The sequence below is a fragment of the Ectopseudomonas chengduensis genome (genome assembly GCF_900102635.1).
GTDB lineage: Bacteria > Pseudomonadota > Gammaproteobacteria > Pseudomonadales > Pseudomonadaceae > Aquipseudomonas > Aquipseudomonas chengduensis.
Map to the genome: position 1 here is coordinate 1 of NZ_FMZQ01000022.1, position 55908 is coordinate 55908.

The 55908-nt window shown below is 64.5% G+C and carries 56 protein-coding genes (1 of these 56 only partly in view); 20 read left to right on the top strand and 36 right to left on the bottom strand.

Going from position 1 to position 55908, the window contains the following annotated elements; all coding sequences use genetic code 11:
* On the bottom strand, positions 1-247 hold a 247-nt coding region (locus BLS08_RS23940), incomplete at its 3' end, for a transposase (protein WP_139204303.1).
* 65 nt (positions 248-312) lie between these two features.
* On the opposite strand from BLS08_RS23940, the gene BLS08_RS23945 reads away from it, so the two are divergent.
* Positions 313-534 (top strand): GNAT family N-acetyltransferase, encoded by a 222-nt coding sequence (locus BLS08_RS23945; RefSeq protein ID WP_017676045.1) that lies wholly within the window; start codon positions 313-315, stop codon positions 532-534.
* 107 nt (positions 535-641) lie between these two features.
* Here the strand turns inward: BLS08_RS23945 and BLS08_RS23950 are convergent, their stop codons facing one another.
* From BLS08_RS23950 to BLS08_RS23970, 5 genes are all read right to left on the bottom strand, one after another.
* On the bottom strand, positions 642-1955 hold the full coding sequence (locus BLS08_RS23950; RefSeq protein ID WP_017676046.1) for an NAD(P)/FAD-dependent oxidoreductase: 1314 nt from the start codon (positions 1953-1955) through the stop codon (positions 642-644).
* Between the two features lie 157 nt (positions 1956-2112).
* Entirely contained in the window at positions 2113-3480 is a 1368-nt protein-coding gene (locus BLS08_RS23955; RefSeq protein ID WP_017676047.1) for a glutamine synthetase family protein, read from the bottom strand.
* Between the two features lie 454 nt (positions 3481-3934).
* On the bottom strand, positions 3935-5506 hold the full coding sequence (locus BLS08_RS23960; protein ID WP_026088486.1) for a methyl-accepting chemotaxis protein: 1572 nt from the start codon (positions 5504-5506) through the stop codon (positions 3935-3937).
* A 390-nt stretch (positions 5507-5896) separates the two neighbouring features.
* Positions 5897-6973 (bottom strand): FAD-dependent oxidoreductase, encoded by a 1077-nt coding sequence (locus BLS08_RS23965; protein ID WP_017676049.1) that lies wholly within the window; start codon positions 6971-6973, stop codon positions 5897-5899.
* Positions 6970-7983, bottom strand: a complete 1014-nt coding sequence (locus tag BLS08_RS23970) for an AraC family transcriptional regulator (RefSeq protein WP_017676050.1) — start codon at positions 7981-7983, stop codon at positions 6970-6972. Before BLS08_RS23970 ends, BLS08_RS23965 begins: the two co-directional genes overlap by 4 nt.
* A gap of 103 nt (positions 7984-8086) precedes the next feature.
* On the opposite strand from BLS08_RS23970, the gene BLS08_RS23975 reads away from it, so the two are divergent.
* Positions 8087-9145 carry a fatty acid desaturase gene (locus BLS08_RS23975; RefSeq protein ID WP_017676051.1) on the top strand — a complete coding sequence of 353 codons (1059 nt, stop codon included), beginning with the start codon at positions 8087-8089 and terminating at the stop codon, positions 9143-9145.
* A 172-nt stretch (positions 9146-9317) separates the two neighbouring features.
* Positions 9318-12197: an EAL domain-containing protein gene (locus BLS08_RS23980; RefSeq protein ID WP_017676052.1), complete on the top strand. Its 2880-nt coding sequence runs from the start codon at positions 9318-9320 to the stop codon at positions 12195-12197.
* On the opposite strand, the gene BLS08_RS23985 is transcribed toward BLS08_RS23980, so the two are convergent.
* The 3 genes from BLS08_RS23985 to rpmB all read right to left on the bottom strand — a co-directional run bounded on the left by BLS08_RS23985 (position 12185) and on the right by rpmB (position 14079).
* Complete coding sequence (locus tag BLS08_RS23985; RefSeq protein ID WP_017676053.1) at positions 12185-13399, bottom strand: HDOD domain-containing protein; 1215 nt, start codon at positions 13397-13399, stop codon at positions 12185-12187. The two genes, BLS08_RS23980 and BLS08_RS23985, sit on opposite strands and share 13 nt — an antisense overlap.
* A 277-nt stretch (positions 13400-13676) precedes the next feature.
* A complete protein-coding gene (gene rpmG / locus BLS08_RS23990; protein WP_003464575.1) occupies positions 13677-13832 on the bottom strand; it encodes a 50S ribosomal protein L33 in 156 nt (51 codons plus the stop codon).
* Positions 13833-13842: 10 nt separating this feature from the next.
* Positions 13843-14079 (bottom strand): 50S ribosomal protein L28, encoded by a 237-nt coding sequence (rpmB, locus tag BLS08_RS23995; RefSeq protein ID WP_003242523.1) that lies wholly within the window; start codon positions 14077-14079, stop codon positions 13843-13845.
* Positions 14080-14424: 345 nt separating this feature from the next.
* Between rpmB and BLS08_RS24000 the strand changes: the two genes are divergently transcribed.
* The gene (locus BLS08_RS24000; protein ID WP_017676054.1) at positions 14425-16002 is read left to right on the top strand and encodes an ABC transporter substrate-binding protein; all 1578 of its coding nucleotides are present in this window, start codon (positions 14425-14427) and stop codon (positions 16000-16002) included.
* 114 nt (positions 16003-16116) lie between these two features.
* Here BLS08_RS24000 and radC read toward each other — a convergent pair whose 3' ends face one another.
* Positions 16117-16791 carry a RadC family protein gene (radC, locus tag BLS08_RS24005; protein ID WP_017676055.1) on the bottom strand — a complete coding sequence of 225 codons (675 nt, stop codon included), beginning with the start codon at positions 16789-16791 and terminating at the stop codon, positions 16117-16119.
* Between the two features lie 139 nt (positions 16792-16930).
* Between radC and coaBC the strand changes: the two genes are divergently transcribed.
* From coaBC to BLS08_RS24030, 5 genes are all read left to right on the top strand, one after another.
* Positions 16931-18139 (top strand): bifunctional phosphopantothenoylcysteine decarboxylase/phosphopantothenate--cysteine ligase CoaBC, encoded by a 1209-nt coding sequence (gene coaBC, locus BLS08_RS24010; RefSeq protein WP_017676056.1) that lies wholly within the window; start codon positions 16931-16933, stop codon positions 18137-18139.
* Between the two features lie 2 nt (positions 18140-18141).
* Entirely contained in the window at positions 18142-18597 is a 456-nt protein-coding gene (gene dut / locus BLS08_RS24015; protein ID WP_017676057.1) for a dUTP diphosphatase, read from the top strand.
* 1235 nt (positions 18598-19832) lie between these two features.
* Positions 19833-21227, top strand: coding sequence for a phosphomannomutase/phosphoglucomutase (gene algC / locus BLS08_RS26465; protein WP_201784339.1), 1395 nt, complete (start codon positions 19833-19835; stop codon positions 21225-21227).
* Between the two features lie 24 nt (positions 21228-21251).
* On the top strand, positions 21252-22157 hold the full coding sequence (gene argB, locus BLS08_RS24025; RefSeq protein WP_017676059.1) for an acetylglutamate kinase: 906 nt from the start codon (positions 21252-21254) through the stop codon (positions 22155-22157).
* A gap of 309 nt (positions 22158-22466) precedes the next feature.
* Positions 22467-22913: an acyl-CoA thioesterase gene (locus BLS08_RS24030; protein WP_017676060.1), complete on the top strand. Its 447-nt coding sequence runs from the start codon at positions 22467-22469 to the stop codon at positions 22911-22913.
* A gap of 11 nt (positions 22914-22924) precedes the next feature.
* Here the strand turns inward: BLS08_RS24030 and BLS08_RS24035 are convergent, their stop codons facing one another.
* Positions 22925-23527 (bottom strand): DUF4124 domain-containing protein, encoded by a 603-nt coding sequence (locus BLS08_RS24035; RefSeq protein ID WP_017676061.1) that lies wholly within the window; start codon positions 23525-23527, stop codon positions 22925-22927.
* A 20-nt stretch (positions 23528-23547) separates the two neighbouring features.
* Positions 23548-24189 carry an orotate phosphoribosyltransferase gene (gene pyrE, locus BLS08_RS24040; protein WP_013717752.1) on the bottom strand — a complete coding sequence of 214 codons (642 nt, stop codon included), beginning with the start codon at positions 24187-24189 and terminating at the stop codon, positions 23548-23550.
* A gap of 80 nt (positions 24190-24269) precedes the next feature.
* Between pyrE and BLS08_RS24045 the strand changes: the two genes are divergently transcribed.
* Positions 24270-25049, top strand: a complete 780-nt coding sequence (locus BLS08_RS24045) for an exodeoxyribonuclease III (RefSeq protein WP_017676062.1) — start codon at positions 24270-24272, stop codon at positions 25047-25049.
* A 59-nt stretch (positions 25050-25108) separates the two neighbouring features.
* On the opposite strand, the gene BLS08_RS24050 is transcribed toward BLS08_RS24045, so the two are convergent.
* Positions 25109-25480 (bottom strand): DUF4870 domain-containing protein, encoded by a 372-nt coding sequence (locus BLS08_RS24050; protein WP_017676063.1) that lies wholly within the window; start codon positions 25478-25480, stop codon positions 25109-25111.
* A 28-nt stretch (positions 25481-25508) separates the two neighbouring features.
* Entirely contained in the window at positions 25509-26228 is a 720-nt protein-coding gene (rph, locus tag BLS08_RS24055; RefSeq protein WP_017676064.1) for a ribonuclease PH, read from the bottom strand.
* A 175-nt stretch (positions 26229-26403) separates the two neighbouring features.
* Between rph and BLS08_RS24060 the strand changes: the two genes are divergently transcribed.
* From BLS08_RS24060 to BLS08_RS24085, 6 genes are all read left to right on the top strand, one after another.
* Positions 26404-27267: a YicC/YloC family endoribonuclease gene (locus tag BLS08_RS24060; RefSeq protein WP_017676065.1), complete on the top strand. Its 864-nt coding sequence runs from the start codon at positions 26404-26406 to the stop codon at positions 27265-27267.
* Positions 27268-27415: 148 nt separating this feature from the next.
* On the top strand, positions 27416-28033 hold the full coding sequence (gene gmk / locus BLS08_RS24065) for a guanylate kinase (RefSeq protein ID WP_017676066.1): 618 nt from the start codon (positions 27416-27418) through the stop codon (positions 28031-28033).
* Positions 28034-28127: 94 nt separating this feature from the next.
* Entirely contained in the window at positions 28128-28391 is a 264-nt protein-coding gene (gene rpoZ / locus BLS08_RS24070) for a DNA-directed RNA polymerase subunit omega (RefSeq protein WP_003464606.1), read from the top strand.
* 63 nt (positions 28392-28454) lie between these two features.
* Complete coding sequence (spoT, locus tag BLS08_RS24075) at positions 28455-30566, top strand: bifunctional GTP diphosphokinase/guanosine-3',5'-bis pyrophosphate 3'-pyrophosphohydrolase (RefSeq protein WP_017676067.1); 2112 nt, start codon at positions 28455-28457, stop codon at positions 30564-30566.
* Positions 30567-30634: 68 nt separating this feature from the next.
* Positions 30635-31015, top strand: a complete 381-nt coding sequence (locus BLS08_RS24080; protein ID WP_003464610.1) for a RidA family protein — start codon at positions 30635-30637, stop codon at positions 31013-31015.
* 55 nt (positions 31016-31070) lie between these two features.
* Positions 31071-31802 (top strand): hypothetical protein, encoded by a 732-nt coding sequence (locus BLS08_RS24085; protein ID WP_017676068.1) that lies wholly within the window; start codon positions 31071-31073, stop codon positions 31800-31802.
* A gap of 37 nt (positions 31803-31839) precedes the next feature.
* Here BLS08_RS24085 and BLS08_RS24090 read toward each other — a convergent pair whose 3' ends face one another.
* From BLS08_RS24090 to BLS08_RS24100, 3 genes are all read right to left on the bottom strand, one after another.
* Positions 31840-32457, bottom strand: a complete 618-nt coding sequence (locus tag BLS08_RS24090; RefSeq protein ID WP_017676069.1) for a LysE family translocator — start codon at positions 32455-32457, stop codon at positions 31840-31842.
* Positions 32458-32595: 138 nt separating this feature from the next.
* Positions 32596-33396 carry a helix-turn-helix transcriptional regulator gene (locus tag BLS08_RS24095; RefSeq protein WP_017676070.1) on the bottom strand — a complete coding sequence of 267 codons (801 nt, stop codon included), beginning with the start codon at positions 33394-33396 and terminating at the stop codon, positions 32596-32598.
* Position 33397: 1 nt separating this feature from the next.
* The gene (locus BLS08_RS24100; protein ID WP_017676071.1) at positions 33398-34255 is read right to left on the bottom strand and encodes an NAD-dependent epimerase/dehydratase family protein; all 858 of its coding nucleotides are present in this window, start codon (positions 34253-34255) and stop codon (positions 33398-33400) included.
* Between the two features lie 98 nt (positions 34256-34353).
* Here BLS08_RS24100 and BLS08_RS24105 point away from each other — a divergent pair, with 98 nt between their 5' ends.
* From BLS08_RS24105 to BLS08_RS24115, 3 genes are all read left to right on the top strand, one after another.
* Positions 34354-35283: a hydrogen peroxide-inducible genes activator gene (locus tag BLS08_RS24105; protein WP_017676072.1), complete on the top strand. Its 930-nt coding sequence runs from the start codon at positions 34354-34356 to the stop codon at positions 35281-35283.
* A gap of 8 nt (positions 35284-35291) precedes the next feature.
* Entirely contained in the window at positions 35292-37367 is a 2076-nt protein-coding gene (gene recG, locus BLS08_RS24110) for an ATP-dependent DNA helicase RecG (RefSeq protein WP_090337624.1), read from the top strand.
* A 91-nt stretch (positions 37368-37458) separates the two neighbouring features.
* The gene (locus tag BLS08_RS24115) at positions 37459-38865 is read left to right on the top strand and encodes an aminoacyl-tRNA deacylase and HDOD domain-containing protein (RefSeq protein WP_090337626.1); all 1407 of its coding nucleotides are present in this window, start codon (positions 37459-37461) and stop codon (positions 38863-38865) included.
* Between the two features lie 106 nt (positions 38866-38971).
* Here the strand turns inward: BLS08_RS24115 and BLS08_RS24120 are convergent, their stop codons facing one another.
* The 8 genes from BLS08_RS24120 to phoB form a co-directional block, all read right to left on the bottom strand.
* Entirely contained in the window at positions 38972-39724 is a 753-nt protein-coding gene (locus BLS08_RS24120) for a hypothetical protein (protein WP_017676075.1), read from the bottom strand.
* Positions 39725-39949: 225 nt separating this feature from the next.
* The gene (locus tag BLS08_RS24125; RefSeq protein ID WP_017676076.1) at positions 39950-40345 is read right to left on the bottom strand and encodes a hypothetical protein; all 396 of its coding nucleotides are present in this window, start codon (positions 40343-40345) and stop codon (positions 39950-39952) included.
* Positions 40346-40495: 150 nt separating this feature from the next.
* Complete coding sequence (locus BLS08_RS24130; RefSeq protein ID WP_003242571.1) at positions 40496-40768, bottom strand: HU family DNA-binding protein; 273 nt, start codon at positions 40766-40768, stop codon at positions 40496-40498.
* A 188-nt stretch (positions 40769-40956) separates the two neighbouring features.
* Complete coding sequence (locus BLS08_RS24135; protein ID WP_017676077.1) at positions 40957-42105, bottom strand: NAD(P)/FAD-dependent oxidoreductase; 1149 nt, start codon at positions 42103-42105, stop codon at positions 40957-40959.
* Positions 42106-42296: 191 nt separating this feature from the next.
* Positions 42297-43052: an outer membrane beta-barrel protein gene (locus BLS08_RS24140; RefSeq protein ID WP_017676078.1), complete on the bottom strand. Its 756-nt coding sequence runs from the start codon at positions 43050-43052 to the stop codon at positions 42297-42299.
* Positions 43053-43302: 250 nt separating this feature from the next.
* Positions 43303-44643 (bottom strand): hemolysin family protein, encoded by a 1341-nt coding sequence (locus BLS08_RS24145; RefSeq protein WP_017676079.1) that lies wholly within the window; start codon positions 44641-44643, stop codon positions 43303-43305.
* Between the two features lie 62 nt (positions 44644-44705).
* A complete protein-coding gene (gene phoR, locus BLS08_RS24150) occupies positions 44706-46025 on the bottom strand; it encodes a phosphate regulon sensor histidine kinase PhoR (protein ID WP_026088487.1) in 1320 nt (439 codons plus the stop codon).
* Between the two features lie 42 nt (positions 46026-46067).
* Positions 46068-46757, bottom strand: a complete 690-nt coding sequence (gene phoB / locus BLS08_RS24155; protein WP_003242584.1) for a phosphate regulon transcriptional regulator PhoB — start codon at positions 46755-46757, stop codon at positions 46068-46070.
* 299 nt (positions 46758-47056) lie between these two features.
* Here phoB and BLS08_RS24160 point away from each other — a divergent pair, with 299 nt between their 5' ends.
* A complete protein-coding gene (locus BLS08_RS24160) occupies positions 47057-47443 on the top strand; it encodes a COG4315 family predicted lipoprotein (protein ID WP_017676081.1) in 387 nt (128 codons plus the stop codon).
* Positions 47444-47473: 30 nt separating this feature from the next.
* On the opposite strand, the gene ubiA is transcribed toward BLS08_RS24160, so the two are convergent.
* The 11 genes from ubiA to BLS08_RS24215 all read right to left on the bottom strand — a co-directional run.
* Positions 47474-48364, bottom strand: coding sequence for a 4-hydroxybenzoate octaprenyltransferase (gene ubiA, locus BLS08_RS24165; RefSeq protein ID WP_017676082.1), 891 nt, complete (start codon positions 48362-48364; stop codon positions 47474-47476).
* Between the two features lie 224 nt (positions 48365-48588).
* Positions 48589-49140 (bottom strand): chorismate--pyruvate lyase family protein, encoded by a 552-nt coding sequence (locus BLS08_RS24170; RefSeq protein ID WP_017676083.1) that lies wholly within the window; start codon positions 49138-49140, stop codon positions 48589-48591.
* A gap of 235 nt (positions 49141-49375) precedes the next feature.
* Positions 49376-49822, bottom strand: a complete 447-nt coding sequence (gene flgN / locus BLS08_RS24175) for a flagellar protein FlgN (RefSeq protein ID WP_017676084.1) — start codon at positions 49820-49822, stop codon at positions 49376-49378.
* Positions 49819-50097: a flagellar biosynthesis anti-sigma factor FlgM gene (gene flgM / locus BLS08_RS24180; protein WP_017676085.1), complete on the bottom strand. Its 279-nt coding sequence runs from the start codon at positions 50095-50097 to the stop codon at positions 49819-49821. The genes flgN and flgM overlap by 4 nt, the downstream gene beginning before the upstream one ends.
* Positions 50098-50174: 77 nt before the next feature.
* Positions 50175-50600, bottom strand: coding sequence for a flagellar FliJ family protein (locus tag BLS08_RS24185; RefSeq protein WP_017676086.1), 426 nt, complete (start codon positions 50598-50600; stop codon positions 50175-50177).
* Positions 50597-51913, bottom strand: coding sequence for a flagellar protein export ATPase FliI (fliI, locus tag BLS08_RS24190; protein ID WP_017676087.1), 1317 nt, complete (start codon positions 51911-51913; stop codon positions 50597-50599). Before fliI ends, BLS08_RS24185 begins: the two co-directional genes overlap by 4 nt.
* A 6-nt stretch (positions 51914-51919) precedes the next feature.
* Complete coding sequence (fliH, locus tag BLS08_RS24195) at positions 51920-52612, bottom strand: flagellar assembly protein FliH (protein WP_017676088.1); 693 nt, start codon at positions 52610-52612, stop codon at positions 51920-51922.
* Position 52613: 1 nt separating this feature from the next.
* The gene (locus tag BLS08_RS24200; protein ID WP_017676089.1) at positions 52614-53678 is read right to left on the bottom strand and encodes a FliG C-terminal domain-containing protein; all 1065 of its coding nucleotides are present in this window, start codon (positions 53676-53678) and stop codon (positions 52614-52616) included.
* Positions 53653-55338 (bottom strand): flagellar basal-body MS-ring/collar protein FliF, encoded by a 1686-nt coding sequence (fliF, locus tag BLS08_RS24205; RefSeq protein WP_026088488.1) that lies wholly within the window; start codon positions 55336-55338, stop codon positions 53653-53655. The genes BLS08_RS24200 and fliF overlap by 26 nt, the downstream gene beginning before the upstream one ends.
* A gap of 19 nt (positions 55339-55357) precedes the next feature.
* Positions 55358-55693 (bottom strand): flagellar hook-basal body complex protein FliE, encoded by a 336-nt coding sequence (locus tag BLS08_RS24210; RefSeq protein ID WP_017676091.1) that lies wholly within the window; start codon positions 55691-55693, stop codon positions 55358-55360.
* Positions 55694-55705: 12 nt separating this feature from the next.
* Positions 55706-55908 carry the 3' end of a sigma-54 interaction domain-containing protein gene (locus BLS08_RS24215; RefSeq protein ID WP_026088489.1) on the bottom strand. 1207 nt of this gene lie beyond the right edge of the window, so the window shows 203 of its 1410 coding nt (coding positions 1208-1410); the start codon falls outside the window, past its right edge; its stop codon occupies positions 55706-55708.

The window sequence follows — 55908 nt, forward strand, 5'->3', positions numbered from 1 at the left end:
TCTCCCGTTCCAGTCGGTCGATCCTGGCTTCCAGCTCTTGGATTTTCTGCTGTTCGGGAGTCAATGCTTTGCTTTTCGGGGTGACGCCGAGGCGCTCTTCTTGGAGCTGTTTCACCCAGCGGCGCAATGCCGAGTCCACGACGCCCAGCGAACGGCAGGCCTCGATATGGCTGTAGCCTTGATCCAGCACCAAGACCGCAGCCTCTCGCTTGAACTCGGCAGAAAACGTACGTCGTTGCTTACTCATCGAACACCTCTTAGTGGCGAGGATTTTCGCCTAAATTGGTGTCCGGAATCAGCAGACCACTACACGTGGACATCGCCGTTCTCAGGGAACATCAGGGCAAGGGGCTCGGCAAGCGCATCATGGGCGAGATTCTGCAGTTCATCGAAACCCATGTGCCGGAAAGCGGCTACGTGAGCCTTATCGCGGATGGGCCAGCACAAGACCTGTACGCGCAGTTTGGCTTCGTTCACACCGCGCCGCGCTCTGTTGGTATGGCTTACAAACGCCCAAGGCCTGCAGATACCTGAGGTAAGAGTCAGGCCGCGCTAGAAATGACTCCAATCATCTCTACGTCGATGACCGGAGCGGAGCACGACTGCCGCCAATCGCTACCGCCCAGGTCATCCCCTGCGCTTCAGCGCAGCTTTTCCAGCATCTGGTAGTACCACATGCCCGCGGCCAGCATCGGGTTGCCGAGCTGATCGCCGAGCGGCACCTTGATGTGCTTGCAGGCGGCGAAGGTGTCGTATTGCTCCAGGTCGCCGGTGATCGCCTTGGCCATGATCTCGCCCATGATGTGGGTGGTGGCGATACCGTGGCCGGAGTAGCCCTGGCAGTACCAGACGTTGGACGAGAGCTTGCCCAGCTGTGGGATGCGGTTCATCACGATGCCCATGGCGCAGCTCCACTGGTAGTCGATCTGCACGCCCTTGAGTTGCGGGAAGGTGCTCTCGATGCACGGACGCAGCTCGCCGGCGATATCGCGCGAATCACGTCCGGAGTAGTTGCAACCACCGCCGAACAACAGGCGGCCATCGGCGGTCAGGCGGTAGTAGTCGAGCACGAAGCGGCAGTCGTACACCGCCAGGTCCTGCGGGTTGATCTCTTTCGCCAGGTCGCCCAGCGGCGCGGTGGTGACGATGCCGCCCATGGCCGGGAAGATCAGGCCCTTGAGCTTGCGCCGCTCCAGCTTGTGATAGACGTCGCCGGCCAGCAGCACCTGCTTGGCCTCGATCCGCCCGCCCTTGGTGACCACTGCCGGACGCGGGCCGTGGACGATATCCAGCACCTCGGAATGTTCGAAGATCAGCGCGCCCAGGCTCTCGGCGGCCTTGGCCTCACCGATGCACAGGTTGAGTGGATGCAGGTGCATGTTGCGGGTGTTCTTCAGGGCACCGCAATACAGATCGCTGCTTAGCTGGGCACGTACACCGGCCGCGTCGAGCAGGGTGACATCCTCGCCCATGCCACGGCGCAACGCCTCGTCATAGGTCGCCTTGAGCTCATCCATATGGCTGGCTTTCATCGCGGTATGCAGATGGCCGTGCTTGAGGTCGCAGTCGATGCCGTATTTGGCCACGCGGTTCTTGATGATCTCGTGACCGCGCCAGCGCAGGTGCCAGATGAAGTCATCCACCTCATCGCCCAGCGTGTTGCGCATCTGCTTGCGCATGGCCTCGTCGCCGGACAGGCTGCCGGTGACCTGGCCACCGTTGCGCCCGCTGGCACCCCAGCCGACCTTGTTGGTTTCCACCACGGCCACCTTGAGGCCGCGCTCGGCCAGCTCCACGGCGGTGGCAATGCCGGTGAAACCGCCTCCGATGATGGCCACATCCACCGTCACACTGCCCTGCAGCGTCGGGTAGTCGGTCTCGAAATTGAGCGAGGCCGAGTAGTAGGAAGGCGCGCGCTCGACGGCAGGTTTGACGGCTTGGTTGATCGCGTTCATTGCATGTCCTTGTGGCGGCTATGCCGCCGTAGGGTGCGCTGTGCGCACCAGTAAATCCGGAGAATTCGCGGCTAAAGCCGCTCCTACACTGAGCTGAGTCCTGTAGGAGCGGCTGGGCGGCACTCCGCTTTAGCCGCGAGCTTTTCAATTCATGCGCTCAGGCGTTGCTCAGGTACCAGCGCCAATCCTGCTCACCGACTTCGCCCATGAACTGGCGATACTCGGCACGCTTGACCGCGAGAAAGACCTTGAGAAAGTCCGCGCCAAAGGCGTCGCGCGCCCAGTCGGAGCGCTCCAGCGCCTGGATCGAGGCCAGCCACTCGGTCGGTAGCAGGGTCTTGGCCTGGGCATAGCCGTTGCCTTCCACCGGCGCGCCGGGGTCGAGGCGATCAGCGATGCCACGGTGAATCCCGGCGAGAATCGCCGCTGCCGCCAGATAGGGGTTGGCATCAGCACCGCAAATGCGGTGTTCCACATGCCGAGTGGGGGCCGGGCCACCGGGCACGCGCAGGCTGACGGTGCGGTTGTCCACGCCCCAGGTCGGCGCCAGCGGCGCGTAACTGTTGGCCTGGAAACGTCGGTAGGAGTTGGCGTTGGGGCAGAACAGCAGCAGCGAGTCGAGCAGGCTGGCGAGCATGCCGCCAACGGCGTGACGCAGCAGCGGCGTGCCGGCAGGATCCATGCTGGCGAACAGGTTATTGCCCTGCGCATCGGCCAGGCTCACATGCATGTGCATGCCGGTGCCGGCCAAGTGATCGAACGGCTTGGCCATGAAGCAGGCCTGCATCCCGTGGGCATGGGCCACGCCCTTGACCAGGCGCTTGTAGCGTACAGCCTGATCCATCGCCGCCATTACCGGGCCGTGCTCCAGGGTGATTTCCACCTGACCGGGGGCGTATTCGGAAATCGCCGTGCGCGCGGGAATGCCCTGCGCCTTGCAGGCGGCATAGAGATCACGCAGGAAGGGTTCGATCTGCTCCAGCTCGCGCAGACCGTAGACCTGGGTCTGCCGCGGGCGGCCGCCGTCGGCATCCAGCGCTGGCTGCGGGCGGCCCTGGGCATCGCGCTTCTGGTCGAGCAGGTAGAACTCCAGCTCACAGGCCATCACCGGGTAATAGCCCTCGGCTTCGAGCTGCTCGATCACCCGGATCAGCAACTGCCGTGGATCGGCCGGCGTGGCCGGCAGACCTTCGGTCGGGTGCATCGACACCTGCACGGCGGCCGTGGGCATCTGTCGCCAGGGCAGGCGCACCAGGCTGCCGGGCAGCGGATAGGCGCGACAGTCGATATCGCCCACCTCCCAGACCAGGCCGGAATCCTCGACATCCTCGCCTTGGATGGACAGGCCAAGCATGGTGCTCGGCAGCGGCCGGCCGCTCTGGTACAGCGCCAACAGCTCCTCACGGTGCAACAGCTTGCCGCGCGGCACGCCATTGGCGTCGAGGATGAACAGCTCGATCAGCTCGATATCGGGGTTATTCGCCAGGAAGTCCTGAGCTTCCTGCACGGGGGCGAAAGTCGTCATGTTGCGCTCGCTTGCGCCAGTTGGGCGCTCGGTGTCCGCACGGCCCGTTCGATTCTTGAACAGGTTGCACAGGCAGACAAGGTGATAGCAGCGGCTGCGGGCATGGCGCAGCCATCGGTATTCAGCGGGCGGGGACGGCGTCCGGCGGGCGAGCGTGGCGACAATGCCACAGCGCCCAGAAGGCGAGGATGATAGTCAGCAGCGGGTTGAGCCGCTCCAACAAGCGCCGCCGCGCAGGTGCGCGGTACAGCGGAACATGGACTTGGCAGGCCAGGAAGATCATGGCTTGGCAGCGTCGCACAGGGTTTGAGGTGCGTTAAATCGGGTTTTTCATACGCTTGGTTATGCACCCACTAAACAATCCATCGCTAACGCTTAGCCATGGCTCAGGCCAGGCCGTAGGGTGCGCCATGCGCACCAGCTTTCAAGCGGCGCTCAGCAGAACGCGAACAACTCAAGGCTCCGGCCGATAGCCCAGGCGCAAACCGCCCCAATGCTTGCCCTGCACCATGATCGGCACCGACAGGTCGTGCATCAGCTCGCCGGTGTCGCGCATATAGGTCTGCAACAGCAGTGCCTGCCTGTGGCTACCGCAGCGGATGCCGGTGCGGTCGTTGAACAGGCGCTTGCTACGGCTCTTCGTTGCATCTACCGCCGGGTCACCGCTGGGCGGGTGGTTGAACGCGGCGTTATGGGTCGGCACGTAGCCTTCCGGGGTAGTGGAAATGGCGAACACCAACCCTTCATGGCGCTTGAGCAAGGGCTCCTGCAACGCCGGCAGCACCTGGTCGGCATACTGATCGAAGCGCGTGCGGTACTTCTGCGGCTGGGTGCCGGCGATTGGTTGGTAGCGACGGTCGAACAGATCGTCGAGACCGATGCGCCCGGCCTGCAGATCCTGCTCGAACTGCGCCGCGATGGCAGCGGCGCCTTCACGGGCCAGGTCATAGGCACGCTGGTGGTAATCATCCAGACCCACTTCGGCGAGCTGCTCGCTGACGGTCTCGGCCTGGCCGACCAGTTGTTCAGCGGCGTCGGCCAGTTGCCGCGTCTGCCCTTCGCTGCCTTGCACATCGTCCTGCAATTGCAGGGAGGCAGCCGAGAGGCTGGCCAGGCGCTGGTGATTGTCCGCCGTGCCGGCGCTGATCTGCGCCACCTGCTGCTCGACCTCCTCGGCCTGGTCAGCGATGCCGTGCAGGCGGCTACCGGCTGTCTCGATCTGCTGCGCGGCCTGTTCCAGCTCGACGCTCTGACGTTGGATATGAGCGACCACCGCCGCGCTCTGCTGGCGGATGTCGGCGACCATCTGGCTGACTTCCTCGGTGGCGCTGGCAGTGCGCGCGGCAAGGTTGCGCACCTCGTCGGCGACCACGGCAAAACCGCGGCCCATCTCACCGGCGCGGGCGGCCTCGATGGCCGCGTTGAGCGCCAGCAGATTGGTCTGGCTGGCGATGGACTGGATCACCTGGGTGACCTGCTCGATCTGTTCGGTACGGCTACCGAGACCATCGATCAGCTCGCGACTGGCCAGGGTCTGCGCACTGAGCTGCTGCATGCGTTCGATGGCCTGATTGAGTTCGGCCTGACCATTGGCGCTGGCATCACGCACATGGCGGGCCGCGGCCAGGGTCTGCTCGGCACGAGCGGCGCTGTCCTGCTCGGTGTGGGTGATGGCCTCGGCGGCCTGGCTGACCTGCTGCACCGCCGTCAGCTGCGATTGCAGGCGACCGGCCAGATGCTTGACCGCATGGGCCACCTTGGCTGCGGACAGCGCGTTGTGGCAGGTGTGGCGCGACAGCCCGCGGCTGAGCTCGACGAAGTCAGAGCTGGCGACTTGCTGCGCGGCAGGCGAACTGTCGTCGCGACGTTGCCATGGCCCCAGCCAGGGCCACAGCGCCAGCAGCAGGAAGGACAACACACTGACATAGGACGGTAGCTGCACCTGCTGGTAGACCAGCATCAATGCAGCCAGCCCCAGGGCGTGAAGGAGACAGGCAACAGGTGAACGGACAAAGGCAGCTTGCATGACCGACCTCAGAGTTCTTGTTCTGGTGCGCGGCGAGGCGCTGTAGGCGGACGGGGTCACGGCGGGTTCTCTCCTTGAATATCCCACGCAACCTGGGCAGCAGGCTACGTGTACGACAGGCCCGACGAAAAATATGGGTATGCAGGCCGGGCACGATGACCGGGATTCGAGCAGCTTGAAAGCGCCAGCACCATAAAACTTTGGTAGCAACCTGCCATGAATTTGGGCAGTGTCCCTGCAGGCTCAACAAGGCTTCCCCAGCACCGGGGCGCAGCGCCAACACACTCGCTGTATCGACACTTAACTCAGTGGCATTAGCAGGCTGTTGAAAAACCACCTCGGCTCTGGCCTCCCGCATCCGTGCAGCCGTAGCCCGGGTTTTCAGGCCTGCTACCCCACCATGCGATGGCGCTTGACGAAGCGCCGGTCCAGCCAGTCCTTGCAATGCCCGTACAACTGCCCACCCGCACTCCAGTCGTGCCAACCGAGCAGCGCACCGCCATCGCCAGTGGCGAGCAGGGCCAGGCTCTGCCATTGCGCCCGATACTGGCGCAGCGGACGCCCCTGCAGCGCGGCCTGCAGATTGGCGCTGAGTACCGGCGCCTGACGCACTGCGAAACGCCCGCTGCGGCGCATGCCGTCGAGGCTGGCGCTGTCACCGACGGCGAAGATCTGCGCGTGGGACTCGCATTGCAGGGTCGGGCGAATGGCGATGAATCCGGCTGCGTCGCTGGCCAGTTGGCTCGCCGTCAGCCATGGCCAGGGACGCGCACCGCTGGCCAGCAGCAGGCGCCGCCCGCGCCATACCGGCTCGTCACCACTGAGCAGCCAGTCATCCTCGATACGGCCGATCGGGCAATGCTCGCGCACCTGCACGCCGCGCTGACGCAGATGCCCCAGTGCGCGCAGCCGCAGCCCCGGCCCCAGCCCGTCGAGCAGGGTTCCGCCGCAGAACAGCGCCAGCGCCGGTACCTTGCCGGCCAGCGCCAGGGCCAGTTCCACACCACCGGCCCCACCACCGAGAATCGCCATGCGCCGTGGCTCGGCCTGCCATTGCTGCCAGCCTTCGAGCATCCGTTCGATGGGCCTGGCGGCCAACACCTGCATCCCTTCGCCCTGCTGCGGTGGAATGGCCATGCCGGCACCGACGTTGAGCGACAGCCACTCGCTCTGCAGGCTACGGCCGTCTGCGAGCTGCAGGATGCGCGCATCGGCATCGAGCGACGCGATCTCGCCCTCGATCAGCTCGACCTTGGCCGCCCGGCACAGCGGCTGCAACTCCACACGGCAGTCTGCCGGGCTGAAACGGCCGCTGATCAGCCCCGGCAACATGCCGGCGTACCAGGCTTCCGGGCCAGGGCTGAGCAGGCCGATGCGGCCTGGCGGACGCTCCACCAGCGCCCAGCGGCGCAACACGCCAAGGTGGGCATGGCCGGCCCCGGCCAAAATCAGATCGTACTGGGTCATGCGTTGTTGAATCCATCGCGGTATTGGCTCGGCGTCTGGCCGGTCCAGCGTTTGAAGGCTCGGCCGAAGCTGCTGCTGTCGCTGAAGCCGAGCAGATAGGCAATCTCACTGATCGAACAGCGCGGATCGCGCATATGCCGCAACGCCAGGGCGTGGCGCGTCTCACCGAGCAGCGCCTCGTAGCTGGTGCCCTCCTCGGCCAGGTGGCGCTGCAGGCTGCGCAGGCTCAGATGCAGGGTCTGGGCGATACGTTCGGCGGAGGGCTCGCCATCGGGCAATTGCGCCTCCAGGCAGCTGCGCACCCGCTCGCTGCAGCTGGCTGCCTGCAGTTGCTCCAGGCTGCGTCTGAGCACCGTCTCGTTGTGTTCGGCCAGCTCCGGGTTGCCATCGTCCAGCCGTTGTTCGAACGCGGCGCGGGGAAAGCGCAGCAGGCTTTCGTCGGCATCGAACTGCAGCGGTGCGCGAAATACCGCCTGCCAGGGCGCCGGGTCGGTTGGCTGCGGGCGCTGCAATTGCACCAGCAGCGGCGAAAACTCCCGGTTCAGGCGATTGCGACAGCTGCGCACGTAGATCGCGGCAAAGGCGTCCAGCGCTTCGGGTGCGGGCGCAGGGCTGCCTGGCGGTACGCGAAAACGAAATTCGTAGACGTCTTCCAGCTGGCGTAACTCCAGCTGCAGCGCATCGCTGACCACCCGGTGATAACGCACGATGCGCTCGAACATCTCGCGCAGGCTGCTGCTGGCGATCAGCGCATAGCCCAGCGCATGGAAGGTGGTCGGACTGACGAACTGCGAAGTCTTCAGGCCCAGCGCCGGGTCACCACTGGCGGCCACCGCCAACTGCCACAGGCGCGTGGTGACCGACAGCGGGCAGCGCGCGTTGGGGTCGTCGAGCACTGCCGGGTCGAGCCCCGCCTCGCGGCACAGCGCAGCGCTGTCCAGGCCGAGGGCATCGAGCTGCTTGCGCAGGGCGCGGGTCCAGCTGGCCAGGGTGGTGGGTTCGGCGGTCATGCAGATTGGCGTATCCGGTAGGCAGGTTGGCGTGCACGGTCGGGCGCTCTGACGACCGTCACGGCACAGTGAAGTCACAACCCAATAACAAGAGGATGTCGGCATGTCGCCCTCTCCCGCAAGCCTTAATGACCAGCAACGCGCCGCTTATATCCGTGAACAGGTGATGGCCCAGGGCAACGCCCTGCGCCAACGCTACCCGATCCTGCAACATCAGGACGCGCTCGGCGCCGGTATTCTCGCTTTCGCACTGCTCGGCATGCTCGGCTCGGCGGCGTTGTACATCGGCGGCTACCTGGCCTGGTGGGCCTGCCTGCTGCTCAACGCCTTCTTCGCCTCGCTGACCCACGAGCTGGAACACGACCTGATCCATTCGATGTACTTCCGCAAGCGGCCGCTGCCGCACAATCTGATGCTGGCGCTGGTCTGGCTGGCGCGGCCGAGCACCATCAACCCCTGGGTACGCCGCCATCTGCATCTCAATCATCACAAGGTGTCCGGTAGCGAAGCGGACACGGAGGAGCGCGCCATCACCAACGGCGAGCCCTGGGGCATCGCGCGCCTGCTGATGGTCGGCGACAACATGATGAGTTCGTTGATTCGCTGGCTGCGGGCGAAGAACCCCGAACACCGCCGGCTGATCCTCACGCGCACGCTGAAGGTCTACGCGCCGCTGGGGCTGCTCAACTGGGCGACCTGGTACCTGTTCCTCGGTTTCCATCTGCTGGATTGGGCCAGTGCTGCGCTTGGTGCTCCGATCGCCTGGTCGGCCGGCACCCTGAACCTGATGGAGGTGGTGAACGTCGCCGTGGTGGTGCTGGTCGGGCCCAACGTGCTGCGCACCTTCTGCCTGCACTTCGTCAGCTCCAACATGCACTACTACGGTGATGTCGAACCCGGCAACGTGATCCAGCAGACCCAGGTCCTCAACCCCTGGTGGCTGTGGCCGCTGCAGGCGTTCTGCTTCAACTTCGGCAGCAGTCATGCGATCCACCATTTCGTGGTCAAGGAGCCGTTCTATATCCGCCAGCTGACCGTGCCTTTCGCCCACCGGGTGATGCGCGAGATGGGCGTACGCTTCAACGACTTCGGCACCTTCGCCCGTGCCAATCGCTGGACGCGCCGTCAAGAGGCGGGCGAGGAGCGTGCGCAGGCTGCCTGACCCCAGCTGAGGGGGGGTCAGTCATTCGTCGTCGCACGACCCGACGGATGAGACTCGCAGCGCAATCATCGCGCCAGTAGTCGGCTAGAATTGCCCTGCGCCCGACCGCTCCTCAGACCCGACAGCGTCCACCGGACTTCGGCGCCCTCGTAGTTGCCATGAGGCGCCCAGGATGCTTCGACCGCTTCGCTCACTGATCTTGCTGCTTTGCCTGGCCTGCGTCGTGCCGGCCTGGGCGGCCAGTGCGTTGCCGTTACTCAAGCTCAGCGCTGCCGATCTGACCGCGCCGGTGAGCATCGAGCACAGCCTGCTGCTGGAAGACCCCAGCGGCCAGCTGAGCGCCAGCGAGGTACTGCAGCGCATCGCACAAGAGGGTCGCCAGGTTCAGGGCACCGCCCGCATCGGCTATACACGCAGCGCCTGGTGGCTCGCCGTGCAATTGCAGACACCGCCAGCCGAACGCCTGCAACTGATCATCGGCCAGACCTTCCTCGATGATCTGGAGGTCTGGCTGTTCGATGGCGAGCAGTCGCTCGGCCCACTGTACAGCGGCGCAAAACGTCCATTCGCCGAACGTGGCGAGCCCTATCCACAGTTTCTGCTCAACCTGCCGCGCCTGGGCGATGGCCCGCACAGCCTGCTGCTGCGCGTGCAGAGTCATTCGGCGATCAACCTGCCGCTGCAGGTGGTCGGCGCCGAACAGGGCCAACAACTGATCGCCTACAGCTGGCTACAGAGCGGCCTGCTGATCGGCGCCCTGCTCGCGCTGGCACTGTTCTATCTGGTCAAGTACAGCACCCTGCGCGAGGCGCAACTGGCCTACTTCAGCCTCACCTCGTTGTGCGTGGCGCTGTACAACACCAGCCTGTACAACATTGCCGGCCTGCTCTGGCCGCAGTGGACGCTGCTGCCCAAATTGCTGGTCAATCTACCCACCGCCGGGATGATGATCTTCAGCTCGCTGTTCATCGCCAGCGCCCTGGGCCTGCAGCTGGGACGTCTGCGCTGGCTGCGCGATGCCCTGTTCGTGGCTACCCTGCTGGTCAGCATCGGCGGCGTCTTCGTCGACCATCCCCACGCCTACCAGACCCTCAACCTGCTGACGCTGGCTACCGGCCTATATCAACTGCTGCTGATGGTCCTCGGCGTCTATCAGCGCCGCCCTTATGCACCGGGCTATCTGCTGTGCTGGAGCGCTGCACTGGTGCTGATGCTGCTGGTGCCGCTGAGCCGCGCCGGGCTGATTCCGCTGCCCACGGGCTTCTATGCGCTGTACGCCTACCTGCCGGCTTTAAGCATGCTGCTATTCGGCGCACTGCTCGACAAGCAACTGGAGCGGGTGCGCCGTGTGCTGCTGAGCAGCCAGGCGCAGGCCATCGATAATCTGGAGCAATACCAGGCGCTGTTCCGCCACAGCGGCGAAGGCATATTTCGTTGCCATCGCGACGGCCAACTGCTGGAAGCCAACCCGAGCCTGGCGCGTCTGCTCGGTAGCGAGACCCTGCCGGACGATCTCAGCCAGCTGTCACTGCAGAGTCTGGTGGGCGAAACCCAGTGGCGCTGGCTGCTGTTGCAAATCGACGTGCAGGCTGGCGCAGTCAGCTGCGAGTGCCAGCTGTACGACCTCGAACAGCGGCCACGCTGGGTCTACCTGTCGCTGCACCTGCGCCCGCATCAGGAATTCATCGAAGGCATAGTGGTCGACCTCAGCGAGCGCCGCGCACTGGAAGAACGCCTGCAACAGCTCGCCGCCCACGACGCCCTGACCGGCCTGCTCAACCGCCGCGAGCTGGAAAGACTGCTCTCGGAAACGCTCAGCGGCGCAGCCAAACGGCGCTTCAGTCACCTGTTGCTGCTAGGGCTGGACCGCTTCAAGCAGGTCAACGACCTGTGTGGCCACTCCGCCGGCGACCAGTTGCTCAGGCAATTGGCAACCCAGCTCGCGCACCAGTTGCCGCGCCATGCCGAGCTGGCCCGCGTCGGCGGTGACGAGTTCGCCGTGCTGCTGCGCGAGGTCGATGACGAGGCCGCCCTCAAGCAGGCCGAGGCCTTGCGCCGGGCGGTCGAGCAGTTCGTTTTCACCTGGCAAGGGCGCCCCTTCCGTCTCCACACCAGCATCGGCCTGCTCGCCCTCGGCTCTGGCGTGCGCGACTGGGAGACCGCACTGACCTGGGCCAGCAGCGCCAGCCAACTGGCCAAGCACCAGGGCCGCAACCGCGTGTGCCAGTTCAACCCGGAAGATGGCGCGCTGCTCGAACATCAACGCCAGCTGCAATGGATTACCCGCCTGCGTGAAGCCTGCGAACGCGGTCATTTCGAGCTGTTCTTCCAACCCGTACAAGCGCTGCAGAGTGCCACCGCCGGCCTGCACTACGAAGTCCTGCTGCGCTACCGCGATCCGCAGAGTGGCGAGTGGATCAGCCCGGCACAATTTCTCGATGCAGCGGCGCGCTATGACTTTCTCGGCGCCATCGACCGCTGGGTCGTCCAGCATCTGTGCGCCTGGCTGGCCGCCAACCCGCGGCACCTGGCGCAGCTGGCTCAGGTCAACGTCAACCTCAGCGCCAACTCTCTGCTCGATTCCGACTTCCACCGTTTGCTGCAGAATGAGCTGCAGCAGCACGGCCTACCGCCCGGAAAATTCTGCATCGAAGTGACGGAAATGGTCGCCCTGGGTGAGCTGGGCGTCTCCGCCCAGTGGATCGAGGAACTACGCAGCAAGGGGCTGAAAGTCGCCCTGGACGACTTCGGCAGTGGCTTCGCCTCCTACGCTTATCTGCGTCACCTGCCGCTGGATATCCTCAAGATCGATGGCAGCTTTATCAGCGGCATCGAGAACGACCCGATCAACCAGGCCATGGTCGGCTCGATGCGACAGATTGCCGGGCAATTGAGCCTGCTCACCGTCGCCGAATTCGTCGAGACCCAGGCCAGCCTGGACTGCCTGCGCCGCCTCGGCATCGACTATGCCCAGGGCTACTTCGTTGGCCGCCCGCAGCCCTTGCGGCAACTGGCCGACGACGCGCGTCGCCACGACACTCAGGAAGCCTGATAGAGCGCCACCGGTACGCGCTCGAGCAGCGCCAGATCCAAGCGCAACATGCGCACGCAGCGTGCTTCGACCAGGCTGGCTGGTAGCTCGTTGTTCGGCAGGGCCAGCAACAGACCAGTGAGGTTGAGCACCAGCGCCTCACGCGAGAACACGCCGCTGCCCAGGCCATAGAGCGCTGCGATCAGCTCTCGCAGGCCGAACGGCAATCGCCAGCGGATACGCAGGGCCGAACCGAAGCTCGCCGAGCGGCGCAGCATCGCATCGTCGATCTGCTCATTGCTCAGTTCACCACCCGCTTCCTGCCAGTCCTGCAGGCTGCGCAGCAGGGCCAGCTCGCCCAGATTGTGCAGCAGACCGGCGGTATAGCAGAGCTCGGCGTCCAGCTTCAGTTCGAGCGCCAGCCAGCGCGCCAGCTCGGCGCTGCGTCGCGCCTGCTGCCAGGTATGCGCAGCCAATTCTGCCAGGCGTGGGTCACGCAGCTGGGCATTGCGCTGCAGCGCCAGGCCTAGCACCAAATTCAGCGTGCGCGCCACACCCAGGCGCTGCAGCGCCTGGGTCAGGGTATGACAAGGCACACCCTGATGCTGCGCGGCGGTGCTGGCTGCGGCAATCAGCAGCGCGGTGATCTGCGGGTCGCTGCCGAACACCGCCTCCAATTCGCCCAGGTCCTGCTCGCCGGCCTGCAGCCCCTGACTCACGGCATTGCGTACATCGCTGAGCAGCGGTGCACCCTGCCCCTCTTCGCGCACCGTATCGAGATAGTCACGCAGCTCGCTGAGCAACAGCGGCTGACGCACCGCCACCGCAGCCGCAGGCGCGGGCAACAATGTGCGCAGACGCTGACGCAGACTCTCGGCATTGAAGGGCTTGGCCAGATAGGCACTGGGCGCCAGCGGCCGCGCGGCGCGCACGCTGCTGGCATCCAGGCGACCACTGATGAGCACGAACGGCAGCGCCGGTGTACGCGGGTGACGGCGCAACTGGCGCAGCAGCTCCAGGCCGTCGAGCCCCGGAAGCTCGCCATCGGCGATCACCAGATCGGGCAAGCGCCGCTTGCAACGCGCCAGAGCCGCCTGACCATCGCTGACCTGCAGTACACGGGCATCGCCACACACGTCTAGCACCAGTTGCTGCAACAGGTTGGACGTCCAGGGATCCGCCTCGGCAATCAGGACTTCCACACAATGAGCTGAAGCGGTCATGCGAGCCTCTGGGCGAATGACGAACGGAGGATGCCCGAACCCCATGTACCCACATCCACCAAAAAGCTGATGGATGAGTCAGTTCCACGGCAACGGCGCAGTCTAAACCGAGGTGTTGTGTGACGTAAGTCGCAGGTGAGCGAGTTGCGCAAAAAAAATGCGCGACCAATAGCCGCGCAAATGAGCGGCGCAGGCGCGAGTCCGAGCGCTGCCAGGAAACACGGGCAAAAAAAAGCCCGCCGATTAGGGCGGGCTTCTTTGCCAGGCAGCCGATCAATTACTTGATCTTGGCTTCCTTGTACATCACGTGCTTGCGTACGACCGGATCGAATTTCTTGATTTCGATCTTGTCGGGGGTGGTGCGCTTGTTCTTGTCGGTGGTGTAGAAATGGCCGGTACCGGCGCTGGACACCAAACGGATCAGTTCACGCATGACTCTCTCCTTAAACCTTTTCGCCGCGAGCGCGCAGCTCAGCCAGCACTACGTCGATGCCACGCTTGTCGATGACGCGCATGCCTTTGGCAGATACGCGCAGACGCACGAAGCGCTTCTCGGACTCGACCCAGAAGCGATGGTGCTGCAGGTTCGGCAGGAAACGACGACGGGTTTTGTTGTTTGCGTGGGAAATGTTGTTCCCGGTTACCGGACCCTTACCGGTAACTTGACAGACTCTCGACATGCCTCAGCCCTCTAAAACCACATGCCCAACCCGGCATGGGTTGGCCGCTTAAACTCAATGTCATTGGCGCTCGGCGCCGCGTTTCTCGAGGGTCTTACCGGGCGCACTGGATAGCGCAAGAACCGGGCCCCTAGAAAAGAGCGCTGCTTTATACCAGAAAGCCCTGGGAGCAACAAGGAAAAACGCAGGATAAAACCCAACCCCGAGCCAGCAGCCCCGCCGGGGGCCGGCCCGTTGGGGCCTGATCAAGATTTGACCGCTCGTCGCCTCGATCGGGTATTCAGCGCATGGCAAATCGACTAGGGTTGCAAGCTTGCCGTTCACGCCAGGAATGAGGACTTCACCATGCGCCTGTTGCTCGCTGCTCTACTGTGCACCCCGATCCTGGCCCAGGCCGCCACCCTCAGCGTATGCACCGAAGCCAGCCCGGAGGGTTTCGACGTGGTGCAGTACAACTCGCTGACCACCACCAATGCCTCGGCCGACATGCTGATGAACCGTCTGGTGGAATTCGACGCCGAGCAGGGCAAACTGCTGCCGAGCCTGGCGCGCAGCTGGTCGATCTCCGCCGATGGCCTGGTCTACGACTTCACCCTGCGCGACGACGTGCAATTTCACCACAGCGCCGACTTCACGCCCAGCCGCACTCTCGATGCCCGGGACGTGCTGTTCAGCTTCCAGCGCATGCTCGACGAGCAGCACCCCTGGCACGCGGTCGCTGCCAGCGGTTATCCACATGCTCAGTCGATGCAGTGGCCGAGCCTGATCGCCAAGATCGAGGCGCCGGATACGCACCGCGTACGCATCACCCTGAACCGCCGCGATGCGACCTTCCTCGCCACCCTGAGCATGGGCTTCGCTTCGATCTATTCCGCCGAATACGCCGACCAGCTGATGGCCGCCGGCACCCCGCAGAAGCTCAACAGCGCGCCCATCGGCAGCGGTCCGTTCGCCTTCGAGCGTTTCCAGAAGGATGCCGCAGTGCGCTACCGCGCCAACCCGGAGTATTTCGCCGGCAAGCCGGGCGTGGACCGGGTGATCTTCGCCATCACCCCAGACAGCAACGTGCGCCTGCAGAAGCTGCGCCGTGGCGAATGCCAGATCGCTCTGTCGCCGAAACCGCAGGACGTGCAGGCCATCGCCGGCGACGCCAAGCTGAAAAGCGCACAGACCGCCGCGTTCATGACCGCCTTCGTCGGCATCAACAGCCAGCATCCACCACTGGACAAACCGCAAGTGCGCCAGGCGATCAACCTGGCCTTCGACAAGGCCAGCTACGTCAAGGCCGTGTTCGAGGGCAGCGCCGAGCCGGCCAATGGCCCGTACCCGCCGAACACATGGAGCTACGCCAGCGAACTGCCCGGCTATGCGCATGATCCGGCCAAGGCCCGCGCCCTGCTGGCCGAGGCTGGTCTGGCAGAGGGTTTCAAGACCACGATCTGGACCCGCCCCAGCGGCAGCCTGCTCAATCCCAACCCCAGCCTCGGCGCGCAGCTGCTGCAGGCGGATCTGGCCAAGGTGGGCATCGACGCCGAGATTCGCGTGATCGAATGGGGCGAGCTGATCCGCCGCGCCAAGGCCGGCGAGCACGACCTGCTGTTCATGGGCTGGGCTGGCGACAACGGCGACCCGGATAACTTCCTCACCCCGCAATTCGCCTGCGCCTCGGTGCAGTCAGGGCTGAACTTCGCCCGCTACTGCGACGAAACGCTGGACAAGCTGATCGCGGACGGCAAGGCCAGCAGCGACCAGGATGAGCGCAGCCGCCTTTATCACCAGGCGCAGCAGATCATTCAGGAGCAGGCGCTGTGGCTGCCGTTGGCCCACCCGACCGCCTTCGCGCTGCTCAGCGCCAAGGTCGAGGGTTACCAGGTCAGCCCCTTTGGCCGGCAGAATTTCGCTTCGGTACAGATGGCACCATAAGCCGTCATCATGGTGGGCTAAAGCCCACCCTACACGTCACATAAAGACAGGTAGGGCGGGTGCAACCCGCCGCATCGATAACGGCGAGTTGCACCCGCCCTACGCATGTCCCAGCTACATCCAACCCAGCTCGGCCATCGATAGCGGCTCGCCATCGCCGACGATGAAATGGTCGAGCACGCGCACCTCGACCAGCGCCAGAGCATCCTTGAGGCGCTGGGTCAGTACGCGGTCGGCCTGGCTGGGTTCCGACACGCCCGATGGGTGGTTATGGGTAAGGATGACGGCGGCGGCATTGTTGGCCAGCGCTCGCTTGACCACCTGCCTGGGATAAACGCTGGCGCTGTCGATGCTGCCGCGAAACAGCACCTCGAAGGCCAGCACGCGGTGCTTGGCATCGAGAAACAGGCAGCCGAACACCTCATGCGGCTCGTGGCGCAGCTGCGCCTTGAGGTAGTCGCGCACCGCCTGCGGGCTTTCCAGCGCCGAATCGCGGCGCAGGCGCTCGGCCAGGTGCCGTCTGGCCATCTCCAGCACGGCCTGCAGCTGTGCGTACTTGGCTGGGCCCAGGCCCAGGTGCTGGCTGAAGTCGGGCAGATCCGCCTCCAGCAGCGCACGCAGGCTGCCGAACTCGGCGAGCAGCCGGCGCGCCAGATCCACCGCACTGCAACCGGCCACGCCGGTGCGCAGGAAGATTGCCAGTAATTCGGCGTCGGTTAGCGCAGCAGCGCCTTGCGCCAGCAGTTTTTCCCGCGGGCGCTCTGCCGCGGGCCAGTCACGAATGCTCATGTACACCTCCCTATTGAGCCAGGCGCCCGCTGTTCCGCTGCGGGCGCTGTGCTATCGTAGCCCATCTTTTTACACGGGGCCGGCCTGGGGAGGCGTTGGTCACGTGGCGCACATCCACCGGTATATAAAAGGCAGGCCTATGCAGCGGCTGTATCGCAAACGCATCATCGTCGGCGTGGGGGGCGGTATTGCTGCCTACAAGAGCGCCGAACTGGTTCGCCGACTCAAGGATCAAGGCGCCGAAGTCCGCGTGGTGATGACCCAGGGCGGACGCGAGTTCATCACCCCGCTGACCCTGCAGGCCCTGTCCGGCCACCCCGTGCACCTCGACCTGCTCGACCCGGCCGCCGAAGCGGCGATGGGCCATATCGAGCTGGCGCGCTGGGCTGATCTGATCCTCATCGCTCCTGCCACCGCCGACCTTATCGCGCGCCTCGCGCAGGGTGTGGCCAACGACCTGCTGACCACCCTGGTACTGGCTACCGATGCGCCGATTGCTCTGGCTCCGGCGATGAACCAGGCCATGTGGCGCGACGCCGCCACCCAGGCCAACCTCGAACTGCTGCAAAGTCGCGGCATGCGCCTGTTCGGCCCGGCATCCGGCAGCCAGGCCTGTGGCGATGTCGGCCTCGGTCGCATGCTCGAAGCCAATGATCTGGCCCAGCTGGCCGCCGACTGCTTCCAGCGCCAGGCGCTCGATGGCCTGCATATCCTGATCACCGCCGGCCCGACTCAGGAAAACATCGACCCGGTGCGTTACATCACCAACCACAGCTCCGGCAAGATGGGCTTCGCCCTGGCCGAGGCCGCCGCCGAAGCCGGCGCGCGCGTGACCCTGGTCAGCGGTCCGGTGCACCTGCCGACGCCGGACCGGGTCAGCCGCATCGACGTGGTCAGCGCCCGCGACATGCTTGCCGCTTGCGAAGCGGCGATGCCCTGCGACGTGCTGATCGCCGCCGCCGCGGTGGCCGACTACCGCCCGGAAGTGGTAGCCCAGCACAAATTGAAGAAAGACCCCAGCAGTGGCGAAGGGATGCTCCTGCAAATGGTGCGCAACCCGGATATCCTCGCCACCATCGCCGGCCGCGAGGATCGCCCGTTCAGCGTGGGTTTCGCCGCCGAGACCGAGAACCTGCTCGAATATGCCTCGCGCAAGCTGCGCGACAAGAATCTCGACCTGATCGTCGCCAATGACGTGGCCAACCCCAGCATCGGCTTCAATAGTGAAGAGAACGCCATCACCGTGATCGACCGTGGGCTGCAGCAAACCAGTTTCGCCCAGACCAGCAAGGGCAAGATCGCCCGCCAGTTGATCACCCTTATCGCCGAACGACTGAACAAGAACTGACCATGCACGCTCTGCAAGCCAAGATCCTCGATCCCCGCCTCGGCCAGGAATTCCCGCTGCCGCAATACGCCACACCCGGTTCCGCCGGCCTCGACCTGCGCGCCATGCTCAAGGAGCAGATCGTCCTCGAGCCAGGCCAGACCGTGCTGATCCCCACCGGCCTGTCGATCTACATTGGCGACCCTGGCCTGGCCGCGATGATCCTGCCGCGCTCGGGCCTGGGCCACAAACACGGCATCGTGCTCGGCAACCTGGTCGGCCTTATCGACTCGGACTACCAGGGCGAACTGATGGTGTCGTGCTGGAACCGTGGCCAGACGCCTTTCACCATCGCCATCGGCGAGCGCATCGCGCAGTTGGTGCTGGTACCGGTGGTGCAGGCTCACTTCGAGCTGGTCGAGCAGTTCGACGAGACCCAGCGTGGCGCCGGCGGCTTCGGCCACTCCGGTAGCCACTGACTCATACCCCACAGGACGACCCGCCGAGGAGCACCCACGTGAAACTCTTCAAGCGTACTGCCAAGGAAGCCAACACGGCTGCCAGCCTGGTGCCGAGCAAGCCCGAAGGCAAGACGGCGAACACCTTTCTGGGCGCACTGTTACCCGGTCTGCTGGCCGCCGTGATAGGCGGCGCCGCAGGCGCCGCGCTGCTGTGGTTTGCCGACAACAGCAGCAGCCAGGCACGCCAGGCAGAGCTGGTGCAGGTCATTGGCAGCAACCAGGCTGCCGCCGTGCAGCAGGCACTCAAGCAATTGCAGGCCGACAGCCTCGCCACCGCTCGCAACCCAGAGCTGTTGCAAGCCCTGCAAAGCGGCGACAACCTGCGGGTCAGCGAAGTCGAGCGGCGCCTGGGCTACTGGGATGGCGTGATCGATGCCCATCTCAATCGCCGCGGCGAAGCGGTACAGAACACCTCCCGAGCCGCGCCGATGAACTTCGCCGGCCTGGACATGCTGCGCCGTACCGAAAGCGGTCAGCAACCCGCTACCGAAGCCTATCGCGTGGGTGAGCGCTGGCTGGCCTACAGCGCCGTGGCCCTGCGCCTGAGTGAGAATCAGCCGGCCCAGGGTACGCTGCTGCTGGCCTTCGACCTGCAGCGACTGCTCGCAGCTGTGCCGGCGCTACCACCCGAGTATGGCCAGGTGCAGCTGGTGCAGCAGTTCGCCAACACACCGGCGCAGGTGCTGCTACAGCGCGGCCAGGCAGGCGACGCAGCCGCTGCGCAGACCTTCGCCACCGGCAATCCGTACTGGAAGATCAGCTTCACCCCCGGCCCCGGCCTGGCTCAAGGCAGCATTTCCCCAGCGATGCTCGGCCTCGCGTTCCTGCTTGCACTGGGCGGCGCCCTGATCGGCATGGTCCTGGTGCAGGGCGCGCTGCAGCGGCGCGTCAATCTCGACGCCCAGCAACTCGGGCAAATGCTCAAAGAACTCTCCGCCGGTAAGAACGTCAAAGCCTTCAGCCTCAGCATGCCGGTGCTCGATGCGCTGGCCCAAAGCCTGGCACGATTGCCGCGCCGCAGTAGCGCTGAAGGCAGCAGCACCCCCGTTAAAGGAACAGCCGCGGCACCCGCCGCTCAGCCGGCAGCCAAGCCAGCCGAGCTGGTCGACCCGCTGTTTCAGGACACCGATATCCTCGATATCGACATTCTCGATGAAGACCAGGATCTCCTGGGACTGGAGCAGAGCCCCGCAATGAGCACTAGCCAAAGCGCCCCTACACTTCCCGCCGACATTTTCCGCGCCTACGACATCCGTGGCGTGGTGGGCGACACCCTGACCGCCGAATATGCCTACTGGATTGGCCGCGCCATCGGCTCGCAGAGCCTGGCCCAGGGCGAGCCCAAGGTCATCGTCGGCCGCGACGGCCGCCTCTCCGGCCCGGAACTGCTGCAGCAACTGGTACAAGGCCTGCTCGACTGCGGCTGCGAAGTGACCGATATCGGCATGGTGCCGACCCCGGTGGTGTACTTTGCCGCCAACGTGCTGGAAGGCCGCTCGGCCGTGATGCTCACCGGCAGCCACAATCCGCCGGACTACAACGGCTTCAAGATCATCATCGCCGGCGATACCCTGGCCAACGAACAGATCCTCGCGCTGAAGACACGCCTGGACAACAACGACCTGGCCACAGGCGTCGGCAGCGTGCAGCAGGTCGACGTGCTGCAGCGCTACTTCAAGACCATTCGTGACGACATCGCCCTGGCCAAGCCACTGCGCGTGGTGGTCGACTGCGGCAATGGCGCCGCTGGCGTGATCGCCCCACAACTGATCGAAGCCCTGGGCTGCAGCGTGATTCCGCTGTTCTGCGAAGTGGACGGCACCTTCCCCAATCACCACCCGGATCCGGGCAAACCGGAGAACCTGGTCGACCTGATCGCCCGCGTCAAAGCGGAAAACGCCGACCTGGGCCTGGCCTTCGACGGCGACGGTGACCGCGTCGGCGTGGTGACCAACACCGGTAACATCGTCTACCCCGACCGCCTGCTGATGCTGTTCGCCAAGGACGTGGTCTCGCGTAACCCCGGCGCCGACATCATCTTCGACGTCAAATGCACCCGTCGCCTGACCCCGCTGATCAGCGGCTACGGCGGGCGCCCGGTGATGTGGAAGACCGGCCATTCGCTGATCAAGAAGAAAATGAAGGAAACCGGTGCCCTGCTGGCCGGCGAGATGAGCGGTCACATCTTCTTCAAGGAGCGCTGGTACGGTTTCGACGACGGCATCTACAGCGCTGCCCGTCTGCTGGAAATCCTCAGCCTGGAAAAACGCAACGCCGAGCAGGTGTTCAGCGCCTTCCCCAGCGACATTTCCACGCCGGAAATCAACATCAAGGTCACCGAGCAGACCAAGTTCGGCATGATCGAACGCCTGCAGCGTGAAGGCCAGTGGGGCGAGGCGAACATCACCAGCATCGACGGTGTACGCGTCGATTATCCCAAGGGCTGGGGCCTGATCCGCGCGTCCAACACCACACCAGTGCTGGTGCTGCGCTTCGAGGCCGACACCCAGGAAGAGCTGGAGCGTATCCAAGATGTGTTCCGCGCCCAACTGCTCAAGGTCGCCCCCGACCTGCAACTGCCCTTTTGACCGATTTGTTCCAGGAGCCCCTGCATGACCCTCGAGCGTGACGCCGCTGCCCAGGTTGCCAAGGTACTGTCCGAAGCCCTGCCCTACATTCGCCGCTTCGTCGGCAAGACCCTGGTGATCAAGTACGGCGGCAACGCCATGGAAAGCGAGGAGCTCAAGCAGGGCTTCGCCCGCGACATCGTGCTGATGAAGGCGGTCGGCATCAACCCGGTGGTGGTGCACGGCGGCGGCCCGCAGATCGGTGATCTACTCAAGCGCCTGTCCATCGAGAGCCACTTCATCGACGGCATGCGGGTCACTGACACCGCCACCATGGACGTGGTGGAAATGGTGCTCGGCGGCCAGGTCAACAAGAGCATCGTCAACCTGATCAACCAGCATGGCGGCAGCGCTATCGGCCTGACCGGTAAGGATGCCGGCCTGATCCGCGCCAAGAAGCTCACGGTCAGCCGCCAGACGCCAGAGATGACCCAGCCGGAAATCATCGACATCGGCCATGTCGGCGAGGTCACCGGGGTCAACACTGACCTGCTGAACATGCTGGTCAAGGGCGACTTCATCCCGGTCATCGCGCCCATCGGCGTAGGCCCGGGCGGTGAGTCCTACAACATCAACGCCGACCTGGTCGCTGGCAAGGTGGCTGAGGCGCTGAAGGCCGAGAAACTGATGCTGCTGACCAACATCGCCGGCCTGATGAACAAGCAGGGTGAGGTGCTCACCGGCCTCACCACCGAGCAGGTCAACGATCTTATTGCCGACGGCACCATCTACGGCGGCATGCTGCCGAAGATCAAATGCGCCCTGGAAGCGGTGCAGGGTGGCGTGACCAGTTCGCACATCATCGATGGCCGTGTACCCAATGCAGTGCTGCTGGAGATCTTCACCGATATCGGCAACGGCACCATGATCAGCAACCGCAAGCGTCCTTAGACAGCGGCCGCTACGCGGCCTTCTGATGACCCTCTCCCCCTGGGGCGAAGAGGCGCGCTTTTGGAAGCACTGCTTCCTGCGCCGATGAGCGCCTGATCGCTGGCGATCAGGCCGGGGCGCGGAGCGGGGTGCCCGCAGGGCGGGAGAGGGTATTGCAAGCGCACCGTCAAACCGGTGCGCACGGCGCACCCTACGAGATGACGCCGACCATCGCGCAGCCTTATCGCAAGCCATCCGCACACCGACTCAAACTTGCCGCAACCCTCCTCAACATGCACGCTCACCAGGCACCCCTGATAAGGAACGCCCATGAGCAGCCTGCCCGAACTCAGCCAGTTCAGTTTCTTCCACGCCTTGCGCGTGCGCTGGGCCGAAGTCGATCCGCAAAGCATCGTCTTCAACGGCCACTACCTGACCTACGCCGACGTTGCCATCACCGAATACTTTCGCGCGCTGGGCGTCGCCTATCCGGGTGACCTGGCACAGGACGGCGGCGATTTCTTCGCCATCCGCACCTTGCTCGAATACCGCGCCCCGGCGCGCTTCGACGATCAACTGCAGATTGGCGTGCGCAGCGCGCGCCTGGGCCGATCCAGCCTGACCTTTGCGCTCGGCATCTGGCGCGACGGCGAGCTACTGACCAGCGGCGAAATCGTCTATGTTCACGCCGACGGTGCAACACGCAGCAGCGCCCCACTGCCGCAGTGGCTCAGGGAAAAGATCGAGAGTTTCGAGAAGACTCAGCCGCAAGGCTGAATGACTGAGCCCTAAGGCTTTTTCTGCGGCTCGCCGAACAGCTCGGCCAGCCGTGCGCGATCAGCGGCAAAACCGGCCTCGGCCTGAGTACGGGCTTCCTTGTAACGCGCGATATCACGCTGCAGGCGCTGCTGCTCTTCCTTGAGGTTGTTGATCTGCGCCAGCAAATGTTCCGGCACCTGGCGCCCGGCACGCTCATGGTCGGCGGCCTGGCTCTGCAGGTTGGCCTGCTGAGTACGCACCGACTGCAGATTGCCACGCGCGACGCTGGTGACGCTGTCGAGCTCGGCCAGCTTGCGCTCACGGGCACGGTCGACATCGTCGAGATTGGTGTACAGACGCAGCAACTGGGCATCGCTGCTGGCACGCGCCTTGTCCGCCTGCATACGGGCGAACTCTTCGGGCGTAGGGGCTGGCGGGATCACCCGCAGCACGCGCCCCTGATCATTGAGCACCTCGTACCCCTTGCCGATGAACTCGGGCGGCACACCCTGGCGGCTGAGCACTGTCACGCCCTTGTCGTCGACATAACGATAGAGCTCGGCAGCCACTCCCGACAACGGCAGCAGCAGGCTACAAAGCAGCGTACAGCGGGTCAGGAGCGGTGCAGGCATAGGACGACCTTGTGCTAGGGCTAGATTCCGTACTCGGCGCGATAGGCCTCGACAGCCGGCAGATATTGCTTCAGTTCAGCATCCCCTGCCAGATATTCCAGTACCTGTTCGAGTGACACGATGCTCACTACGGGCATGCCGAAGTCGCGCTCGACTTCCTGAATGGCGGAAAGCTCGCCCTGGCCACGCTCCTGACGGTTCAGCGCGATCAGGGTGCCGGCAGCCTGAGCGCCCTGCCCCTGGATGATCTGCATGACCTCACGGATTGCGGTGCCGGCAGTGATCACGTCATCGACGATCAGCACACGGCCCTTGAGCGGCGCGCCAACCAGGGTGCCGCCCTCGCCATGGTCCTTGGCTTCCTTGCGGTTGAAGCACCAGGGCAGATCGCGCTGATGATGCTCGGCCAGCGCCACGGCGGTGGTCGCAGCCAGCGGAATGCCCTTGTAGGCCGGGCCGAACAGCACGTCGAAGTCGATCCCGCTATCGACGATCGCAGCCGCGTAAAAACGCCCCAGCTGAGCCAGCGCCAGACCGCTGTCGAACAGGCCGGCATTGAAGAAATAAGGGCTGGTACGCCCGGACTTGAGGGTGAACTGACCGAAACGCAGAACACCGCGTTCGATGGCAAAGCGAATGAAATCGCGCTGGTACGCTTGCATGAAAAGTCCCGGACGGCACGGATTTAGCTAAATGAGGTGAGCTCGGGTATCATACACGCACGTGTTTTTGGGGGCCATTTATGCGGATCATCAGTGTGAACGTGAATGGTATTCAGGCTGCGGCCGAGCGAGGTCTGCTCAGCTGGCTGCAAGCCCAGAATGCCGACGTGATCTGCCTGCAAGACACCCGTGCCTCCGCCTTTGAAATGGACGACCAAGCCTTCCAACTGGATGGTTATTTCCTCTATGCATGCGACGGTGAAGTGCCCAGCCAAGGTGGCGTGGCGCTCTACTCGCGATTGCAACCCAAGGCGGTGATCAGCGGCCTCGGCTTCGAGATGGCCGATCGCTACGGGCGCTACCTGCAGGCCGATTTCGACAAGGTAAGTATCGCCACTCTGCTGCTGCCAAGCGGGCGGGACGGTGACGAGAGCTTGAATCAGAAATTCAAGTTCATGGACGACTTCACCCATTATCTGGACAAGCAACGCCGCAAGCGTCGCGAGTACATCTACTGCGGCTCGCTGCATGTAGCGCACCAGAAGCTGGACGTGAAGAACTGGCGTGACTGCCAGCAATCACCAGGTTTCCTGGCGCCCGAGCGCGCCTGGATGGACGAGGTGGTTGGCAATATGGGTTATGTCGATGCCCTGCGCGAAGTCAGCCGCGAAGGTGACCAGTTCAGCTGGTGGCCGGATAACGAGCAAGCGGAAATGCTCAACCTGGGCTACCGCTTCGACTACCAGCTGCTCACTCCGGGCATGCGCCGTAGTGTGCGCAGCGCACGCCTGCCACGTCAGCCGCGCTTCTCCCAGCATGCGCCGCTGATCGTCGATTACGACTGGATTCTCAGCATCTGATCGACAGGTAACAGGTATGAAAAAGCCGGCTGATCGCCGGCTTTCTGTTGCGCGCAGGTTTACTTCACCAAACGCCAACTGAAGGGGTAGCGATAGGGTTGCCCTTCGTTGGCCTTGATACCCGCGATGATGGTCAACACCAGCGCCGCCAGGCCCAACAGCATCAGCAGCGGGAAGCCGATCACCACCACCATCAGAATGAAACAGACCACTGCGGCCAATGCCACGCTGATCTGGAAGTTCAGCGCTTCCTTGCCCTGCGCATCGACGAAGGGGTCGAGGTCTTTCTTGATCTGCCAGATGATCAGCGGGCCAAGCAGATTGCCGAAGGGGAACACCAGGCCGAGAAACGCGGCGAAGTGGCAGAACATGGCCCACTGACGCGCTTCCTGACTGGGCGTCGGAACCGGGTTTTGCATATCGTCGTTCATACGGGTGCTCCTTGCTCGGCTAAAGATTTCAGTCGACCAGAGCGGCCTTCTGCAGTTCAAAGATCTCGTTCATGCCCTTCTGTGCCAGTGCCAGCATGGCGTTGAATTCGTCAGGCTGGAACGGCGCGCCTTCGGCAGTACCCTGCACTTCGATGAAGCCGCCGGCATTGGTCATTACCACGTTGAGGTCGGTCTCGGCGGCGGAGTCTTCCAGGTAGTCCAGATCCAGCACCGGCTCGCCCTGGTAGATGCCGACCGACACCGCTGCGATCATCTGCTTGAGTGGCTCGCCCTTGAGCGAACCACGCTTTTTCAGCACTTTCAGGGCATCGATCAGCGCCACCATGGCGCCAGTGATGGAGGCGGTGCGGGTGCCACCGTCAGCCTGGATCACGTCGCAATCGACGTACAGGGTGTTCTCGCCCAGCTTGGTCATGTCCAATGCTGCGCGCAGCGAACGGCCGATGAGGCGCTGGATTTCCAAAGTACGCCCGCCCTGCTTGCCGCGGCTGGCCTCACGCTGGTTACGCTCGCCGGTGGCGCGCGGCAGCATGCCGTATTCGGCAGTCAGCCAGCCCTGGCCCTGACCCTTGAGGAAACGCGGCACGCCCGACTCGACGCTGACGGTGCAGATCACCTTGGTATCGCCGAACTCCACCAGCACCGAGCCCTCGGCGTGCTTGGTGTAGTTGCGGGTGATGCGAATCGAGCGCAACTGATCGGCGGCGCGGCCACTGGGACGTTTCATCGAGCGATACCTACTTCATTAAGTGAAAACAGCACGCATTATAGGGGGCGGTCGAGCAAGGCGACACGCCGAATTGGCGCCAGCAGATGGCAGGCCCGATCGCCTGCACATGAAATGGGTAGGCGCCGTGAGCTACAATCCTGCGTTTTTCGAGCCGACTTCCACGAGGTATCCCATGGTTCACAGCATGACGGCCTTTGCCCGCAATGAGCAGGCAACCGCTCACGGCACACTGAGCTGGGAGCTGCGCTCGGTCAACCACCGCTATCTCGAACCGCACCTGCGCCTGCCGGAAGCCTTCCGCGACCTCGAAGGCGCGGTGCGCGAAGCGCTGCGCCAGGGCCTGTCACGCGGCAAGGTGGAATGCACCCTGCGCTTCGCCGAAGAAAGTGCCGGCAAGCCGCTGCAGGTCGACGCCGACCGCGCCCGCCAACTGATTGCCGCTGCCGAACAGGTCGCCGCACTGATCCAGCAGCCGGCCCCGCTCAACCCGCTGGAAGTGCTGGCATGGCCCGGCGTGCTGGTGGCCGACTCGGCCGACCCGCAGGCGCTGAACGCTGCCGCTCTGAAGCTGTTCGACCAGGCACTGGGTGAACTCAAGGCCGGCCGTGCCCGCGAAGGCGCCGAGCTGGCCAAGCTGCTCAATGAGCGCCTCGACAGCATCCTCGACGAAGTCGCCGCCCTGCGCGAACTGGTGCCGCAGATGCTCGTCGGGCAGCGCGCCAAGATCGAAACCCGCTTCGCCGAAATGCAGGCCGAGCTCGATCCGCAACGTCTGGAGCAGGAGCTGGTGCTGCTCGCGCAGAAGAGCGACGTGGCCGAGGAGCTGGATCGCCTCAGCACCCACGTCAGCGAAGTGCGTCGCGTGCTCAAGGCCGGCGGCGCTGCCGGACGGCGCCTGGATTTTTTGATGCAGGAGCTCAACCGCGAGGCCAACACCCTCGGCTCCAAGGCCTTCGATCCGCGCAGCACGCAGGCTGCGGTCAATCTGAAGGTGCTCATCGAACAGATGCGCGAGCAAGTACAGAACATCGAGTGAAAACTGCTGCGCTAGGCTATACCGCGTTGAAATCAGGTTCGAAATGCTCATTTACAGTCGTAAACTCCGCTTTCTCACCTGATTTCGCCTTGTCTAGCCGTCGCTCGCTACGTTTTCACGCCCATCAAGATTTGCTCAGGAAGCTCTAATGGCCACCACCGGCACCCTATACATCGTTTCCGCTCCCTCCGGCGCCGGCAAGACCAGCCTGGTCAAGGCCCTGATCGACAGCGAGGCGCAGATTCGCGTCTCGGTCTCGCATACCACCCGTGCCATGCGCCCAGGCGAGGTGGACGGGGTCAACTACCACTTCATCGACCATGCGCAGTTCAATGCCATGATCGAACGCAGCGAGTTCCTCGAGCACGCCCAGGTGTTCGACAATTTCTACGGCACCTCGCAGAAATGGGTCGAGCAGACCCTGGCCGAAGGCTTCGACCTGATCCTGGAGATCGACTGGCAGGGGGCACAGCAAGTGCGCAAGCTGATGCCGCAGGCCAAATCCATCTTCATCCTGCCGCCGACCCAGGAAGCTTTGCGTCACCGCCTGACCAACCGCGGCCAGGACAGCGGCGAGATCATCGAACGACGCATGCGCGAGGCCGTCAGCGAGATGAGCCACTACGTCGAATACGACTACCTGGTGATCAACGACGACTTCAACCATGCCTTGAGCGACCTGAAAGCCATCTTCCGCAGCAACCAGTTGTCGCAAACACAGCAACAGCAGCGCCATGCCGGGCTGCTCAGCGAACTGCTGGCGTAAAACAGCGCTTCCATTGTCGCTGGTGATTTTTTAGACTATCCAGTCCGCTCGCCCGCTCGGGCCAAGCTTATCCGCACAAGTTACGAGGAACACCATGGCTCGCGTTACCGTCGAAGATTGCCTGGACAACGTTGATAACCGCTTCGAACTGGTCATGCTCGCGACCAAGCGTTCGCGCCAGCTGGCCACCGGCGGCAAAGAGCCGAAAGTGGCGTGGGAAAACGACAAGCCCACCGTGGTGGCCCTGCGCGAAATCGCTGCCGGCCTGGTGGACTACGACGTGATCGCCCAGGACGATATCGTCGAAGAAGAACCGCTGTTCGCCGCCTTCGAGGAAGAGGCCAACGAGCCTCTGTAAGTCGATGATGCCGGGTCGAAGTTGCGCGGCGGGTAGCCAAACCGGTCATGAGGGGAATACCCCATGGCTGGTATAGACGCTCTCGCCGACCGACTTTCGACCTACCTCGGCCATGACCAGGTCAACCTGGTTCGCCGAGCCTACTTCTACGCCGAACAGGCGCACGATGGCCAACGCCGCCGCAGTGGCGAAGCCTACGTGACCCATCCGCTGGCCGTGGCCAGCATCCTCGCCGACATGCACATGGATCATCAGAGCCTGATGGCCGCCATGCTGCACGACGTCATCGAAGACACCGGCATCGCCAAGGAAGCACTCAACGCGCAGTTCGGCGAAACCGTGGCCGAACTGGTCGACGGGGTCAGCAAACTGACCCAGATGAACTTCGAGACCAAGGCCGAGGCGCAGGCCGAGAACTTCCAGAAGATGGCCATGGCCATGGCCCGCGACATCCGCGTGATTCTGGTCAAGCTCGCCGACCGCCTGCACAACATGCGCACCCTCGATGCCATGCCGCACGAGAAGAGCCGGCGCATCGCCAAGGAAACCCTGGAAATCTACGCCCCCATCGCCAACCGGCTGGGCATGCACAACATGCGTGTGGAGTTCGAAGACCTGGGCTTCAAGGCCATGCACCCGATGCGCTCCGAGCGCATTCGCGCCGCTGTGCGCCGCGCTCGGGGCAACCGCAAGGAAATCGTCGCCAAGATCGAGGAATCGATCCAGATGTGCCTGCAGCGCGAAGGCATGGAAGGCGAGGTGATCGGCCGAGAGAAGCACCTGTACAGCATCTACCAGAAGATGCGCGGCAAGCGTAAGGCGTTCAACGAGATCATGGACGTCTACGCCTTCCGCATCATCGTCGACAAGGTCGACACCTGCTACCGCGTGCTCGGTGCCGTGCATAACCTGTACAAGCCGCTGCCCGGCCGCTTCAAGGATTACATCGCGATTCCCAAGGCCAACGGCTACCAGTCGCTGCACACCACGCTGTTCGGCATGCACGGCGTGCCCATCGAGATCCAGATCCGCACCCGCGAAATGGAAGAGATGGCCAACAACGGCATCGCCGCCCACTGGCTGTACAAGTCCAATGAGGACGATGCGCCCAAGGGCAACCACGCCCGCGCGCGTCAGTGGGTCAAGGGCGTACTGGAGCTGCAGCAGCGCGCCGGCAACTCGCTGGAATTCATCGAAAGCGTGAAGATCGACCTGTTCCCCGACGAGGTCTACGTGTTCACGCCCAAGGGTCGCATCATGGAGCTGCCAAAAGGCTCCACCGCAGTCGACTTCGCCTACGCGGTACACACCGACGTCGGCAACACCTGCATCGCCTGCCGCATCAATCGGCGCCTGGCGCCGCTGTCGCAGGCACTGGAAAGTGGCTCGACGGTAGAAATCGTCACCGCGCCGGGCGCCCGGCCGAATCCGGCCTGGCTCAACTTCGTGGTCACCGGCAAGGCACGCACGCATATCCGCCATGCCCTCAAGCAACAGCGCCGCTCGGAATCGATCAGCCTCGGCGAACGCCTGCTGAACAAGGTGCTGGCCAGCTTCGACACGCACCTGGAAAAGATCGCGCCCGAGCGCGTACAGGCAGTGCTCGGCGAATACCGCCAGGAGGTCATCGAGGACCTGCTCGAAGACATCGGCCTGGGCAACCGCATGGCCTACGTCGTGGCCCGCCGCCTGCTGGCCGAGAGTGGCGACGAAACCCTGCCGAGCAGCGAAGGGCCCCTGGCGATCCGTGGCACCGAAGGCCTGGTGATGAGCTACGCCAAGTGCTGCACGCCGATCCCGGGCGACCCCATCGTCGGCTACCTGTCCGCCGGCAAGGGCATGGTGGTGCACATGGAAAGCTGCCGGAACATCGTCGACATCCGCCACAACCCGGAAAAATGCATCCAGCTCAACTGGGCCAAGGATGTCACCGGCGAATTCAACGTCGAACTGCGCGTCGAGCTGGAACACCAGCGCGGCCTGATCGCCCTGCTGGCCGGCAGCGTCAATGCCGCCGATGGCAACATCGAGAAGATCAGCATGGACGAACGCGACGGCCGTATCAGCGTGGTGCAACTGGTGGTCAGCGTGCATGACCGCGTGCACCTGGCCCGCGTGATCAAGAAACTTCGCGCGCTCAAGGGCGTGATGCGTATCACCCGAGTACGCGCCTGACACAATTCCCCTATTTCCAGCCTGTAGGCTGGGTGCTCGACCCAGCCAGTTCTCACAAGGAGCGATTCATGAGCAAGACCGTCATCACCAGCGACAAGGCCCCCGCCGCCATCGGCACCTACTCCCAGGCGATCAAGGCCGGCAACACCGTGTACATGTCCGGCCAGATCCCGCTGGATCCGGTGAGCATGGAGCTGGTCGAAGGCTTCGAAGCACAGACCGTGCAGGTCTTCGAGAACCTCAAGGCGGTTGCTGAAGCCGCCGGCGGCTCGTTCAAGGACATCGTCAAGCTGAACATCTTCCTCACCGACCTGTCGCACTTCGCCAAGGTCAACGAGATCATGGGCCGCTATTTCGAACAGCCCTACCCGGCTCGCGCCGCTATCGGCGTTGCTGCTCTGCCGCGCGGCGCGCAGGTGGAGATGGACGCTATTCTGGTCATCGAGTAAGTCGTTCGAGCGGGGCAGCAGGCCCCGCTCGCCCTTCCCCGGCATGGAGATCGCCATGCGTCTGCTTCCTCTGCTGCTATGCGGCGCCCTGCTCGGCGGCTGCGCCAGCACACCGAACAACGACCCGAGCGGTACCTGGATCAACCAGGCTGCCATCGATGCCGCCCGCGAAAGCGGTCGCCTGCGTGAGGCTCTGCTTGCCTATGGGCCCAACCTCGAATGGCAGATCAACCCCGAACAGCAGCAGGCCAGTTACAGCAACGGCTTCGAGCTGGCCGAGGGCAAGCTGCAGGGTGCCGGAGAGGGGCGTTGGCAGGTAACCTTCTACGGTGATTACAACGAGCAGCTCGCCATTCAGAACGGCGAACTGGTGCAGATCGCCAGCGAATACTGGCCCGAGCAGCACTTCGCCCGCGTCAATAGCTCCAGCGAACCCAAGCCACTGGGCAGCAGCTTCGAGCAGGCGCTATATCGCGACTACCTGGGCGGCGACTGGCTGATCGAGGAAGGTCTGGGCCAGGGCGGCCTGGTGCGCTTCAACAGCGACGGGCAGGTACAAGGCCTGCCCGGCGCCGAACGCTTTGCCCTGTGCCTGGCAGGCGACTGCGCGGCCATGAGCGGCGAACATGACAGTCTTTGGCTGCAAGCCGGTGATCAGGGTAGCCCCTGGTTGTTCGTGCATGAAGGCAATCAGCTGCGCATCTTCGAAGCGCAGAACCGCGCCCAGTTCGACGAGATGCCCGAGTACCAGCCCGGCCCGCAGCGCTGGCTGCTCAAGCGCCGCTGATCAGCCGGCGCCGCCTCCGGGCAGGAGCGGCGCCATGCTATAGAGCCCCCAGCAACAGCCAGCCTCCCAGCGCCAGCAACAGGCCACCGCAACCGCGATCCAGCCAGCGCACGCGCCGCTGCAACCAGCTGCGCCAACGCGCCTGATCGAGCAGGCGCACCAGCGCCAGATCCCAGAACAGCACCACCAGGGTCATCCACAGCATCGCCAGGCCCAGCCCCCATGCCGGCATTGCCGACTCGCGCAAGACCCCGAATAGTCCGGCGTAGAACAGCGGCAATTTGGGGTTGAGGCTGCTGGCCAGCAGGCCCTGACGCATGCCCTTCCACACCCCGCCGAGCCTCAACTGATCACCCTGCGGCAGGACCAGATCTCGCCGCAAGGCCAGCGCCTGCAGGCCGATCCAGGCGAAATACAGCCCGCCGACGACCTGCAAGCAGCGCCACAGCCAACTGCCCTCGGCGGGTAACAACGCCATAACGAACAGCACCAGCAGCATGCTCAGCAGGTTGGCCAGCGCGATGCCGCAGGCGCAACCGTCGGCCTGGTGCCGGCCCTTGGCCAGCGCGGTGCGAATCAATAGAAAGAAGTCCGGCCCAGGCGACAGCAAGGCCGCGAAATGAGTACCGGCCACCAGTAGAAACAACGCGAACATGGCACCTCCGTTTGGCGGAGGCAGTGTCGGCAACCAGCGGTGTCGATGTATTGGAAAAAACTCAGGCTCGACAGCGACGCAATCGCTGCCGAACAACTTGGCGCGCCCCGATGCAAGTTCGCGCAAAGCCTTGCCGAATCAGGCCTGCGCCACGGCGCGAAAACGCCCCGGAGTGACCCCGGTGAAACGGCGAAACACCCCGTTGAAATGCGCCTGGTCATAAAAGCCCAGGTCCAGTGCGACATCGGCCAGGGCCTGACCTTGCAACAACCTGCGCTTGGCTTCACGCACTCGGCGCTGCAGTAGATAGGTGTGTGGCGGCACGCCATAGGCACGGCGAAATGCCTCGATCAGGTGGCGCGGGTGACGCTGCACCAAGGCAGCCAATTGCTCGAGGCTGACAGCCTCGGCGTAGTGCACTTCCAGGTAATCGCGCAGGTACGCCGTCACCCCGCTGTCGCGACATGCCGGGCGCGCCTCGCGCAAGCCGCCGTGCCGCACGAAGACCAGCTCCAGCAACGCCAGCAGTTCGCTCTCCAACGCCAGCGCATCACCGCGCTCGAACTCGCCAGCCAGTTGCGCAAGGCTTGCCGCGACGCGGCCGTCGTCATCCGGATTGAGCGTGCTGAAACCGTTGGGCAGCCGCTTGCGCCCGAGCAGCGCCGGCAGCCGCGACTCCTCGACATAGAGCATGCGATAGACCACGCGCGCAGACTCGGCATGCCCGGTATGTGGCTCCTCGGGGTTCATCAGCGACAGGGTGCCGGCAGGCAGCGCATAGCGCTGACCACGACACTGGTAGCCACCGACACCCTGCACGATGGCACCGATGGCGAAGGCATCATGACTATGTCGGCCAAAGGCCTGCCCGGAGAAGTCGGCGTGAAACAGCTCGACGCCCGGCAGCCAGGGCTTGGCCAGCAAGCTGTTGGCGTCCATTTCAGCGCTCGGCGAGGATCGCCGCATAGCCCTCGCGGTAGCTCGGATACTGCGGCGCCCAACCCAGCGCACGAGCGCGGGCATTGCGGCAACGCTTGCTACCGGCTCGGCGCACACGCTGCTCGTCGCTCCAGTGGCTGACGCCCAGTTGCTCACGCAGCCAACCCACTACTTCGTGCAGCGGCGCCGGCTCGTCGTCGACACCCAGGTAGCAATCGGCCAAGGGCACACCGGCGGCATCCGCCTGCAACAGCGTGGCGAACAGGCCGGCAGCATCCTCGACATGAATGCGATTGCCATACAGCGGCGGCGTCTCGCTGACCCGATAGCCGCCGCGCACCTGGCTCAGCAACCATTCGCGACCAGGGCCGTAAAGGCCTGTTAGACGCACGATAGTGGCCGGCAGCCCGCTGTCGAGCGCTACACGTTCGGCCTCGCGCATGATCACCGCAGAAAAACTCTGCGCCTCGGCCACAGAGTCCTCGTCAATCCACTCGCCCTCCTGCTGCCCGTATACCCCGCTGCTTGAGGCGAACAGGATGCGCCGCGGGCGCTGGCCATGCTGCGCCAACCAGCTCAGCACACGGCGCAGCCCCTCAACATAGGCGGCGCGATAGCCGGCCTCGTCATGCTCGGTGGCGGCGGCGCAGTACACCAGGTAATCCAGTTGCCCTTGCGGCCAATCCGCCGGACAGGCATCGGCGTGCAGATCGCCGGCCAGCGGCTCGATGGCGGTAGGTAGCACGGCCACGTTGCGACGCATACCGAGCACGCGCCAGCCTTGTGCGGCCATACGCAGGCCAAGGCGGGTACCGACGTCTCCACACCCGGCAATCAGCAGGCTGTTGCATCCCGACATGCTTTTCTCCATGACATTTATGCAAAGGCGCAGTTTAGCCCGGTTGGTTCATTCGTATGCAAAGGCTATGCTTGTCGGCAATTTAATGGATAAACACTATGACCCTCACCGAACTGCGGTACATCGTCACCCTCGCCCAGGAACAACACTTCGGCCGCGCCGCCGAGCGTTGCCACGTCAGCCAGCCGACCCTGTCGGTGGGCGTGAAGAAGCTGGAGGACGAGCTGGGCGTGCTGATCTTCGAGCGCAGCAAGAGCGCCGTGCGCCTGACCCCGGTCGGTGAGGGCATCGTCACCCAGGCACAGAAGGTGCTGGAGCAGGCCCAGGGCATTCGCGAGCTGGCCCAGGCCGGCAAGAACCAGCTGACCGCCCCGCTGAAGATCGGCGCCATCTACACCGTCGGCCCCTATCTGTTCCCGCACCTGATTCCGCAGCTGCACCGGGTCGCCCCGGACATGCCGCTGTACATCGAGGAAAACTTCACCCATATCCTGCGTGACAAGCTGCGCACCGGTGAGCTCGACGCCATCATCATCGCCCTGCCGTTCCAGGAGGCCGACGTACTGACCAAGCCGCTGTACGACGAGCCCTTCTACGCCCTGCTGCCGGCCGGCCATCCCTGGGCGGAGCTGGAGACCATCGACACCAAGCTGCTCAACGACAAGAGCCTGCTGCTGCTCGGTGAAGGGCACTGCTTCCGCGACCAGGTGCTGGAAGCCTGTCCGACCCTGCGCAAAGGCGGCGACGACCACGGCAAGCACACCACGGTGGAATCCAGCTCGCTGGAAACCATCCGCCATATGGTCGCCTCCGGCCTCGGCGTGTCGATCCTGCCGTTCTCGGCGGTGGACAGCCACCACTATGCGCCGGGCGTGATCGAAGTACGTCCGCTCAGCGCGCCGGTGCCGTTCCGTACCGTGGCGATCGCCTGGCGTGCCAGCTTCCCGCGGCCCAACGCCATCGAAGTGCTGGCCGACTCGATCCGCCTCTGCTCGGTCGCCCGCAGCCCGCAGACCAAGGCAGTCTGAGGCCAGAGGTGAGCGAGCTGGCAGCGGTTTCCGTCACTGCGCTCAAAGGCGTAGGCGCCGCCCTGGCCGAGAAACTGGCCAAGGTCGGCCTGGAAAACCTGCAGGACGTGCTGTTCCACCTGCCGCTGCGCTATCAGGATCGCACCCGCATCACCCCCATTGGCGCGCTGCGCCCGGGGCAGGATGCGGTGGTCGAGGGCATCGTCGCCGGTGCCGACGTGGTCATGGGCCGGCGGCGCAGCCTGCTGGTGCGCCTGCAGGATGGCAGCGGCACGCTGAGCCTGCGCTTCTTCCATTTCAGCCAGGCGCAGAAGGAAGGCCTGAAACGCGGCACGGCTCTGCGCTGCTATGGCGAAGTGCGCCCCGGCGCCACCGGCCTGGAGATCTACCACCCGGAATACCGCGCGCAGAGCGGCGGCGAGCCGGCCCCGGTGGAACAGAGTCTGACCCCCATCTACCCGACCACCGAAGGCCTGACCCAGCAACGCCTGCGCCAGCTCAGCCAGCAGGCATTGGCGCGCCTGGGCCCACGCAGCCTGCCGGACTGGCTGCCCGATGAGCTGGCCCGCGACTATCGCCTGGCGCCGCTGGATGAGGCCATCCGCTACCTGCACCGACCGCCGCCGGACGCCGATCTCGAAGAGCTCGCCGAAGGCCGCCACTGGGCCCAGCATCGCCTGGCCTTCGAAGAGCTGCTGACCCACCAGCTGTCGCTGCAGCGCCTGCGCGAACAGGTGCGTGCGCAACAGGCGCCAGCCCTGCCGCCGGCGCAGAAACTGCCGCAGCAGTACCTGGCCAACCTCGGCTTCGCCCCCACCGGCGCGCAGCAGCGCGTGGGGGCCGAGATCGCCTACGACCTGGCGCAGAGCGAGCCCATGCTGCGCCTGGTGCAGGGCGACGTCGGCGCCGGCAAGACGGTGGTCGCCGCGCTGGCCGCGCTGCAGGCGCTGGAAGCCGGCTATCAGGTGGCACTGATGGCGCCCACCGAGATCCTCGCCGAGCAGCACTTTCTCAACTTCAGCAAATGGCTGGCACCGCTGGGCCTGGACGTCGCCTGGCTGGCCGGCAAGCTCAAGGGCAAGGCACGCGCCAGCGCACTGGAACAGATCGCCAGCGGTTGCCCGATGGTGGTCGGCACCCACGCCCTGTTCCAGGACGAAGTGAAGTTCAAGCGCCTGGCCCTGGTGATCATCGACGAGCAGCACCGCTTCGGCGTGCAGCAGCGCCTGGCCCTGCGCCAGAAGGGCATCGACGGCCGCCTCTGCCCGCACCAGCTGATCATGACCGCCACGCCCATCCCGCGCACCCTGGCGATGAGCGCCTACGCCGATCTGGACACCTCGATCCTCGACGAGCTGCCGCCGGGGCGCACCCCGGTCAACACCCTGGTGATCGCCGACAGCCGCCGCGATGAGGTGGTCGAGCGGGTGCGCAATGCCTGCCAGCAGGGGCGCCAGGCCTACTGGGTGTGCACCCTGATCGAGGAATCCGAGGAGCTCACCTGCCAGGCCGCGGAAACCAGCTTCGAGGAGCTCTCCGCCGCGCTCGGCGAGCTGCGCGTCGGGCTGATCCACGGGCGCATGAAACCGGCCGAGAAGGCCGCGGTGATGGACGAGTTCAAGCAGGGCCACCTGCAGCTGCTGGTGGCCACCACGGTGATCGAGGTGGGCGTCGACGTGCCCAACGCCAGCCTGATGATCATCGAGAACCCCGAGCGCCTGGGCCTGGCCCAGCTGCACCAGCTGCGCGGCCGGGTCGGTCGCGGCAGCGCCGCCAGTCATTGCGTGCTGCTCTATCACGCGCCATTGTCGCAACTGGGCCGCGAACGCCTGGCGATCATGCGCGAGACCACCGATGGCTTCGTCATCGCCGAGAAGGATCTGGAGCTGCGCGGTCCCGGGGAAATGCTCGGTACCCGGCAGACCGGTCTGCTGCAATTCAAGGTCGCCGACCTGATGCGCGACGCCGACCTGCTGCCCGCCGTGCGCGATGCCGCGCAGGCACTATTGGAACATTGGCCACAACATGTGGCTCCATTGCTGGAGCGCTGGTTGCGTCACGGCCAGCAATACGGTCAAGTGTGAACCTGTTCACAGGACAACCGTCGCCACGAACCTTTGCACAAATGCCCGCTGGTTATACTCCGGGGCAGATGTGCCAACGCCGGATACCGATATGACTGAAGCCGCTCTCGCCCCCAACGCCTCTGCGCAGCCGCCTGCCGTGATCGCGCAGCTGCTGGAAAAACTCGCCGTCCCCTTCCAGGCGCGCGCCGAGGTGCCCGGCCTGCCGGCGGCGGCTCGAGTGCAGGCCGTGCTGGTGGATGACGCGGTCGGCGCACTGCTGGTGCTCTATCCGCGCAGCCAGTTGCTCGACCTGGCGCGCCTGGCCGAACTGACCGGGCGCCAGCTCACTGCGGTCAAACCGGAGCGCCTGGAGCGCATGCTCGGCAAGCACAACCTGACCGCGCTGCCTGGCCTGCCGCCGCTGACCAGTTCGCCCTGCCTGTACGAGGAGCGCCTGCTGCAGGTGCCCAGCCTGCTGATCGAGTCCGGTCAGCCCGGCGTGCTGCTGGAGATTCCCACCGAGGCCTACAAGAGCCTGCTGAGCAAGGCCAGCGCGGCGCGCTTCGGCGAGCCGGTGCTGGCGATCCGGCCGAACCTCGACCGCCCCGATGACGACCGCGCCGAGATCACCCAGGCGGTCCAGGCCTTCACCGCACGGCGCATCCAGCAGCGACTGGAAGAAACCATCGAGATTCCACCGCTGCCGGAAACCGCGCAGAAGATCATCAAGCTGCGGGTCGACCCCAACGCCACGGTCGACGACATCACCGGCGTGGTGGAAACCGACCCGGCGCTGGCGGCTCAGGTGATCAGCTGGGCGGCATCGCCCTATTACGCCGCGCCCGGCAAGATCCGCTCGGTGGAAGATGCCATCGTCCGCGTGCTGGGCTTCGACCTGGTGATCAACCTGGCCCTTGGCCTCGCGCTGGGCAAGACCCTCAGCCTGCCCAAGGACCAGCCGCAGCACGCCACCCCTTACTGGCAGCAAGCGATCTATACCGCTGCAGTGATTGAGGGCCTGACCCGCGCCATGCCGCGCGCACAGCGCCCGGAAGCCGGCCTGACCTACCTGGCCGGTCTGCTGCACAACTTCGGTTACCTGGTCCTGGCGCACGTGTTTCCACCGCACTTCTCGTTGATCTGCCGTCACCTGGAGGTCAACCCGCACCTGCCTGCCGGGCATATCGAGCAGCACCTGCTGGGCATCACCCGCGAGCAGATCGGTGCCTGGCTGATGCGCCACTGGGATATGCCGGAAGAGCTGTCCAGCGCTCTGCGCTTTCAGCACGATCCGTCCTACGCCGGCGACAGCGCGGCCTTCCCCAATCTGGTGTGCCTGGCCGTCAGCCTGCTGCGCAACCGGGGTATCGGTGCCGGGCCGCAGAACGAGATTCCTGATGCGCTGTTCGACGCCCTGGGGCTGACCCGGGAAAAAGCCGAGGACGCGGTGAGCAAGGTGCTGAGCGCCGAGGTCGCCTTGCGTGAACTGGCAGCGCAGTTCCAGCAGCCGCACTGAGCGGCTGCAGCTCAGGTTCCCACACCCTGCCCCTTAGGCCTTGCCTGCCGTCTGGCGCAGTTGCTCGCGAGCGGTAGGCTGTTCGCGGCCGGCGTTCCGGGCCGCGCTATGGCTTGCCTGCCACCTGGCGCAGTTGTTCACGACGTTCAGAGAATAGCTGCGGCACCACTTCCAGGCTGATGGCAAGCAGCTGGCTGACGCTGGGATGCTCGTAGAGTGCCGCATACTCGGCGAGCTGATCGCTGGGCATCTGCCGGTAGGCATAGAACATGAAGCTTTCCACCGCCAGCTCGCTGGATTGGCGAATGGCGTTCGCTTGCGTCTGCGTCTGCGCCTGCAGTTCGGCTTCGCTGAGGTTCTCGCCCCGCGCCCTTAACGCCAGCAATGCCTGGGTCTTGCCGACTTCGTAACGTAGCAGGCTGGCCAGTTCAGTGGTACGCGCGGCAGCGTCGAGACGCTTGACCAACTCCAGACGCGCACCTCGTGGCGGCTGCTCCTGCAGGCGCTGGCGGTATTCAGCCAAACCTTCGGGTTGCTCACCGACGGCGCGCTCGGCAGCGGTGAAACGCTGCGCCAACGGGCTATCGAGACGCTCACGGGCCTGCTCGCCCTGCGCCGCATCGAAGCGGGCAGCGACGCGCTGGGCCAGGTCCAGACAAAAGGCTTCGCCAGCGAAGAGCTGGGCGAGGCGCTTCTGTTCGGTTTCATCCTGGCCACGCTGCACCAACGGCGCGCTCTGTTCGCACAGCAGATGGATACCGGCGAGCTCGAACAGCGGCAACAAGGCCTTGGCAGACGCTGGCTCGGCTCGTGCAGTGGTGGCGGCCAGCAATAGCAGGGGTAACAGGAAAAGACGCATGGTCGGGCTTTCCACAGGGACGTGCCTGGCAGCCTAACCAAAGCGCGGCGTCGCGGCCAGCCGCGACGCCTATCGGAAGCCAACCAGATAAGGTTGCCAACGTGGTCTTTCGTAGGAGCCCCGCCCCGGGGCGAAGCGTTTTCGAGGGCGCACCGCCTGATTCGCGGCGGAGCGCCGCTCCTACAATTTCGATGCGTCGACGCCTAACTGACAGGCATCAGCCGATCAAGCGGCCTTTTTGGCCTCCCCGGCCTTCTTCTTCGGCATCAGGTACTTGGTCAGACCCTGGAACCACATGACCAGCGCCGGGTTGCCCTGGATCTGGATGTCCTTGTTCTGGATGCCCTGCATGAAGGCCAGCTGCTTGTTCTTCGCGGTCATGGTTTCGAAGCCGTAGGCGGCATCCTTGAAGCCGATGGCGAAGGCCGGATCCGGGGCGGCGCCGCGCTTGCTGGTCACGCGCTGACCGGCCACGGTGAAGTGGCGTGCGACCTTGCCGTCCAGCGTGTGCAACTGGAACACCATATCGCGACCTTCGAGCTGCTGGCGGAACGCCGGGTTTTCACGACTGGCCTTGGCCATCAGGCGGCCCAGCATCCACAGGAGAAAACGGAATTTCATGCACAAGGCCTCGTGATCGAAGATGATGGCCGCGCATTGTAGTGCTTTTCTTGCAGGACTACAGCCTGTCTAAAGCATGGCTGTATCAGCGAATGTCGCAGCATGGCTGCGCAGGGGGAACCCGGAGCCGAACGGCTCCGGGTAACGGGCTCAGTTGACCGCGTCTTTCAGGGACTTGCCCGGTTTGAAGGCGACGGTGTTGCTGGCCTTGATCTTCACCGGCTGACCGGTTTGCGGGTTCTTACCAGTACGGGCGCCACGGTGGCGTTGGACGAAAGTACCGAAGCCAACCAGGGTCACACTGTCCTTGCGGTTCAGTGCACCGGTGATTTCTTCCAGTACGGCGTTGAGTACACGATTGGCCTGATCCTTGGTCAGATCAGCCTTTTCGGCGATGGCGGCGGCGAGTTCCGGTTTACGCATAGATGCCTCTTTGACGGTTTTTTGTTGTTGTGTCCGTGCTGTCCTTCCAGAACAGCGCCCAAGGCGCCGCAACAGCTCTGCGCTGCGGCAGACCCTTGGGAGAATGGCATGCCGCATCGCACTGCGCCAGTGTCGCCCGCCACTTTAACCAGGCAATTTCGTGGCGTATCCGACAGAACCGCAGGCAATCACGCCAGCAGTGCCGGTAGCTCCTTGTTCAGTGCCAGTTTCTCCTGCACGGCGGCGCCGGTCAGCGCATAACCGAGCAGTGCTCCGGAAGCCTCGCGGCAGAGCGCCTTGATGTCGCTGCCGCTGCCTTCGACCGTCCATTCGCCCTGGCTGCCACGCGGTGGCGGCGAGACCACCAGCGGGCATACCGGCGTCTTTACCGTCACCGGCATCGGCCCATAGCTGACCACCGTCGGCTCACCAGCCAGGGTCTTGGCCAGCGCCCGGGCACAGGCCATCAGCGGCATGACGTAGAGCAGGTTGAGGCCGTCGACCTCGGCGCAGTCGCCCAGGGCGTAGATATTGGCGTGCGAGGTGCGCAACTGGCGGTCGACCATCACGCCACGGTTGATGTCGAGACCGGCTGCCGCAGCGAGCGCGGTGCGCGGACGCAGGCCGACTGCGGAGACCACCGCGTCGCACGCAATCAGGCGGCCATCGGACAGCGTCGCCTGCAGCGCCTCACCCTGACGGTCGAGACTGGCCAGCACCGGGCCGAGATGAAAACGTACGCCCAGACCTTCCAGGCCGGCTTGTACGGCAGAGGCCGCTGCCGGATGCAGCAGGCCCGGCATCACCTGCTCACAGGGCGCCAGCAGCTCTACCTCATAGCCGCCAGCACTGAGGTCGTTGGCGAACTCGCAACCAATCAGCCCGGCGCCGAGGATCAATACCCGACGTTTGCCAGCCACGGCGCTGCGAAAGCGCGCGTAGTCTTCCAGGTCATTGATCGGGAACACCGCGTCCTGGGCATCGCCTTCCACCGGCACACGAATCGGCTCGGCGCCCCAGGCCAGCACCAGGTCGCGGTATGGCACGGCTTCCTCACCGATCCACAAGCGCTTGTGACCCGGGTCGATACCGGTGATGCGGGTATGGGTGCGGATCTCCGCGTTGAGCTGCTCGGCCATGGCGCCGGCTTCGGCCATGGCCAGGCCGTCGGCATCCTTGTTTTTGCCAAAGCCGGTGGACAGCATCGGCTTGGAATAGGAGCGGCCGTCGTCAGCGGTGATCAGCAGCAGAGGCGTCTGGGTGTCGAGCTTGCGCCACTCCTTGGCCAGGTTGTAGCCGGCCAGGCCGGTGCCGACGATGACGACTGGTGCACTCATGCGCTCTTTCCTCACAATAAAAACGACGCGACGACCCACCGGCCGCCTCCCGAGATGGCGGGATCACACCCTACTGGATCGGGCAAGCGCTGGCCAGATTGAGGTTCAGTCAGCCATTCGCAGATTGGGGGGAAAGATGCAATGCGGGAATCAGAGTAGACCGCCTGGCAGGCAGGCGGTCTGGGAGGCGCTTAGAACGCCAGGCCTACGCGCAGGCCGACTTGCTCCTGCTTGAGCTTGCTGCGCTCGGCGATCGCGCTGTTGCTGTCGAGCTCATAGCGGGTCTGGGTGTAGTACAGGCTGGTGCTGATCGGCAGGTTGTTGATGCCCTTGTTCCACAGCACGGTCAGCTCGCCGTACGGATTGACCTTGTCCTTGAGGTCCACGGAATCACTGTCGCCATCGACCTTCAGGCGCGCTTCGGAATTGATCGAGTAGCGCGCACCCACTTCCAAGCGCAGGGTGTAGTCCGGCGTCAGGTAGTTGTAGCCGAGGCCGGCCTTGGCGAAGGGCGACTTGCTGGTCAGCTTGACGTTGCTGTCGAACGGGCCGACGTCGTCCTGTTCGATGCGGCCCCAGTCGTAGCCGCCACCGACGATCACGTCGACATAGTTGTTGGTGCTCAGTGCGGCGCGCAGACCGAGGTCGATATCGGCACGCGCGGACTTGTATTCCACATCGTCCTTGTCACGGTATTGGCCTTCGATCCCCGCTTGATAGATGAAGCCCTCCTGCCCGGTCAGCTTGTTACCGAAGTGGTAGAACAGGCCGCCCTGATTGAGGCGCTCCTTGTCGCTTTCATCGTCCACGGTGAGCTTGTACTGGTTGTGCGAAGCGATGACACCGAAGGTCGAGATGGGGTCGGTGACCGAGTCTGCATAGGCCTGCGAGGCGCCCGCCAGGCACAGGGCGAGTGTTGCTTTGGGGGTTATGCTGGACAGCTGCATGACGATTTCCTTGGCAATGAGTGGATAACGCCGCTCACCGGAAGGTGGGACGCAAGTACCTAGACTGCCTCTGCCAGGAGGGATTCGACTAAACCGACGAACGGCAATAACCCTTGTCGCACAAGGGCTTGCGGGGGTTTACCAAGAGCGAAGCTGACCGAACGATCATAAGCGAAACGCTGACCTCGACACAGGCCAGAGGACATGCGGTCTGAGCGGATAGCGAGCACCCGGCCAGACGCCGGAGAGATCAATCCAGTTTGACCACTTTGGCCAGGACCACCTTGGGCCCCTTCATCTTCTTGACGATGATGCGCAGGCCATCGGTTTCCAGCACCTCCTCTTCGTCAGGCATGCGCTTGAGGGTCTCGTAGATCAACCCGGCCAACGTCTCGGCCTCGATATGGTCGAGGTCGACACCGAGCAGGCGCTCGACCTTGGCCAGCGGCGTGTCGCCGCGCACCAGCAGCTTGCCCGGCTGGTAGGCGAGGATGCCGCGCTCGGCCTTGCGGTGTTCGTCCTGAATATCGCCGACCAGTGCTTCGAGCACGTCTTCCATGGTCAGGTAGCCGATCACCTTGCCGTCGGCCTCCTCGACCAGGGCGAAGTGCGCGCCGCCCTGGCGGAACTGCTCGAGCAGCTGCGACAGCGGCATGTGCCGGCTGACGCGCTCGAGCGGGTGCATCAGATCCGCCAGCTTGAGCGCTGACGGCAGCATCTCCAGCAGCGACAGGTGCAGCAGCAGGTCCTTGATATGCAGCACGCCGACGAACTCGCCCTTGCTCTCGTCGAAGATCGGGTAGCGGCTGTACTTGTGGCGGCGGAAGGTGGTGAACACCTGATCGAGGCTGGCGTTGAGTTCCAGGAAGACCAGGTCCTCGCGAGAGTTGGCCCAGTCCACCACCTCCAGCTCGCCCAGCTCGACTGCCGACGCCAGCACCCGCAGATCCTGGTCGTTGTCGCTGGTCGCGCGGCTGGAATGCAGGATCAGCTTGAGCTCGTCGCGGCTGTAGTGATGCTCGTGGTGCGGTCCCGGCTCGCCTTGCCCGGCGATGCGCAGGATGGCGTTGGCACTGGCGTTGAGCACGAAGATCGCCGGGTACATCAGCCAGTAGAAGGCGTACAGCGGCGCTGCCGTCCACAGCGACAGCAGTTCCGGTTTACGAATCGCCCAGGACTTGGGCGCCAGCTCGCCGATGACGATGTGCAGGTAGGAAATGATCGAGAACGCAGTGAAGAAGGCGATACCGTGAATCAGCTTGGGTGACTCCACGCCAACCGCCACCAGCAGCGGCGTCAGCAGCTCGGCGAAGGCCGGCTCACCGACCCAGCCAAGTCCCAGCGAAGCCAGGGTGATGCCCAGCTGACAAGCCGAGAGGTAGGCGTCCATCTGGTTGTGCACGGTGCGCAGAATATGCCCGCGCCAGCCGTGGGCCTCGGCCAGGGCATCGACCTTGGTCGCGCGCAGGCGCACGATGGCGAACTCCGCGGCGACGAAGAAGCCGTTGAGCAGGACCAGAAACAGGGCGAACAGCATGAGGCCGAAATCGGCGAAGTAATCGGGAGCAGGAAGACTCGTGGAGGGGTCCATGAAGGTTCGGATTGGCCAAAGATAGCTAGAGGTTGGAGCTTCGCCGCGTCGAATGCAAGCACTCAGCGCGCACGCTGCACCACCTGCGCCGGGGCGAAATGGCAGGTGAAGGTGCTGCCCTTGCCAGGAACGCTGCTGATCTCCAGATTGCCACGGTGACGCAGCAACACATGCTTGACGATGGCCAGGCCCAGCCCGGTGCCACCGGTATTGCTGGCACGGCTCGAATCGACCCGGTAGAAGCGCTCGGTCAGGCGCGGCAAGTGCTTGGCCTCGATGCCCATACCGGTATCGCTGACCGACAGGTGTGCGCCCTTCTCGTCAGACCACCAGCGAATACGGATGTCGCCTCCGGCCGGGGTGTACTTCACGGCGTTGAACACCAGGTTGGAGAAGGCGCTGCGCAGCTCCGCCTCACTGCCCTTGAGCTTCAGATGCGGATCGGCCTCCAGGCTGATGCGGTGCTGTTGCTCACCAGACAATGCCTGGGCATCGTTCTTGATCGACAGCAGCATCAGGTCGGCCGCCACCGGCTGGTTGTCCGACGGGTAATCGGTGGCTTCCAGCTTGGCCAACAGGAGCAGATCGTTGAGCAGGGTCTGCATGCGCGCGCCCTGTTGCTGCATCTGCTGCAATGCGCGCAGCCAGCGCGGATTGACCGCCTCGACGTTGTCCAGAAGCGTCTCCAGATAGCCGGCAATCACCGTCAACGGCGTACGCAGCTCATGGGAGACGTTGGCGACGAAGTCCTTGCGCATCTGTTCAAGCTGATGCAGACGGGTAACGTCACGCACCAGCAACAGATGCTCGCGATTGCCGTAGCGGGTGATATGGAACTGCAAGCGGCGGCGATCGTTGATCGGTGAAGGAATCTCCAGGGCATCGGCATAGTTGCCACGCTCGAAGTAATCTTTGAAACGCGGGTCGCGCACCAGGTTGGCCAACTGTTGACCACTGTCCTGCGGCGTCTTCAGGCCCAGCAGGGTCTCGGCTGCGCGGTTCCACCATTCCAAGTTGCCCTGGCTGTCGAGCATCACCACAGCGTCCTTGAGGGCGGCAGTGGACTCCTGCACGCGGTCGATCACCGCCTGCAAGCGGCCACGCGCCTTCTGGTTACGGCGTTGCAGGTGGTAGATGCTGTCGAACACCTCGCCCCACAGGCCGTAACCATCCGGCGGCGGCTCGTCGGGTTTGTGTTCGCGCAGCCACTTGTGCAGGCGCAGCAGCTGGCTGAGGGTCCAGCCCAGATGAATGGCCAGACCGCAGGCCAGCACCCAGGCATATTCACCGGTGATGAAACCGAGCAGCAGGCAGGCGCCAACCAGCAGCAACAGGCGGCGCACCACGGCGCCACGCCAGTCTTGATTCACGATGGAGCGCATCCTTGTCAGAAGAACGTGGGCGCAGAAACACCGCGCTAGCGATCAACCTTTGGTGGAGAAACGATACCCAGTCCCGCGCACGGTTTGTACCAGGTTTTCGTAGGCATCACCGAGCGCCTTGCGCAGACGGCGGATATGCACGTCGACGGTACGCTCCTCGACGTAAACGTTGCCGCCCCAGACCTGGTCGAGCAACTGGCCGCGGGTGTAGGCACGCTCCTGATGGGTCATGAAAAACTGCAGCAGACGATATTCGGTCGGGCCCATCTCGGCCGGTTTGCCATCGATGGTCACACGGTGGCTGATGGGATCGAGCAACAGCCCGCCGACCTCGATCGGCGCCTCGCTGTCGCTGGGCCCAGCACGACGCAGCACGGCCTTGAGGCGGGCCACCAGCTCACGCGGCGAGAAGGGCTTGGTGATGTAGTCGTCGGCGCCGACTTCCAGGCCCTGGATCTTGTTGTCCTCTTCACCCTTGGCGGTGAGCATGATGATCGGGATATCGCTGGTCAGTTCGTCGCGCTTGAGCCGGCGCGCCAGTTCGATGCCGCTGGTGCCGGGCAGCATCCAGTCGAGCAGGATCAGATCGGGTTTGCGGTCGACGATCACGGCGTGGGCCTGCTGGGTATTCTCCGCCTCCAGGCACTCGTAACCGGCCATCTCCAGGGCCACCGCAATCATCTCGCGGATCGGTGCTTCGTCATCGACGATCAGGATGTTCTTGCCAACCATGGTCCTGCCTCGGTTCGTTCAACTGTCTGCGCGCATTAGATAACGGAATTATTGCAGGTATGTGACACGGAGTTATCGGCTGCCGCCATGGCCGCGAAAAACACCGAACATTTCCGCCGCGGGCCTCGTCTAAACTGGTTGAGGCTGCCGCCAATCCGGGGCGGCCTGGAGCCTGGCACAGGACCCCATAGGCACTTATGGGAGTTCGTGGCTCCTTCCGTCCTGTATCGCTGTGACCTCCAGTCTTGCTCCCAGCTGCCGCCAGGCTGTCGCTGTTCATTCCGAGGAGAGGCTAAAAAATGAGAAGAATTACCCCCCGATTAGTCCCGCTGCTCGCCAGTGCCCTGCTGAGCTGGCCCCTGCTGGGCCTGGCGGCCGAACCGGCGATGGAGAAGGACGGCATGCTGGTGGATGCCAAGGGCATGGCGCTCTACACCTACGACAAGGACGCCGCGGGCGTATCCAACTGCACGGGCCAGTGCGCGCAGAACTGGCCGCCACTGAAGGCTGAGGCCGGGGCCAAGGCCGAAGGCGAGTGGAGCCTGGTCAAGCGCGACGACGGCACCCTGCAGTGGGCCTATGACGGCAAGCCGCTGTACACCTTCATCAACGACAAGCAGCCCGGTGAGGTCACGGGCGATGGCAAGATGGGCGTCTGGCACGTCGCCAAGCCGGAAGCCTACTAATCCCCCATCATTCCAGGCGCTGCGCTGGTTTCAGCGCAGCGCGTAGTCGGCGACCAGGCCGACGAAGATCGCCAGCCCCGCCCAGTGGTTGTGCAGGAAGGCGTTGAAGCACACCAGCGGCTCGCGACGGCGGGTCACGTGGAACTCCCAGGCGAAGCAGGCGGCGGCCGCCAACAGGCCGAGGTGGAAGTACAGGCCCAGCTCGAAGCGCGCGCCAGCCAGCAGCAGGCAGAGCAGCGCCAGCCCCTGCAGGATGGCGATGATCAGGCGGTCGGCGTCGCCGAACAGGATGGCGGTGGACTTCACCCCGATCTTCAGGTCGTCCTCACGGTCGGCCATGGCGTAGTAGGTGTCGTAGGCCACGGTCCACAGCAGGTTGGCGATGTACAGCAGCCAGGCTTCAGGTGGCAGGCTGCCGGTTTCGGCGGTGAAGGCCATCGGCATACCCCAGGAGAATGCCGCGCCGAGCACCACCTGCGGGTAGAAGGTGTAGCGCTTCATGAAGGGGTAACAGGCGGCCAGGGCCAGGCCGCCGAAAGACAGCCAGATGGTGGTGGCATTAGTGAACAGCACCAGCACGAAACTCATCGCCACCAGCACGGCGAACAGCACCAGCGCCTCGCGTGGCTTGATCTTGCCGCTGGCCAGCGGACGCGCCCTGGTGCGGCTGACGTGACCGTCGAAGTTGCGGTCGGCGTAGTCGTTGATCACGCAGCCGGCGGCGCGCATCAGGATCACACCGGCGACGAAAATGAACAGGTTCTTCGCGCTCGGCACGCCTTCGGCAGCCACCCACAGCGCCCACAAGGTCGGCCACAACAGCAGATAGATACCGATGGGCTTGTCCAGGCGCATCAGCTGTATGAAGTCCCAGGCGCGTGGGTGCAGGCGGGTGGTCGATTGCAACAGGCGGGTGTACATCGAAGCGTCTCCGTGCAGGTTGCGCGGATTATACGAGCAAGCGTGTGAGGGAGGCGCTTTAGCGTCGATGCTCACCGCCACAAGCGGTTCAACGCGTAGGGCGTACTCGGCTTTGGCTTCCTGCGTCGCTCTACCTCCTGCATCCATGCAGTCGTCGCGAAGCAGTGCGCCTTAGGCCCAACAGACAACAGGTATAGCCTGGGTGAGCAATGCTATTGCGAACGCTAGGCCTCGATGCCCGCCGCCTGCCAAAAGGCCGGCAGAAACACCTCGGCCACCAATACGCCAAGCGCCCCCCGGCTGAAGCACGAGCGCCGCGCCCACAGGCGCTCTTCGCGAACCTCTGCCGGCAGCCAGGCCGCCGGATAGCGGCAGGCCTGCAACTCGCCGCGATCGAAGGCCCGGTCACTGAACAGCAGCTCACCCAGCGAACGACTGCCCAGCTCCGCCAGATTTAGCCCGGAACCCTCCAGCACGCTACGCGCGGCAACGCTGCGGGCGAACACCCAGGGCTGCTCATGACCACGCAGGTACACCTCACGCACCCAGCCCTGGCTGCCATCGGCCACACCGAGCAATACGCACTCGTCCGCGCGCAGACGCTGCCAGCCTTCCTGCAGCGGCGTTACCGAAAAGCCGTCAGCGGACAGCGCTGTCAAGCGCCGGGTCAGCGAATCCTCGTTGAACAGCCAGTCGCGCACGCCGGCACAAGGCTGCGGATGCAGCTGGGCATTGGTCAGCCAGCGCGGCGGATGGGCGAGAGCGGCGTGAGGCACGGAGAGAAATCACCACGGATCGAAAGCGCGCGAGTCTAGCACGGCGTGGCAGGCGCTTTGAGAGCGGGACATGGCTGTGGGTGGGCCGGGCGGCGATCCGCTTCAGCCCATCAACGATGATCCGCGTGGGCTAAAGCCCACCCTACAAGGCCTAACTCATTGGAAGCGGACGGCCTACTCAGGCCCGTAGGGTGGGCTTCAGCCCACCAACGACAACCAGCGCAGGCGAAGTCACTCAATACGGCTGCGGCGCGTACAACTGCGCCGAGCCCGGCTCGCCGAGCAGCTGTTCGAGAATCTCGTGATGCATGGCCAGCAACTTGCCGTTGCGCTCGTTGAGGCGCTTGCACTGGCCGGCCAGTTGGCCGAGCTGCTCCCAGGTGTGAGCAAGGTGATTGCGTTGGGCCTGCGGATAACGCGCCAGCAGCTTCTGCATGGCGCTATGACCGCTGCCCAGCGCAAAGGCAGTCAGCACCTTGCTGCGGCGTTCGGCACGGGCCTTGGCCTGGTCGACCAGCGGCAGAATCTGCTCGTTGAGCAAGTCGATCTGCTGACTGTCGCGCTTGAGCAACTGCTGATACAGCTCCTGCATCAACCCACGCAGGACCAGATAGTCGGCGCAGTCCTGCTCCAGGTCCTGCTCGACGACCAGCAGCAGCTGTTGCTCACGCGCGGTGGTCACGCATCGCTACCGCTGTGATAGGTCAGCATGCTGCCGGCCAGCGCGGCCGGATCGCTGCTCAGTTCGCCGCGGGCCAGCGTCGCCTTGAGCTGGGCAACCTTGTCCAGGTCGACTTCGGGGAGGCTGCGCAAGGCCTCCTGCAGCTGCTCCAGACGCGGCTCCTGGCTGACACTCGCACGAGCATTGCCGCTCGACTGCGCACGGGCGCTCTGTACCTGTGCCGGAGCGTCGCTGGCCGGGTTAAGGCTGGGCTTGAGATGCCTGCTGATTTCCATGATTCGAATCCAACTCGCGTGGTGTTATGGCCTAAGAGCGACCGGGCGCGGCAAGAACTTAAACGCGTCGTGCAAAATTAACCGACCTGGGCTCGCCACCAGGCCTGCGCGGCCAGGCCATCCTGGATCTTCTGCTCCTGACGGGCAAGCAGATCCTGCCACTCGCCCATCTTGCCCTCGAGAAACTGGGTGATGACCTTCTCGCTGCGCATCGCCGCCAGCAGTTCGCCCTGAATGCGCGCTAGGTTCTCCTCGGCCAGCGCCAGCTCGCGGCGCTGCAGTTCGACCATCTTGTACAGCGTCGCCTTGTAGCGCTGCTGGTTGTCGCGCTGCAGCGGCGTGGTCATCGGTACGCTGAAACCGCACAAGCGGCTGAGCCCGGTGATGTTGTTGCGATAACGCTGACACAGGTTCTGCTGATAACTCACGCGCCCGAGCATCTGCTGCACACGGTTGCCACGCAGGCTGGCCAGACGGCCGAGCACTTCCAGCTGTTCTTTCATTTGATGATGCTCTGCAAGGTGGCGATGCTGGCGCCGAGCTCGGCGCCACTGCCGACCTCCTGACGCAGGAAGCGCTCGAGGCTGGGCGCCAGCTGCACGGCGCGGTCGGTCTTGGCGTCCATGCCCGGCGTGTAGCCGCCGAGCGGGATCAGCTCCTTGATCTTCTCGAAGGTGCTGTAGAACTCCTTGAACTGCCGCCCGGCCGCCAGATGCGCAGCCTCGCCGACCTGGCTCATGCAGCGACTGACCGATGCGGAAATGTCGATGGCAGGGTAGTGGCCGACGTCGGCCAGGCGCCGCGACAGCACGATATGGCCGTCGAGAATCGCCCGCGCGCAGTCGACGATCGGGTCCTGATGGTCGTCGCCTTCGGCCAGCACGGTGTAGATGGCACTGAGGCTGCCGCTACCGCTCTCACCGTTGCCAGCGCTTTCCACCAACTCCGGCAGCATGCCGAATACCGACGGCGGATAGCCTTTGGTCGCCGGCGGCTCGCCGAGGGCCAGGGCGATCTCGCGCTGGGCCATGGCATAGCGGGTCAGCGAGTCGACCAGCAGCAGCACGTCCTGGCCCTGATCGCGAAAATAGGCGGCGATGCTGTGGCACAGCTCGGTGGCCTTCAGGCGCATCAGCGGTGATTCGTTGGCCGGCGCCACGACCACTACGGCCTTGCGCAGCCCTTCTTCGCCGAGGGAATGCAGGATGAATTCCTGCACCTCACGCCCGCGCTCACCGATCAGCCCGACCACCACCACATCGGCCTTGGTCTGCCGGGTGATCATCCCCAACAGCACGCTCTTGCCCACCCCTGAGCCGGCGAACAGGCCGACGCGCTGACCCTTGCCAAGGGTCAGCAGACCATTGATGGCGCGCACGCCAACATCCAGCGCGGCCTCCACCGGACGACGGCGGAGCGGGTTGACCCTGGGCAGCTCGACCGGCAACGGGTCGCGCCCACTGAGCTTGCCGCGCTCATCCAGCGGCTCGCCGAGGCCGTTGACCACGCGCCCTAACCAGGACTCGTCGATCTGCAGCAGCGCTTCGTCCTTGGCCGGGAACACCCGCGAGCCGGCGGCCAGGCCGACCGGCTTCTTGAACGGCATCAGGTAGGTGATATCGCGGTTGAAGCCGACCACCTGAGCATCCAGCAGGCTGCCGTCAGCCTGCTCGACGCGGCAGCGCTGGCCGGTGCTACGCTGGCAGCCGAGGCTCTCCAGCAGCATGCCGGAGACCCGCACCAGACGCCCGGCCACCTTGGCCAGTTGCACGCCATCGAGCGAGCGCAGCGCTTCGTCGAGCTTGTAATCCAGCATGCGCGATCAGGCCTCGGTCAGATGCAGATGTTCGGCCAGGGTGTCGATGCAGGCATCCAGACGCTGCTGGCAACCCACGTCAGCCTCGGCCTGCGGCGTGACCACGCGGCACTCGCCCAGTGCCAGGCGCTCGTCGGCCACCAGCTTCCAGTTCGCCGCGCGCTCAGGCGCCAGCGCCTTGATCCGCGCGTATTCTTCGGGGCTGAGCAATACCTGCACGTCCTCGGGCTCACCCGGCATGCTGGCCAGGGCCTCCTCGACCAGCGCCAGCAACTGGGTCGGATGCAACGTGAGTTCGCAGCGTATGACCTGCTGCGAGACCTTCTTGACCAGCTCGAGCAGTTCCTGACGACGCTTGTGCTCCAGCTCGCCCAGGTACTGTTCGACCTTCTCGCTGATCTGCTGCAGTGGCTGTGCGGCCAGTTCGAATTCGCGACGGCCTTCACTGCGCCCCTGCTCGCGCCCGAGCTTCACGCCCTCGTCGCGGCCCTGCTCGAAGCCGGCCTGACGCCCGGCTTCCTCGCCTTGCTGCAGGCCGTCCTGGTAACCCTTTTCGATGCCCTGCTGAAAGCCATCGGCCATGGCCCGCTGCAGGCCGGCGGCATCGCCGCTCCAGTCCACGGCTGGCTGGCTGCTGCGCGGGGGGAAGCGATAGGCGCGCCACGGGCGGGCGTCGCCGCTGATCACCTTGACCGTCATCTCATTCCACCGTCTGTTCGCGGAACAGCTGCACCTGCAGCTCGCCACTGGCCGACATTTCGCGGACCACGGCCATGATGTCCTTGCGCACCTGCTCGACGCGGCTCAACGGCACCGGGCCCTGGCGGCGGTTGATCGACTCCATCTGCTGCGCCTGGCGCTTGGGCATGGCACCGGTGATAGCGCGCACCAGCTCGGGCTCGGCACCCTTGAGGGCGACCACCCACTCTTCCAGCGGCACGGCTTCGAGCAGCGCCTGCAGCACGTCCTGGTTCTGCCGCGAGAGGATGAAGAAGTCGTACATTTCATCCTCGATGCGCTCGACCAACTGATCGTCATGGGCGCGCAGCAGCTCGAACATCTGCCCGCGATCACCCTTGAAGCGGTTCATGATGTCCGCCGCCTGCTTGACCCCACGCACCTGCGAACCCTGGGTGCTGAGCACCGCCAGGCTGCGCTCGATCAACTGCTCCAGCTCGGCGATGACGTCGCTGTTGACCTCGTTGAGGTTGGCAATGCGATACAGCAGCTCGTCCTGACGCTCCTTGGGCATGCATTCGAGCACTTCGCTGGCCATGCCCGGCGGTAGGAAGGCGAGGAATACCGCCTGCATCTGCGCGTGCTCCTTGGCGATCAGCGCGGCGAACTGCTTGGGGTCGAGCCACTCCATCTTGGCCATCTTGGCGCGGATCTCCTCGCCGTAGATGCTGTCGAGCAACGAGCGGGTGATTTCGCTGCCCAGCGCCTTGCTGAGCATGCCGTCGAGGTAGCCACGCGAGGCGCCCTTGATGCTGCTCTGCTCCTTGTAGTCCTCGAAGAAGCGACCGATGACGTCGGAAACCATCGGTTGCTTGACGTTGGACAGCCGCGCCATCGCCTGGCTGATGTTGACGATCTCCTCGCGCGAGAAGTGCTTGAGCACCCCGGCAGAAATCTCGTCACCCATGCTCAGCATGAGAATGGCGGCCTGCTCGGACGTACTCAGCGAGCGCTTCTGCACGCGCAGGCGCATTTCCTTGGCGGTGGAACCACCGCGGCCGTCAGGCTGGGTTGAGGTCTCGTTCATTACGCCCTATCCACTGTTTGATAACTTCCGAGACACGCTCGGGATCGTTCTTGGCCAGCATCTGCAGGTGTTCGATCTGTAGCTCCAGACCCGAGCCGGGCGCCGGCAGGCGAATCTCCGACAGGGGGTTGAGTTCGCCGAGCACGGTAGCGCCCGGCGTATCGTCGCCAACACGCGCCAACAGGCGTTCGGCTGCGCGCTCGGCGTGCAGCGCCAGCTGGTCGTCGCCCTCGACCGCCACAGGCACACCAGGCTGGCTGCGCTGGCTCAGGCTGCGCACCGCAGGGCGCACCACCATCAGCAACAGCAGCAGGCTGATCAGGGCGAACACGCCGAGCTTGGCCAGGTCGTGCACCTTGGCGTTTTCCCACCAGGGCAGCAGTTCGTCGCCGACACCGCCGATACCGGCATCGGTGAAGGGGAAGATGCTCAGCGTCAGCAGATCGCCGCGCGCCTGGTTGAAGCCCACGGCACTCTTGACCATCGCCGTAAGCTCCTCGCGCGCCTCGGGCGTCCAGCCCCCCTCTGGCGCCACGGCGGCATTGAGCACCACGGCGATGCTCTGCTGACGCAGGCTGAAAGGCGCATGTTTGACGTGAGTGACGCTCTGGTCGTAATCCAGCTGGCGATTGGACTCCTTGCGCAGCGAGGTCGCCGCCTGGTTGGCATTCTCCGCCGGAGCACCCGCCTGCGCCTGAGCGGCAGGCGGCTCCGGCGCGGGTTGCGGCGGACGGTTGGCCAGCGAGCCGGGAACGCCGAGGGCCAACTGGTCGAGCACGCTCTCGTCGCGCAGCACTTCATTGCGCAGACGCGGCGTCTCGCCGTAGGACTGGAAGGTCTCTTCCTTCTGACTGAAGTCGATATCGGCGGACACGCTGATACGGTAGTTACCGCCGCCGAGTACCGGTGCCAGCACCGCCTCGGCATTGGCCACGGCCTTGCTCTGGTAGTCGTCGACCACCTGCCAGTTCTGCACCGGGCCGCCCAGCGTGTCGATACCGCGCGACAGCAGTGCGCCGTACTGATCGACGACCTGCACATTGCCGGCATCGAGCTGCGGCACGCTGCCAGCCACCAGGTTGACGATGGCGCTGACCTGCTCCGGCGCCAGCTTGTAGCCAGGCGCCAGCTGCAGCATCACCGAGGCCTTGCCCGGCCCGCGCTTGCCGACCACGAAGGAACTGCTCTCCTGCAGCGCCAGGTGCACGCGGGCGCCCTCCACGCCCTTGAGCGCCATCACCGTACGCGCCAACTCCCCCTCCAGGCTGCGCTTGAGGCGCACATCCTGGACGAACTGGCTGGTGCCCAGCGGCTCGTCCTTGTCGAACAGCTCGTAGCCGGCCGGCACCTTGACCTGCACACCCTTGGCTGCCAGCAACATGCGCGCGCGGCCAAGCTGATCCTCGCGCACCAACACCTGACCGCTCTGCGGATGCAGACGGTAGATGATTGTCTCGCCGTCGAGCACCTGCATCACCTCGGCGGCCGGATAGGCCTCGCCACTGCCATACAGTGGACGGAACGAGCCCTGGTCGCGCCAGAGGTAGAACACCACACCAACCGCCAGCAAGGCGGCGATCAGCGCGAGGCCGATCAAGGTCATGCGTGGATCGAGTTTCAGCCCGTGTTCAGGCAGCTTGCTTCTTATGGTCTGCAGCACGCGTCAGTCCCCGATCCGCTTACAGCGGCATCTTCATGATGTCGTCGAAAGCGCTGGATAGCTTGTTGCGCACCTGCATCAGCGCGCTGAACGAAACGCTGGCCTTCTGGCTCTCGATCATCGCCCCCACCAGGTCATCGCTCTGCCCGCTGTCCACGGCGGCCATCAACTCGCCGGAACGATGCTGCTGCGCGTCCACCGCACGCACCGCATTGTCGAAAGCCGCAGCAAACCCAGGCTCGCCAGGCTGCACGGCAAAGGCTTGCGCCGGCTTGATCGGCATCGCTTCGCTGAGGTTCTTCAGCTGCTCCATACGGCCCAGCAGGTCCTGCTGCACCTGGCTAATCGAATTCATCCTTTGCTTCTCCTAGACGGGAATCTGAACGCCCTGTTCGCGCATGGCGTTGAGGCGATAGCGCAGTGCGCGCGGGGTCATGCCAAGGCTTTCGGCGGCCTTGGTCTTGTGCCCGCCGAAACGGCGGATGGTGTCGATCACATGTTGGTACTCGGCCCACTTGCCGCTCGCGCGCAAGGCTGCCTTGCCGCCTTCGAGCGCCTGTGGCTGCAGAC

Coding starts and splice junctions, on each gene's coding strand:
- BLS08_RS24130 (WP_003242571.1), bottom strand. CDS start 40,768: ATGCGTAAACCGGAACTCGCCGCCGCCATCGCCGAAAAGGCTGATCTG.
- BLS08_RS24185 (WP_017676086.1), bottom strand. CDS start 50,600: ATGAAAGAACAGCTGGAAGTGCTCGGCCGTCTGGCCAGCCTGCGTGGC.
- BLS08_RS23980 (WP_017676052.1), top strand. CDS start 9,318: ATGCTTCGACCGCTTCGCTCACTGATCTTGCTGCTTTGCCTGGCCTGC.
- BLS08_RS24030 (WP_017676060.1), top strand. CDS start 22,467: ATGAGCAGCCTGCCCGAACTCAGCCAGTTCAGTTTCTTCCACGCCTTG.
- pyrE (WP_013717752.1), bottom strand. CDS start 24,189: ATGCAAGCGTACCAGCGCGATTTCATTCGCTTTGCCATCGAACGCGGT.
- spoT (WP_017676067.1), top strand. CDS start 28,455: ATGGCTGGTATAGACGCTCTCGCCGACCGACTTTCGACCTACCTCGGC.
- radC (WP_017676055.1), bottom strand. CDS start 16,791: ATGAGCATTCGTGACTGGCCCGCGGCAGAGCGCCCGCGGGAAAAACTG.
- flgM (WP_017676085.1), bottom strand. CDS start 50,097: ATGGAAATCAGCAGGCATCTCAAGCCCAGCCTTAACCCGGCCAGCGAC.
- ubiA (WP_017676082.1), bottom strand. CDS start 48,364: ATGTACACCCGCCTGTTGCAATCGACCACCCGCCTGCACCCACGCGCC.
- BLS08_RS23965 (WP_017676049.1), bottom strand. CDS start 6,973: ATGACCCAGTACGATCTGATTTTGGCCGGGGCCGGCCATGCCCACCTT.
- BLS08_RS24210 (WP_017676091.1), bottom strand. CDS start 55,693: ATGAATTCGATTAGCCAGGTGCAGCAGGACCTGCTGGGCCGTATGGAG.
- BLS08_RS24100 (WP_017676071.1), bottom strand. CDS start 34,255: ATGTCGGGATGCAACAGCCTGCTGATTGCCGGGTGTGGAGACGTCGGT.
- rpoZ (WP_003464606.1), top strand. CDS start 28,128: ATGGCTCGCGTTACCGTCGAAGATTGCCTGGACAACGTTGATAACCGC.
- BLS08_RS23985 (WP_017676053.1), bottom strand. CDS start 13,399: ATGACCGCTTCAGCTCATTGTGTGGAAGTCCTGATTGCCGAGGCGGAT.
- BLS08_RS24160 (WP_017676081.1), top strand. CDS start 47,057: ATGAGAAGAATTACCCCCCGATTAGTCCCGCTGCTCGCCAGTGCCCTG.
- rpmB (WP_003242523.1), bottom strand. CDS start 14,079: ATGTCGAGAGTCTGTCAAGTTACCGGTAAGGGTCCGGTAACCGGGAAC.
- BLS08_RS24115 (WP_090337626.1), top strand. CDS start 37,459: ATGACTGAAGCCGCTCTCGCCCCCAACGCCTCTGCGCAGCCGCCTGCC.
- BLS08_RS24035 (WP_017676061.1), bottom strand. CDS start 23,527: ATGCCTGCACCGCTCCTGACCCGCTGTACGCTGCTTTGTAGCCTGCTG.
- BLS08_RS24105 (WP_017676072.1), top strand. CDS start 34,354: ATGACCCTCACCGAACTGCGGTACATCGTCACCCTCGCCCAGGAACAA.
- BLS08_RS24090 (WP_017676069.1), bottom strand. CDS start 32,457: ATGTTCGCGTTGTTTCTACTGGTGGCCGGTACTCATTTCGCGGCCTTG.
- BLS08_RS24095 (WP_017676070.1), bottom strand. CDS start 33,396: ATGGACGCCAACAGCTTGCTGGCCAAGCCCTGGCTGCCGGGCGTCGAG.
- BLS08_RS23960 (WP_026088486.1), bottom strand. CDS start 5,506: ATGCAAGCTGCCTTTGTCCGTTCACCTGTTGCCTGTCTCCTTCACGCC.
- BLS08_RS24125 (WP_017676076.1), bottom strand. CDS start 40,345: ATGAAATTCCGTTTTCTCCTGTGGATGCTGGGCCGCCTGATGGCCAAG.
- BLS08_RS24200 (WP_017676089.1), bottom strand. CDS start 53,678: ATGAACGAGACCTCAACCCAGCCTGACGGCCGCGGTGGTTCCACCGCC.
- gmk (WP_017676066.1), top strand. CDS start 27,416: ATGGCCACCACCGGCACCCTATACATCGTTTCCGCTCCCTCCGGCGCC.
- phoB (WP_003242584.1), bottom strand. CDS start 46,757: ATGGTTGGCAAGAACATCCTGATCGTCGATGACGAAGCACCGATCCGC.
- phoR (WP_026088487.1), bottom strand. CDS start 46,025: ATGCGCTCCATCGTGAATCAAGACTGGCGTGGCGCCGTGGTGCGCCGC.
- BLS08_RS24050 (WP_017676063.1), bottom strand. CDS start 25,480: ATGAACGACGATATGCAAAACCCGGTTCCGACGCCCAGTCAGGAAGCG.
- BLS08_RS24080 (WP_003464610.1), top strand. CDS start 30,635: ATGAGCAAGACCGTCATCACCAGCGACAAGGCCCCCGCCGCCATCGGC.
- BLS08_RS24140 (WP_017676078.1), bottom strand. CDS start 43,052: ATGCAGCTGTCCAGCATAACCCCCAAAGCAACACTCGCCCTGTGCCTG.
- fliH (WP_017676088.1), bottom strand. CDS start 52,612: ATGACGGTCAAGGTGATCAGCGGCGACGCCCGCCCGTGGCGCGCCTAT.
- BLS08_RS24135 (WP_017676077.1), bottom strand. CDS start 42,105: ATGAGTGCACCAGTCGTCATCGTCGGCACCGGCCTGGCCGGCTACAAC.
- BLS08_RS23955 (WP_017676047.1), bottom strand. CDS start 3,480: ATGACGACTTTCGCCCCCGTGCAGGAAGCTCAGGACTTCCTGGCGAAT.
- BLS08_RS24060 (WP_017676065.1), top strand. CDS start 26,404: ATGGTTCACAGCATGACGGCCTTTGCCCGCAATGAGCAGGCAACCGCT.
- algC (WP_201784339.1), top strand. CDS start 19,833: ATGAGCACTAGCCAAAGCGCCCCTACACTTCCCGCCGACATTTTCCGC.
- BLS08_RS24085 (WP_017676068.1), top strand. CDS start 31,071: ATGCGTCTGCTTCCTCTGCTGCTATGCGGCGCCCTGCTCGGCGGCTGC.
- BLS08_RS24045 (WP_017676062.1), top strand. CDS start 24,270: ATGCGGATCATCAGTGTGAACGTGAATGGTATTCAGGCTGCGGCCGAG.
- BLS08_RS23970 (WP_017676050.1), bottom strand. CDS start 7,983: ATGACCGCCGAACCCACCACCCTGGCCAGCTGGACCCGCGCCCTGCGC.
- dut (WP_017676057.1), top strand. CDS start 18,142: ATGCACGCTCTGCAAGCCAAGATCCTCGATCCCCGCCTCGGCCAGGAA.
- argB (WP_017676059.1), top strand. CDS start 21,252: ATGACCCTCGAGCGTGACGCCGCTGCCCAGGTTGCCAAGGTACTGTCC.
- coaBC (WP_017676056.1), top strand. CDS start 16,931: ATGCAGCGGCTGTATCGCAAACGCATCATCGTCGGCGTGGGGGGCGGT.
- BLS08_RS23975 (WP_017676051.1), top strand. CDS start 8,087: ATGTCGCCCTCTCCCGCAAGCCTTAATGACCAGCAACGCGCCGCTTAT.
- BLS08_RS24000 (WP_017676054.1), top strand. CDS start 14,425: ATGCGCCTGTTGCTCGCTGCTCTACTGTGCACCCCGATCCTGGCCCAG.
- rpmG (WP_003464575.1), bottom strand. CDS start 13,832: ATGCGTGAACTGATCCGTTTGGTGTCCAGCGCCGGTACCGGCCATTTC.
- BLS08_RS24145 (WP_017676079.1), bottom strand. CDS start 44,643: ATGGACCCCTCCACGAGTCTTCCTGCTCCCGATTACTTCGCCGATTTC.
- fliI (WP_017676087.1), bottom strand. CDS start 51,913: ATGCTGGATTACAAGCTCGACGAAGCGCTGCGCTCGCTCGATGGCGTG.
- BLS08_RS23950 (WP_017676046.1), bottom strand. CDS start 1,955: ATGAACGCGATCAACCAAGCCGTCAAACCTGCCGTCGAGCGCGCGCCT.
- rph (WP_017676064.1), bottom strand. CDS start 26,228: ATGAAACGTCCCAGTGGCCGCGCCGCCGATCAGTTGCGCTCGATTCGC.
- BLS08_RS24120 (WP_017676075.1), bottom strand. CDS start 39,724: ATGCGTCTTTTCCTGTTACCCCTGCTATTGCTGGCCGCCACCACTGCA.